Origin of the sequence: Isoptericola luteus, assembly GCF_020297055.1 — a bacterium.
In the GTDB taxonomy this organism is placed as follows: Bacteria; Actinomycetota; Actinomycetes; order Actinomycetales; family Cellulomonadaceae; genus Isoptericola; species Isoptericola luteus.
Map to the genome: position 1 here is coordinate 1 of NZ_JAIXCQ010000004.1, position 56,630 is coordinate 56,630.

Sequence of the window (56,630 nt, forward strand, 5' to 3'; positions counted from 1 at the left end):
GAACCAACAAAGGTTCCAACAAACTATTGGCATTGACTATCTATCAAGCACACTGTTGAGTTCTCAAACAACCGACGCACACCATCCAACACCGAAGCAACCGCTCCGATCCCGTCCGGGGCAACTCTCCAACCTTACCGGTTCTGCGCTTCTTGTCAATTCCTGGTTCGTGACCTGGTTGACATGAGCCGAAGCCGGTCCCCGATCCGTGGACGCACACGTCGACCTCGGTGAGAGAATTCGGGGGTTTCGCCCTCCGGGACCGACCACCTCGCGCTGGCCTCGCGGCCTGCGTGCTCGGTGTCCGTTCCTCCCTGTCGGGCTGACGTCGAGAACATTACACACACCTGGCGCCGGTGGCCAAATCGGCTGGACGTCGCGGCGCGAGGCGCGGATCCAGCCCCGCCGAGGCCGCCCGGGACGTGCCCCTGGGGCGGCAGAGCCGCAGCTCCGCCGCCCCGGGGCGCGTCGCGAGGTACCGAGCCCGCCGGCTCAGTCCGCGACGACGACAGCGAGCGTCCGCTTGCCCCGCCGCAGGACGGCGTGCCGGCCGTGCAACAGGTCGGTCGGCTCGAAGACGGCCTCCTCCGACGTCACCTTCACGTTGTTGACGTACGCGCCGCCCTCCGCGATCGCCCGGCGGGCAGCCGCCTTGGACGCCACCAGCCCGGACCCGACGAACGCGTCGACCACCAGGTCGCCCGCCCGAGCGCTCGTGCTGGGCAGCTCCGCGACCGCCGACCCGAGGGTCCCGGCGTCCAGCGCGCCGAGCTCGCCCTTCCCGAACAGCGCCTGGCTCGCGGCCACGACCGCGTCCGTCGCACCCTGCCCGTGCACCAGGGTGGTGAGGTCGCCGGCCAGCGCCCGCTGCGCCTCCCGGGCGAACGGGCGCTCGGCCACGGCCAGCTCGAGCGCCTCGATCTCCTCGCGCGTGCGGAACGTGAACACCTTGAGGTACTTCACGACGTCCGCGTCGGCCGTGTTCACCCAGTACTGGTAGAAGGCGTACGGGCTCGTCAGCTCCGGGTCGAGCCACAGGGCGCCGCCCTCGGACTTGCCCATCTTGGAGCCGTCGGCCTTGGTGATGAGCGGCGTCGTCATCGCGTGCACGGCGGTGCCGTCCGTCTTGCGGATCAGCTCCACGCCTGACAGCAGGTTGCCCCACTGGTCGTTGCCTCCGAGCTGCAGCGTGCAGCCGTGCCGCTCGTACAGCTCGCGGAAGTCCATCCCCTGCAGCACCTGGTAGCTGAACTCCGTGTAGCTGATGCCCTCGTCCGACCTCAGGCGGCGGGCCACGATGTCCTTGCTCAGCATCGTGCCCACGCGGAAGTGCTTGCCCACGTCGCGCAGGAAGTCGACCGCGGACATGGCCCCGGTCCAGTCGAGGTTGTTCACCATGCGCGCGGCCACCGGCCCCTCGAACTCGAGGAACGGCTGGATCTGCGCGCGGATCCGCTCGACCCACCCCGCCACGACGTCACGGGACTGCATCGAGCGTTCCGTCGTCGGGCGCGGGTCACCGATGAGGCCCGTCGCTCCCCCGACCAGCGCCAGCGGGCGGTGCCCGGCGAGCTGGAGACGGCGCATGGTCAGCAGCTGCACCATGTGCCCGACGTGCAGGCTCTGCGCGGTCGGGTCGAAACCCACGTAATACGTCACGGGTCCCTCGGCCAGCGCAGAACGCAGCGCGGCCTCGTCGGTGGTCTGCGCCACCAGGCCACGCCAGTGCAGCTCGTCGAGGATGTCGGTCACCGTGTCATCTCCTTGCCGTCGGAACGCGGCCCGCAGCGGGCCGCAGGCCTAGTCTGCCCGACGTGGTGGCCTCACCCCGCCTGCTTTCTCACCCCTCGGCGCCGGGGTGCCGCCGCGCGGTACTCGGAGACCGTGGGGTCGTCACGCAACCAGAGCCGCCACGGATAGAGGTCTCCGCGGCCCCCCTCACCGCTCACCCCCACGCGCGGCCCGGCCTCGACGTCGGACGGCGCGACCCCAGGTCCGGCCGCCAGCTCGACCGGGCCGCCAGGCACGGTGACGTCGGCGCCGTCGTCGGCCAGGTCCAGCGCGAGGGCCACCGTGAGGCGGGCCGGCCCGCGCGCCAGGTCACGCTCGGAGCGGACCACCCCTCGTTCGAGCCGCCGCCGGCGCGCCAGCGCGGCGCCGCCCGGACCGACGACCTCGCCCGCACGCAGGAGGACGGCGGACGCGGTGCCGGCCGGCCCGCACACGACGTTCACGCAGTGGTGCAGCCCCATGTGCCGGTAGACGTACAGGTGCCCGGGCTCGCCGTACATGGTCGCGTTGCGCGCCGTCGGGCCGCGGAACGCGTGCGAGCCGGGGTCACGCTCGCCGTCGTACGCCTCGACCTCCGTGAGACGCAGGGCGACCGTGCCCTGAGAGGTCCGCCGTGTGAGGACGGCCCCGAGCAGATCGTGCGCGACCTCGAGGGAGGGTCTGTCGTACCAGGCGCGCTCGGGGACGGGCATGCCCCGATCATGCCCCGACCGCGGCGTGCGCGGGTCGCCTCCTCCGGCAGCGGTGTCACACGAACCGGAAGACGAGCGGGAACGCCACCACGACGACGGCGGCCCACAGCCCGTAGGCCGGCAGGTACCCCGTCTGCCAGCGCTCGACGGCGCCGAACGGGACCCGGCGGCGGACGAAACCGAGACCGAGCCATGCCGCCCGGAGCAGGTGGGCGAAGAGCACGAGGTTGAGGCCCAGCGCGGCGACCTTGTTGGGGCTGACGCCGAACTCGGCGATCCGCGTCAGCATGGCCGCGAGCATGACGCCGTCGACGACGATCGCCGCCACCACCAGCACGACCTGGAGCACGTCGAAGAGCCCCGGCGGCGCGAGCGGATCCCGCGCCGAGATCGAGTAGAGCAGCAGGCACAGGACCAGCACGAGGATCGCGTCCATGAGGATGAGGAGCTCGCGGTCGACGTCGGTCAGGCCGCCCGCACCCGCCAGCAGCGGCAGGACGCTCACCAGCAGCAGGATCGTCAACGGCGTGAACACGCGGGTCAGCACCGGCGCGATGTTCTCCACCACGTCCTTCTTGGCCTCCACGAGCCACGCGGCGACGATGAGCGCGCCCGGCACGCACAGCGGGAAGATCCATGCCTCGAGGACCGGCTCCAGGTCGGTACCCACCAGGGCGAACAGCGCTCCCGCGAGGACCGTGAGCACCCCGCCGCCCAGGGCCAGGAGCGCGTAGTAGACGACCAGCTCCCCGGTGAACCGGACGAAGTCCATGCGTCCGTCGTGCGACCGCCAGCGCCCACCCACGTACGCCACCCCGACGAGGACCCAGAGCACGACGGGGGCGTGCAGGGCGGCGAGCACCTCCGTGGAGCCACCGGGCACGAACGGGAAGCCGTTGAGCACGACGGCCAACAGCGCGAAGACCGCCACGAGGACCACGACGCCCCGGACCGGCAGCCGCCGCTTCCAGGCGAAGTAGGCGCCCAGGAACGGCAGGACGAGCAGCGAGGAGTTGCGCAGCAGGGCCATCGAGTCCGGGCCGAGGACCGCGATCCCGCCCTTGACGGTCAGCCCCGCGCCGAGGGCCAGCGCCAGGACCACGCCGAGCTCGCGCCACCGGGGCCCGGTGCGCTCGGTGCCCAGGTCGCCCTCGGGCACCAGCACGAGCTGCTTCCACAGGCGCTCGGAGTGCTCCCGTGCGAACTCGCGAGACACCTCGTCGAGCCGCCCCATCCGCTTGACGGCGACCAGGAACGCCTCGTCGTCGTCGAGGCCGGTCTCCCGCAGGTCGTCCACCTGCGCGCGCAGGTGGTCCTCCATCTCGTCGACGTCCGACGGCGCGATCGCGCGACGCCGCGCGACGTACCGCCGCCACTGGTCGACCTGCGCCTCGATCGGCGCGCCGTGGGCCTGCGCGTCCATCACGCCCACCCCTCGACGGCCGGCGACGGGACCTCGACGGTCCGCAGGTCTCGCCAGACCTCCTGCAGGGCGTCGGCCACGACGTCCCACTGGCGCCGGCGCTCGACGAGCGCGGCCCGGCCCGCGGCGGTGATCGCGTAGTGCTTGCGCCGGCGTCCCGTCGACGAGGATCCCCACGAGGCCTCGACGAGCCCGTTCCGCTCGAGCCGGTGCAGCAGCGGGTAGAGCATGCCGTCCGTCCACTGCAGGCGACCGCCCGAGAGGTCGGACACCCGCTTGGCGATCGCGTACCCGTACGACTCGCCGTCGGCCAGGATGCCGAGCACGAGCGGGGTGGCCGACGCCGCCACCAGGTCCTTGTCGACGTGCACATGTACTCCCATACATAGATCCGCTAGGGGTGTTGACCCTAGCGGATCTAGGCATGCTGCACTAGTCCGCCCGCCGCAGCCGCCCGAACCCGTCGAGGTGGACGTCGGCGCGCTCGGCGGTCCGCTCGCGCGCGTAGTGCACGGCCTCGTCGTCCATCCAGCGCAACCAGTGCTCGCGCGCCTGCGCACCGTCGCGCTCGAGCCCGCGGCGCAGGCGCTCGTCGTCGTGGGCCTCGACCCAGATCGTCAGTGCGGCGTACGGGTCCACCTGACGGGCCGCCGCACCACAGCCCTCGACGACGAGGAACGGCTCCCGGTCGACGACGTGCGGCTCGGCGTAGGCGTCGGCCACCCAGTCGAAGCGCCGGTACCTGCCCGGGCGGCCGTGCGCGAGCGGCTCGAGCACCCACTCAGCCAGGCGCCGCGCACCGCCGTCGGGTCCGGCCGCCCAGCCCTCGTAGAGGTCGTCCAGGTGCACCACGGCGCAGGCCAGCACCGCCGCGAGCTGGGCGGCCAGGGTCGACTTGCCGGACCCCGCCGGCCCGTCCACGCACACCAGCCGGGTGGCCCGCCACGGCTCGTCACCGCCGGGACCGGGCAGCCGGGCGGGCGCGTCGTGCACCCGCTGCACGAGCTGTGCCAGCACCGCGTCGGACACCGTCATCGACCATGCTCCTTCGTGTCGCCGACCACGTGGGTGCGGGGTGGGGCGCCGTCAGGCCTCGGCCCAGAACCGGAACTCCGCCGACTTCTCCCTGGCCTCCTCGAGCTGCTCCGCCACCCGGGCGGGCGCCGTGCCCCCGACCGCGTCGCGGGAGGCCACCGAGCCCTCGACGGTGAGCACGGTGCGCACCTGAGGCGTCAGGTGCTCCGAGATCGCGGCCAGGTCGGCGTCGGACAGGTCCCACAGCTCGATGCCGCGCTGCTCGCACACCCGCACGCACGCCCCCGAGACCTCGTGCGCCACCCGGAACGGCACGCCCGAGCGCACGAGCCACTCGGCGACGTCCGTCGCCAGGGAGAAGCCCTGCGGGGCGAGCTCGGCCATCCGGTCGGTGTCGAACGTCAGGGTCCGCACCATGCCGGCGAACGCCGGGAGCAGCACCGTCAGGGTCGACACCTGGTCGAAGACCGGCTCCTTGTCCTCCTGCAGGTCACGGTTGTAGGCGAGCGGCAGGCCCTTGAGGGTGGTGAGCAGCCCGGTGAGATCGCCCACGAGCCGGCCGGACTTGCCGCGCGCGAGCTCGGCGATGTCCGGGTTCTTCTTCTGCGGCATGATGCTCGACCCGGTCGACCAGGAGTCGTCGAGACGGACGAAGCCGAACTCCTTGGTGTTCCACAGGATGATCTCCTCGCTCAGGCGCGAGAGGTCGATGCCGATCATCGCCGCGACGAACGCGAACTCCGCGACCACGTCGCGGGCCGCGGTGCCGTCGATCGAGTTCTCCACCGGGCCGTCGAAGCCCAGGTCGGCGGCGACGGCGGCCGGGTCCAGGCCGAGGGACGAGCCCGCGAGCGCCCCCGAGCCGTACGGGGAGCGCGCCGCCCGCACGTCCCAGTCGACGAGCCGGTCGACGTCGCGCAGCAACGGCCACGCGTGCGCCAGCAGGTGGTGCGCGAGGAGCACGGGCTGCGCGTGCTGCAGGTGCGTGCGGCCCGGCATGACGGCGTTGCCCGCCGCCTGCGCCTGCACGACGAGCGCGTCCACGACGTCCAGCACGTGCCGCGCGACCGTGCGCGCGTTGTCGCGCAGGTACATCCGCACCAGGGTGGCGATCTGGTCGTTGCGCGACCGGCCCGCCCGCAGCTTGCCGCCGAGCTCGGCGCCCGCACGCTCGATGAGGCCCCGCTCCAGCGCGGTGTGCACGTCCTCGTCGCCGATCACGGGCAGGAAGTCGCCCGACTCGACGTCGGCGCGCAGCCGCTCCAGGGCGTCGAGCATGCCCTCGAGCCCGGCGTCGTCGAGCAGGCCCGCGCGGTGCAGCACGCGGGCGTGCGCCCGTGAGCCGGTGATGTCGTAGCCCGCGAGCGCCCAGTCGAAGTGCGTCGACTGGGACAGCGCCTGGAGCTCCGGCGAGGGGCCGCCGGCGAACCGGCCTCCCCACAGCGAGACGTTGTCGCCCGGCGCGCTCACGGTGCCGTCGCCGGACGATCCGGTAATGATGTCGTTGCCCATCAGAAGTTCCCCTTGCCGAAGTCGACGCCGTGGCCGAACCGCTCGTCGCGGGCGGCGGCCTGCTTGGCCGCCAGGCCGTAGATCTCGATGAACCCCCTGGCGTGCGACTGGTCGAACGCGTCGCCCTCGTCGTACGTCGCCAGGTTGAAGTCGTACAGGCTGGACTCCGACCGGCGCCCGGTCACCGTCGCCCGGCCACCGTGCAGCACCATGCGGATGTCGCCCGAGACGTACCTCTGGGTCTCGTCGACGAACGTGTCGAGGTTCTTCTTCAGCGGGGAGAACCACATGCCGTCGTAGACCAGCTCCGCCCAGCGCTGCTCGACGGTCCGCTTGAAGCGGGCCTGCTCGCGCTCCAGGGTGACGTTCTCCAGCTCCTGGTGCGCCGTGATGAGCGCCATGGCACCCGGTGCCTCGTAGATCTCCCGGGACTTGATGCCCACGAGCCGGTCCTCGACGATGTCGATGCGGCCCACGCCCTGGGCGCCCGCGCGGCGGTTCATCTCCTGGATGGCCTGCAGCGGGGTCACGGCCACGCCGTCGAGCGCGACCGGGACGCCGCCCTCGAAGGTGACGACCACCTCGTCGGCGACCGGCGGGAACGTCGGGTCGTCCGTGTAGGAGTACACGTCCTTGGTGGGCTCGTTCCAGATGTCCTCGAGGAAGCCCGTCTCCACGGCGCGGCCCCACACGTTCTGGTCGATCGAGAACGGGTTCTTCTTCGTCGTCGCGATCGGCAGGTCGTGGCGCTCCGCGTACTCGATCGCCTTCTCGCGCGTCAGGGCGAGGTCGCGCACGGGGGCGACGGTCCTGAGGTCCGGGGCCAGCGACGTCGTGGCGACCTCGAAGCGGACCTGGTCGTTGCCCTTGCCGGTGCAGCCGTGCGCCACGGTCGTGGCGCCGAACTGGCGTGCCGCCCGCACCAGGTGCTTGACGATGACGGGCCTCGAGATCGCGGACACCAGCGGGTAGCGGTCGAGGTAGAGGCCGTTGGCCCGCAGCGCGGGCATGCAGTACTCGGCGGCGAACTCGTCGCGCGCGTCGGCGACGTACGCCTCGACGGCGCCGCACTCCAGCGCGCGCCGGCGGACGACCTCCATGTCCTCGCCGCCCTGTCCGACGTCGACGGCGACGGCGACGACCTCCGCGCCCGTGGCCTCGGCGATCCAGCCGATGGCAACGGACGTGTCCAGGCCGCCCGAGTAGGCGAGCACGACACGATCAGTCATGGGGTTCTCTTTCTGGCGTGGGTGCGGTCAAGTGTGGCAGCCCGGCGCGTGGCGGCACCCGGCGGGCGCCGGTCAGGGCGTGGTGAGCTCGAGGAACCGCCGGGCGAGGTCCTCGCCGCCGAGCGGGTCGCGCGCGACCACCAGGATCGTGTCGTCGCCCGCGATGGAGCCGAGGACGCCGGGGAACACGGAGTGGTCGATGGCGGAGGCCAGGTAGTTCGCCGCGCCCGGCGGGGTCCGCAGGACGACGAGGTTGCCCGACGCCTCCGCGGAGACGAGCAGGTCGTTGCACAGCCGCGCGAGCCGGGCGGCCACGTACTCGACCTCGCCCTCCCCCACGCCGGCGGCCTGGACGCTGCGGTCGCCGCCCTCGCCCGGTACGGCGTACACGAGCGCGCCCGACGCGCTGCGCACCTTCTCGGCGCGCAGCTCGATGAGGTCACGCGAGAGCGTGCCCTGGGTGACGGAGACGCCGGCGTCGGCGAGCTCGCGCGCGAGCTCCGCCTGCGAGTGGATCGCCGTGCGGCGCACGATGTCGACGATCCGGGCCTGCCGGGCCGCCTTGGTCGTGGGCGCCGTGGCGCCGGGCGTCTCGCTCATCGGCTCTCCTCCAGCAGCCAGGTCAGCAGCGCCTTCTGCGCGTGCAGCCGGTTCTCCGCCTCGTCCCACACCGCCGAGGCGTCGCCGTCGATGACGGAGGCGGTGACCTCCTTGCCACGGTAGGCGGGCAGGCAGTGCAGGAAGATCGCGTGGTCGGCCGCCGCGGACATCAGGGCGTCGTCCACGCGGTAGGCGTCCAGCGCGGCCAGCCGCTCGGCGGCCTCCGCCTCGTCCCCCATGGACACCCAGGTGTCCGCGGCGACGACGTCCGCCCCTGCGACGGCGGACCGGGCGTCGGTCGACACGGTGACGGAGCCCCCGGTGGCCGCCGCGATCTCCCGTGCCCGTGCCACGACGTCGGCCGGCGGCAGGTAGCCCTCCGGGCCGGCGACGGCGACGTGCAGACCCGCCGTCGCCCCACCGAGCAGGTAGGAGGCCGCCATGTTGTTCCCGGCGTCGCCCACGTAGGCGAGCCGCTGCCCCGCGAGGTTCTCGACGCCGCCGCGGTGCTGGGCGACCGTGAGCAGGTCCGCGAGGATCTGGCAGGGGTGGAACCCGTCGGTGAGGGCGTTGATCACCGGCACGCGCGAGACCGCGGCCATCTCCTCGAGGCGGTCCTGACCGAACGTGCGCCACGCGATCGCCGACACCTGCCGGTCGAGCACCCGGGTGACGTCGGCGACGGACTCGCGCACGCCCACCTGGGCGAGCCGGCCGTCGACCACCACGGGGAACCCGCCGAGCTCGGCCACGCCCGTCGAGAACGACACCTGCGTGCGCAGCGTCGGCTTGTCGAAGAGGATCGCGACCCCCTGCGGGCCCGCGAGCGGCGTGCGGGCGAAGCGGTCCGCGCGGAACGCCATGGCGAGGTCCAGGACGTCCCGCTGCTCCGCGGGGGTCAGGTCGTCGTCGCGCAGGAAGTGGCGGGGCATCAGTGCTCCCTCTCGTCGGGCAGGTCGGCGGGCAGGTCGGCGGGGACGGTGACGTCGGCGAAGAATCGGGCGACGTCCCCCGCCTGGTCGGCGGTGAGGATCAGAGGTGGCGCGAGCCGGATCGCGTCGGGGGCGACGGCGTTGACGATGAGCCCGGCGTCGAGCGCGGCCGCCGCGACCTGCGCCGCCACCGGCCGCGTGAGCCGGACGGCGAACAGCAGGCCGTGCCCGCGCACGCCGTCGACCAGCGGGTTGCCGCTCCCCTCGATCCCGGAGCGCAGCGCCTCGCCCACCCGGCGGACGTTCGCCAGCAGGCCGTCGCGCTCGATGACGCCGAGCGTGGCGAGCCCCGCGGCCGCGGCCACCGGGTTGCCGCCGAAGGTGGTGCCGTGCTGGCCACGGCCGAGCAGGGTCGCGGCGTGCTCACCGAGGGCGATCGCGGCGCCGACGGGGAAGCCGCCGCCCAGCCCCTTGGCGACGGTCACCACGTCGGGCACGACACCGCCGCCGATCTCCGGCTGCTGGAACGCGAACCACGCCCCGGTGCGGCCCACGCCCGTCTGGACCTCGTCCAGGACGAGCAGCGCGCCCGACGCGGCGGTCAGCCGGCGCGCGTGCGCGAGGTAGCCGGTGGGCAGGGTGCGCACGCCCGCCTCGCCCTGCACGGGCTCGACGACGAGCGCCGCGACTCCCCCGCGCTCCGCGACGGCAGCCGGCGAGAAGGCCTCCTCCAGCGCCGCGGCGTCCCCGAACGGCAGGTGCTCGACCCCGCCGGGCAGCGGCTCGAACGGCTCGCGGTAGGCGGCCTTCGACGTGAGCGCGAGCGCCCCCATCGACCGGCCGTGGAAGCCGCCGTCGAGCGCCAGGACACGCGTGCGCGTCCCGTCGTGGCCGCGGTTGCGCCGCGCCATCTTGAACGCCGCCTCGACCGCCTCGGTGCCCGAGTTCGTGAAGAACACCCGCGACCCGTCGGGCGCGCCCGCGAGGTGCAGCAGCCGCTCGGCCAGGGCGATCTGCGTCGGGGTCGCGAAGAAGTTCGACACGTGGCCGAGCGTGCCGAGCTGGGCGCTGATCGCGGCCGTCAGCGTGGGGTGGGCGTGGCCCAGGGCGTTGACGGCGATCCCGGCGAGCAGGTCCAGGTAGCGCCGCCCGTCGGCGTCCCAGACGTAGGCGCCCTCGCCGCGGACCAGCACCCGCTGCGGGGGCCCGAAAGTGTCCATGACCGCTCCGGTGTAACGCCGGGTCCACGCGGCACCGGAGTCGCCGGCCAGCACGCCGCCGGTCGCCTGCTCCAGGTCGTCGCTCATGCGTGCTCCTTCGTGGCGGGTGCGGTCGTCGGGGTGATGGCGGCGTCCGGGACGACCATGGTCCCGTTGCCCCGCGCGGTGAAGACCTCGAGCAGCACGGAGTGCGGCAGGCGCCCGTCGATGACGGTGGCGCGCGGCACCCCGCCCTGGACGGCGCGCATGCACGCCTCCATCTTCGGCACCATCCCGGCCGAGAGGCTCGGCAGCAGGGCGGCGAGGTCGGTCGCCGAGATCTGCTCGACGAGCGAGTCCGTGTCCGGCCACGACGTGTACAGGCCCTCGACGTCCGTGAGCACGATGAGCTTGGTGGCGCCGAGCGCGACCGCGAGCGCCGCGGCCGCCGTGTCGGCGTTGACGTTGAGCACCTGCGTCGGGTCGTCGACGTCGGGTGCCACGGTGGACACGACCGGGATACGGCCGGCGTCGAGCAGGTCCTGCACCGCCGAGGGGTGCACCTCGACCACGTCGCCCACCAGGCCCACGTCGACCGGCTCGCCGTCGACGACGGCGTGGCGCCGGACGGCGCCGAACAGACCGCCGTCCTCCCCCGACAGGCCGACGGCGCGCGGGCCGTGCGCGTTGATGAGCCCGACGAGCTCCCGCGAGACCTGACCGGTGAGCACCATGCGGACCACGTCCATGGCCTCGGGCGTCGTGACGCGCAGCCCGCCGCGGAACTCGCTGTGGATGTCGAGGCGCTCCAGCATGGCGTTGATCTGAGGGCCGCCGCCGTGCACGACGACGGGCCGCAGGCCCACCTGGCGCAGGAATACCATGTCCTGCGCGAACGCGGCCTTGAGCTCGTCGTCGACCATGGCGTTGCCGCCGTACTTGACCACGACGAGCGCGCCCGCGAGCTCCTGCAGCCACGGCAGCGCCTCGAGGAGCACCTCCGCCTTCTGCCCGGGCTCCAGCCCGTTCACGACGTCGCTGCTCATGAGCTGTACGCGCTGTTCTCGTGGACGTAGTCGTGCGTGAGGTCGTTGGTCCACACGGTGGCCGACGCGTCGCCGGCGTGCAGGTCGATCTCGACGGCGACCTCACGGGCCGCGGCCAGGTCGACGAGATCGCGCGAGGAGCCCACGCCCTGCGCCCGGCAGACCTGCACGCCGTTGACCGTCACGTCGAGCGCGAGCGGGTCGTACGGCGCGACGTCCTCGGGGACGGTGCCGACGGCGGCCACGACGCGCCCCCAGTTGGGGTCGTTGCCGAAGACGGCGGCCTTGAACAGGTTCGAGCGGGTCACCGCGCGGGCGACCGCGACGGCCGCCTCCTCGCTGCTGGCGCCGGTCACCGTGACCGCGATGTCGTGGGAGGCGCCCTCCGCGTCGGCCACGAGCTGCCGCGCGAGCGACGCGCACACCTCGGTGACGGCGGACGTGAGCTCCGCGAGCCCGACCTCGACGCCAGACGCCCCGCTCGCGAGCAGGATCACCGTGTCGTTGGTCGACATGCAGCCGTCGGAGTCGACCCGGTCGAACGTCGTGCCGGTGGCGGCCCGCAGGGCGGCGTCGGCCGTGGCGGCGTCGACGACGGCGTCGGTGGTGACCACCGAGAGCATCGTCGCCAGGCCGGGCGCGAGCATGCCCGCGCCCTTCGCCATCCCGCCCACGCTCCAGCCGTCGCGCCGGGCGACGGCCTGCTTGGACACCGTGTCGGTGGTGCGGATCGCGTCGGCGGCGTCCGCGCCGCCGTCGGGCGAGAGCGAGGCGATCGCGTCGTGCACGCCGTCGAGCAGGTGGTCCATCGGCAGCCGGACACCGATGAGCCCGGTGGAGCACACGAGGACGTCGCCGGCCCCGACCTCCCGCTCGAGGTCGCCCATCCACTCCGCGGTCAGCTCGGCCGTGCGGTGGGTGTCCGCGAAACCCTCGGGACCGGTGCACGCGTTGGCGCCGCCGGAGTTGAGGACGACGACGCGGGCGGCGCCGTCCGAGACCGCCTGACGCGTCCAGAGCACCGGCGCGGCCTGCACGCGGTTCGTGGTCAGCACGGCCGCGGCGGTGGCGAGCGGTCCGTCGTTGACGACGACGGCCACGTCGCGCGCCCCCGTCGACTTCAGGCCGGCGACGACGCCGGCGGCGCGGAACCCGGCGGGTGCGGTGACGGTCACGGGGCGACTCCTTCGGTGACGAGACCGGCCGTCTCCGGCAGGCCGAGGGCAAGGTTCATGGCCTGGACCGCCTGGCCGGCGGTCCCCTTGACCAGGTTGTCGATGGCGGTGACCGCGACGACGCGTCCGGCGGCCGCGTCGAGCGTCACCTGCACGAGCGCCGTGTTGGCGCCCAGCGTCGCGGCCGTCGCCGGCCACTGGCCCTCGGGCAGCAGGTCGACGAACGGCTCGTCGGCGTAGGCCTCGGCCCAGGCGGCGCGGACGTCGGCGGCCGTGGCGTCCTCGCGGCCGGGGGCGAGCCGGGCGGTCACGGTGGCGAGGATGCCGCGCGCCATCGGCACCAGGGTGGGCGTGAAGCTGATCGACACCTCGGGTGCGCCGGCGACGCGCAGGTTCTGGATGATCTCCGGGACGTGCCGGTGCGTGCCGCCGACGGCGTACGGCGCGGCGGAGCCGAGCCCCTCCGCGGCCAACAGGTGCGGCTTGAGCGACTTCCCCGCCCCCGAGTAGCCGTTGGCGAGGACGGCGACGACGTCGACCGGGCTCACCAGGCCGGCGGCGATGCCGGGCTGCAGCCCGAGCGTGACCGCGGTGACGTTGCATCCGGGCACGGCGATGCGTCGCGTGCCGGCCAGGTGGTCACGCTGCCGGGTGCCGTCGGCGTGCACGAGCTCCGGCATCCCGTACGGCCACGTGCCCGCGTGCGGGGACCCGTAGAAGGTCTCCCAGTCGGCGGCGGAGGCGAGCCGGTGGTCGGCGCCGAGGTCCAGGACCAGGACGTCGTCGGGCAGCTGCGCGGCGATCTCGCCGGAGGCGCCGTGGGGCAGCCCCAGGACGACCACGTCGTGGCCCGCGAGCGCCTCCGGCGTCGTCGGCGCGAGCACCCTGTCGGCCAGCGAGCGCAGGTGCGGCTGGACGTCGCCGAGCCGTGTGCCGGCGTTCGAGTGCGCGGTGAGGGTGCCGATCTCGAGGTGCGGGTGCCGCGCCGCGAGGCGGAGGAGCTCGCCGCCGGCGTAGCCTGAGGCGCCCGCGACCGCGACGCAGAGCCGCTGCGGCTGGATGCTGACCATATGCAGCACTATACATACCTATGCAGCGAGGTGCCGCGCGCGCCACCAGCGGCGACGACTCATTCTTCGAGCGGCAGGTACATCACGTGCAGACCCACGCGCCCGTGGGCGGGGCTGCGGAACGCGCCCGGCACCGTCCCGACGATCTCGAAGCCGAGCGAACGCCACAACCGCACCGCCGCCACGTTCGACTCGACGACGGCGTTGAACTGGATCCCGGCGAAGCCGTGCCGGCGGTGCCAGCCGACGACGTGCTCCCCCAGCGCACGCCCGACCCCCAGCCCGCGCGCGGCGGGCGCCACCATGAAGGACGCCGTGCCCACGTGGTCGCCGTGCCCGGGCCTGTTCGGCCCCATCTTCGCCGTGCCCAGCACGGTGCCGTCCGCCGCCTCGGCGACCACCGTCGCGCCCGGCGGGCGCTCCACCCACACCTCGCGGGCCTGGTCGCTCGTGAGGTCGAGCGGGTACACGTACGTCTCGCCCTCGCGGACGACGGGCTCGACGATCGCCCACAGGGCCGGCCAGTCGGCGGCGATCGCGGGGCGGACGGCGAAGGTGCGGGCGTCTGCGGTCACCCGGGCAGCATAGGGTCGGCGACGTGACGAGCACCCGACCGCCCCGCCCGGCGCGGCCCACCCCGTCCACCCCGTCCGCACGGTCGGAGCGAGCCGCACGGGCCGACGTCGCCACGGCCGTGAGCGCGGCGTACGACGCGCGGGCCGCGACCTACGACGAGAGCCGCATGCACCGCGACCTGGCGCGCGAGGTCGCGGCGTTCTGCGCGCTCGACGGTGAGCTCGGCCGTGTGCGCGACGTGCTCGACGTCGCGACGGGGACCGGGCTGGTCCTGCGCGCGCTGCGGACGATCGCTCCGGCACCCCTGCGCCAGACCGGCGTCGACCTCTCGCCCGACATGCTCGCGGTCGCGCACCGCGAGCTGCCCGGCGCCACCCTGGTCCGCGCGGACGCCGCAGCGCTGCCCCTCGCGGACGCGTCGGTCGACCTCGTCACCTGCGTGACCGCGCTGCATCTCATGCCCGCGCCGGACGCGGTGCTCTCCGAGTGGGCGCGCGTCCTGCGACCCGGTGGCCGCGCCGTCACCGCCACGTTCACCGGGTTCGCCCGGCCCGCCCGGCCCGCCCGGACGCAGCACGCCTTCGACGTCCACCACGACCGCTTCGCGACCTCCGAGCTCCTGGCCGCGAGGGCGGCGCGGGCAGGCCTGCGGCTGCGCCGGCACGCGGCCTGGCAGCACGTCGGCGGCGACGCCTTCCTGCTGGGCGAGCTCGCGCCGGACGGTCCTGGCCTGCCCGCGCGCACGCCCGGCCCGTAGTCTCGGGGGCATGCGCGCAGTCGTGGCCCGCAGCGCGGGCGGCCCCGAGGTCCTGACGTCCACCGAGCTCCCCGACCCTGAGCCCGGGCCCGGCGAGCTGCTCGTGCTGGTCGCCGCCGCCGGGGTCAACTTCATCGACACGTACCGGCGCTCGGGCGTGTACCCGATGAACTACCCGCACGTGGTGGGCGTCGAGGGGGCGGGCACGGTCGAGGCGCTCGGCGCGGACGTCTCCGGGTTCGCCGTCGGCGACGAGGTGGCCTGGAACGAGGCTCCCGGCTCGTACGCCGAGCTCGCCGTGGTGCCGGCGTCGAACGCCGTCCGCGTCCCCGCCGGCCTCGACCTGGCCACGGCGGCCGCGCTGCCGCTGCAGGGCATGACCGCCCACTACCTCGTCGCGTCGGCGTTCGAGGTGGGCCCGGGGCACGACGTCCTGCTCACGGCCGGCGCGGGGGGCGTGGGCCTGCTCGCCACGCAGCTCGCGGTCGCCCGCGGGGGGCGGGTGCTCACCACGGTCTCCACGCCCGAGAAGGCCGCGCTGTCGTCGGCGGCCGGCGCCGCGCACACCATCGGCTACGCCGCCATGGACGACGTCGCGACCGAGCTGCCCGCCGTCGTGCGCGACCTCACCGACGGGCGGGGCGTCCACGTGGTGTACGACGGCGTGGGGCAGGCGACGTTCGACGCGTCGCTCGCGTCCCTGCGGCCTCGGGGCACGCTCGTGCTGTTCGGCGGGGCGTCCGGGCAGGTACCGCCGTTCGACCCGCAGCGGCTCAACTCCGGCGGGTCGTTGTTCCTCACCCGCCCGACCTTGGCCCACTACACGCTCACGCGCGCCGAGCTCGAGTGGCGCGCGTCCGAGGTGCTGGGCGCGGCCGCGGACGGCGACCTGGACGTGCGCATCGGCGCGCGGTACCCGCTGGCCGAGGCCGCGGCCGCGCACGCGGCGCTCGAGGGGCGCGCGACGACGGGCAAGGTCGTGCTGCTTCCCTGACCGGTCCGCACAGGCTATCTTGACGTCAAGATACTTGACGTCGAGGGAGTCTCATGAGCGACTGGTCCCCCACCGCCTACCTGCGCTACACCGACGAGCGCTCACGACCGTTCGCCGAGCTCCTCGCCCGCGTGACGGGCGCCGGCACCGCGGCGCCCGCCACGGTGCTCGACCTCGGCTGCGGGCCCGGCCACCTCACGGCCCTGGTCCGCGACCGCTGGCCCGGCGCCGTCGTCGTCGGACTCGACGCCTCGCCCGCCATGATCGAGCAGGCGCGTGCCGGCGACCCCGACGGCTCCTACGTGCTCGGTGACGTGCGGGACGTCGCCGCCGGGGCGCTCGTGGCCGGCCTGCCGGAACGGCCCGACCTGGTCATCAGCAACGCGACCCTCCAGTGGGTGCCCGGGCACCGCGACCTGCTCGCTAGGCTCGCGGCGCGGGCCGCTCAGACGTTCGCGTTCTCCGTGCCCGGCAACCACGACGCACCGAGCCACCGGACCCTGCGCGAGGTCGCCGGTCGCGCGCCGTACGCGGACGCCGTAGGCCCGGTGGAGCGCCGCGCCGTCGGTGACCCCGCCGAGTACCTCGAGCTGCTCGCCGGCCCCGGCTGGTCGGTCGACGCCTGGGAGACCACGTACACGCACGTCCTGGACGGCGAGGACCCGGTGCTGCGCTGGATCTCCGCCACGGGCGCCCAGCCGGTGCTGCACGCCCTCGACGCCCACGACGCCACCCACGGCACCGGCCTGCGGAGGCGGTTCGACGCCGACCTGGGCGCCGCCCTGCGCGAGGCGTACCCTCGCCGGCCGTTCGGAACCCCGCTGGAGTTCCGGCGGGTCTTCGCCGTCGCCACGCGGTCCGGCACCGGCGCGGACGACGGCCCAGCGGGTCCAGGCCGGGACGGGCGGACGGTGGTGGCCTGAACGGACCGCCACCGGGCGCCGGCGCGACGGCCCTGGCGCTCAGCGTCCGACGAGGTCCGGCCCCAGCGGGTCCCCGGGCCCGGCGGGCTGGGCGCGCAACCGCCGCGCTGCGGGGGCGGACGCCTCGGCGGCGAGCGCCCGCAACGAGTCGGGCGTGTCGTGCGTGACGCGCAGGTACCAGCCGGAGCAGGCGTCGAGCTCGCCCCGGGCGATGGCCGTCACCATGTCGACGGTCGCCTCCACCGGCGTCCAGTCGGCGCGCCCCGCGTGCATGGGCATCGAGGCCGTCATGTCGGTGGCCACGGTGCCGGGCGCGACCTCGAAGACCCGCAGCCCTCGGGCGTGCCCGGCCTGGTGCAGCCCCGCTCCGAGCCGCAGCAGCGCGGTCTTGCTCACGTTGTAGGCGGTGGACGCCGAAATCTCGTGCGTGCTCGCCCCGGAGGCGAGCTCGACGACACGCCCGCCCCCGCGCGCAAGCATCCGCGGCACGACGGCTCGCGACAGCAGGAACGGCCCGCGCACGTTGGTCTCGACGACGGCCCACCACTCGTCCGGGTCCGCCTCCCACAGCGGCACCTCGGCATCGATCCGCCCGGCGTTGTTCACCAGGAGGTCGACGCCGCCCAGGCCACCGGTGGCGACGGGCGCCTCCGCACGCCGGACGGCGTCGGCCACGGCGTGCGCGTCGGTCACGTCGGCGGGAAGCACCAGCGCCGTCCGGCCGAGCCCGCGGACCTCGTCGGCGACGTCGTCGAGCCGGCCCGCGTCCCGGGCGAGCAGGGCGACGTCGAGGCCGGCGCGCGCCAGGCCGAGCGCCACCGCGCGGCCGATGCCGCGCGTCGCCCCGGTCACGAGGGCGGTCGACGCCGGCGCCACCGTGGTGACGCCGACGCTCGCGGCCCCGCGCGCGTCGTCAGCCACGCAGCACGGCCCCCACGCGGTCGGCCGCGGCCGTCACGACGCCGTCGCGCACCGCGCGCACGTCGTCGGCGCTCAGCGTGCGGTCGGCGGCACGCAGCCGGACCGAGTAGGCGAGCGACTTCTTCCCCTCGCCCACCTGCTCGCCCGTGAAGACGTCGAACAGGCGCGCCTCCTCCAGCAGCGGTCCCGCGCCCGCCACCACGGCGGCGTGCACGTCGGCCGCGGGCACGCCCGCGTCCACGACGAAGGCGAAGTCCTCCTTCGCCGCCGGGAACGCCGAGACGGGCGCCGCCGTCACAGGCTCGCCCGTCGTCGCGGCGACCAGGGCAGACAGGTCCAGCTCGAACGCCGCGCTGCGCGCGGGCAGGCTCAGGCGCTCCACCACCTTCGGGTGCAGCTCGCCCGCGTGCCCCACGACCGTGCCGTCCGGGAGCGCCAGGGCCGCGCACCGGCCAGGGTGCCACGGCATCGTCGTGGTGTCCGGCCCCACGGTCACCTCGACGCCGACGCGCTCGGCGACGAGGCGGGCGGCGTCGAGCGCGTCGGCCCAGTCCGCCGCGCGGCCCCGGCCCCACCAGCCCGCCGGCTCCGCCGCGCCCGCGAGCACGCCCGCGACGTGACGCGGCTGCGCCGGCACCGCGGCCGCGAGCGCGTCGAGCTCCGCGTCCGACGGGCGCTCGCCCACCGGCAGGCTCGGCGCCGCCGGCGCCCCTGCCACGGGGCGCGTCACCTGGCCGATCTCGAAGACCGCGACGTCGGTGAGCCCGCGCGAGACGTTGCGGCGGGCCGTGTCGAGCAGGGCGACCAGCAGGTCGGCGCGCAGCAGCGGCTTGTCGTCCGCGAGCGGGTTCGCCAGCCGCAGCGTGGCCCGGCGCACGTCGTCGGCGGGCAACCCCAGCGCGTCGAGGTCCGCGGTGGACACGAACGGGTACGAGAGCACCTCGACGAGCCCCGCCTCCGCGAGCGAGCGCGCGACCGAGCGGCGGATCCGCTGCTCGGGCGTGAGGCCCCGCCCACCGCGCGCGGCGGGCAGCGTCGAGGGGATCTGGTCGTACCCCTGGATGCGCACGACCTCCTCGACCAGCGTCGCGGGCTCCGTGAGGTCGGGGCGCCACGACGGCGGCGTGACGACGAGGGTCTCGTCCGCGCCGTCGACCGTGCAGCCGATCTGCTCGAGCGTGCCCACCACCTGCTCGCGCGAGTAGTCCACGCCCACCAGCCGCGTGGGCAGGGACGCGTCCAGACGGATCGGGGCGGCCGGGCTCGTCGAGTCCAGGTCGCCGACGGCCGGGTCCGCCGTGCCGCCGCCGAGCTCGACGAGCAGGTCGACGACGCGCTGCGCTGCGACGGCGGCCAGGCGCGGGTCCACGCCCCGCTCGAACCGCTTGGCGGCCTCCGACGGCAGCCGGTGCCGGCGCGCCGTGCGCGCCACGGTGATCGGGTCGAAGTGCGCCGCCTCCACGAGGACGTCGGTGGTCGTGGCGCTCACCTCGGAGGACGCGCCGCCCATGACCCCGGCCAGGCCCAGGACGCGCGACCCGGCGCCCGCCGGCGAGTCGGTGATGAGCAGGTCCTGCGGGTCCAGCGCGCGGTCGGCGTCGTCCAGGGTCGTCAGGCGCTCGCCGGCCGTGGCCCGGCGCACGACGATCGGCGCGGCGACACGAGCCAGGTCGTAGGCGTGCAGCGGCTGGCCCAGGTCGAGCATCACGTAGTTGGTGACGTCCACGGCGAGGGAGATCGCGCGCATGCCGGAGCCCTCGAGACGGCGCTTCATCCAGTCCGGTGTCGGCGCGGCCGGGTCGATGCCCCGCACGATCCGCGTGACGAACCGGTCGCAGCCCGCGACGCCGTGGATCGGCGCCGCGTCGTCGACCTGGACGGCGAACCCGTCGGCCGTGGCCGCGGGCGGAGGCGTCGTGAGGTTCTCCGCGAGCCCCCGGTCGGTGAACCGCGCCCCGGTGGAGTGCGCGTACTCGCGCGCCACGCCGCGGTAGCTGAACGCGTAGCCGCGGTCCGGGGTCACGTTGATCTCGAGCACCTCGTCGCCCAGGCCGAGCAGCGCGATCGCGTCCTGCCCCGGCGTGAGGTCCGCGGCGTCGAACCCGGCCCGCGTCAGCACCAGGATGCCGTCGTGGTCCTCGCCGGTGCCGAGCTCACGGACCGAGCAGATCATGCCGTCCGACACGTGCCCGTACGTCTTGCGCGCCGCGATCGCGAACCCGCCCGGCAGGACCGTGCCGGGCAGCGAGACGACGACCAGGTCGCCGACGGCGAAGTTGTGCGCGCCACAGACGATGCCGCGGGCGCCCTCGGCGTCGTTGTGCTCCGGGCCGACGTCGACGCGGCACCAGTTGATGGTCTTGCCGTTCTTCTGCGGCTCCGGGGTCAGCTCCAGCACACGGCCCACGACGAGGGGGCCGGTGACGGCGGCAGGGTGGATCTCCTCCTCCTCCAGGCCGACCTTCACCAGCGCCTCGGCGAGCCGGACCGCCGTGAGGTCCGCCGGCAGCTCGACGTGCTCGCCGAGCCAGTCCTTGACGATGCGGGGCATCAGATCTCCGTCCCGAACTGGGTGGAGAAGCGCACGTCGCCCTCCACGATGTCGTGCATGTCCGAGATCGAGTGCCGCAGCATGAGCGTGCGCTCGATCCCCATCCCGAAGGCGAAGCCCGAGTACTCCTCGGGGTCCACGCCGGCGGCGCGCAGCACGTTGGGGTTGACCATGCCGCAGCCGCCCCACTCGATCCAGCCCGGACCGCCCTTCTTCTGCGGGAACCACAGGTCCATCTCCGCGCTGGGCTCGGTGAAGGGGAAGAAGCTGGGCCGCAGCCGCGTCCTGGCCTCGGGGCCGAACATGGCGCGCGCGAACGCGTCGAGCGTGCCCACGAGGTTCGCCATCGTCAGGCCCTTGTCGACGGCGAGCCCTTCGACCTGGTGGAAGACGGGCGTGTGGGTGGCGTCCAGGGCGTCCGTGCGGAACACCTTGCCGGGGCACGCGATGTACAGCGGCACCCCGCGCTCGATCAGGGAGCGCGCCTGCACCGGCGACGTGTGCGTGCGCAGCACGAGGTTGGAGGGCTCGCCGCCCTGGCCCTCGACGTAGAACGTGTCCTGCATCTGCCGCGCCGGGTGGTCGGGGGCGAAGTTCAGGGCGTCGAAGTTGAACCACTCCGCCTCGACCTCGGGCCCGTCGGCGATCTCCCAGCCGAGCCCCACGAAGAAGTCCGCGATGCGCTCCTGGACCAGCTCGATGGGGTGCCGCGCGCCGACCGGACGCCGGCTCGTGGGCAGCGTGACGTCGACGGCCTCGGTGACGAGCACCCGCTCGTCGCGCTCGGCCTCGAGCTCGGCCGCACGGGCGGCGAGAGCCTTGGCGACCTGCCCGCGCCGGGGCCCGATGTTCTTGCCGGCCGCGGCCTTGTCGGGCCCGGGCAGGGCGCCGATGGCGCGGTTGGCGAGCGCGAGCGGGCTCTTGTCGCCGGTGTGCTGCGTGCGGACGGCCTTGAGCGCGTCGAGGTCGCCGGCGGCGGCGACGTCGGCCAGCGCGGCGGCGACGGCGTCGTCGAGCGCGGCGACGTCGAGCGGGTCAGGACCGTTCTCTGGCGTGGACATGCGTGCCTTCCTGAGGTGGGACGGGGCGGCGGGGGCCAGTTTATGGGTCCGGGAGGCGGGCGGGCTCACCCGTCCAGCCGCAGCACGGCGACGTCCTCGTGCCGCGGCCCGCCGGAACGTCCCGCCCCCAGCTCCGAGGCGACCACGTGGACGGTCTCGACCGGGAACGCCGGCCCGCGGTACACGGCCAGGGCCTGCGCCCAGGTCACCAGGGGCGACGGCTGGTCCTGGTGGCCGCGCGGTCGCCGCGTCCCGCCGCGCGCGCCGTCGACCCGGCGCCGGGGACCTCCGGGACGCCCGGACGGCGCGGCGCGCAGCGTGGCGCGCGCGACCGTCAGGTGCGGTCGCCCCGCCACCCGGTCCGCGGCCGGAAGGCCGGCGTCGACGGCGGCCTCCTCCGCCATGCCGGCGAGGCGGCGCAGGGGGTCGACGTCGCCGGCCACACCGACCCACAGGGTCCGCCCGCCGAACGCCCCGCTGCCGGCCAGCGCGAGCTCGAACGGCGCGACCTCCCGCACGGCGGCACCCAGCGCGTCGACGTACCCGGGCACCGCGCCGTCCGGCACCTCGCCGTGGAAGGCCAGCGTGACGTGCTGCTGCTCCGTGGGCACCCAGCGCAGCCCGATGCCCGGATCGACCACGGCGGGCCCCGCCACGCCGCCGAGCGCGAGCTGCAGATGGGCCGAGGCCGCCGCCGAGGGGTACACCGCCGTGAAGAGCCGCACCAGGCGATCCTGCCACGCGGCACCGTCCCGACCACGAGCTCTTGCCCAGTTCCCGAGTTGTCAGGACCAGGTGCACGGATACCGGCACGGGAGCCTGACAGCTCCGAGTGCTCCCGAGCTGGTCGGGGCCACGTGCACGACGACGCGCACGGTGGCCCTGACAACTCGCGGCACGGCGGGTTCGAGGGGTCAGCGCTGGGCGCGGCTGCTGGCGTACAGGCAGACGGTGGCCGCCGTCGCGAGGTTGAGCGACTCGGCACGGCCCCGGATCGGGACCCGCACGACGGCGTCGGCCAGCGCCCGGTCGGGCGCGGGCAGACCCCAGGCCTCATTGCCGAAGATCCACGCCGTGGAGGCGGCCAGGTCGGGGGTTCCCGCCCCCCGTGCCGCGGCAGGCCCGGCGACGTCGAGCAGGTCGTCGAGGTCGTCCTCGCCCGCGCCGTCGGCCGCGAGGACGGTGCAGCCCGCGGCACGGAGCGCCCGGACGGCGTCCGGCAGCGGGACGCCGGTGACCACGGGCAGGTGGAACAGCGAGCCTGCGGTCGAGCGCACCACCTTGGGGTTGTGCACGTCCACGCTCTCGCCCGCGAGGACGACCAGGTCGGCCCCGGCGGCGTCCGACGCGCGGACCACCGTGCCGGCGTTCCCCGGGTCGCGGACGTTCGAGAGCACCGCCACGAGCAGCGGAGAGGCCGGAGACGCGGCCCGCACCCGGTCGAGCGCGTCGCCGAGCGCCGTCTCGCGCGTGCGCGCGACGGCGAGCACGCCCTGGGCGTCCGGACTCATCGCCGCGAGCACCTCGGGCGTGGCGACGTGCACGAACAGCCCCGCCTCCCGGGCGGCGGCGAGGATCTCGCCGTACCGCTCGGCGGCCTGCGGGGTGAGGTAGACGTCGCGGACGTCGCCCGCGGCGTGCCGCACCGCCTCGCGCACACCCTGGGGGCCCTCGACGAGGAACTGCCCGTGCCGGGAACGCGCAGGACGCCCGGACAGCGCCCGGACCTGCTTGACCCGATCGGCTCGCGGGTTGGCGAGCGTCACCTCGGGGATGCGGGGCATCAGCAGGTCAGGGGTGTCCGGGCGTCCGGGAGTTGCTGAGCGGACGCTCAGGCGGCCTTCGGCGCGTTCACGTCGGCCGGGAGCGCGTCCTTGGCGACCTGGACGAGCGCGTTGAACGCCGCCACGTCGTTGACCGCGAGCTCGGCGAGCATGCGGCGGTCGACCTCCACGCCCGCGGCCTTGAGGCCCTGGACGAGACGGTTGTAGGTGAGGCCCTGGGCGCGGGACGCAGCGTTGATGCGCTGGATCCACAGCTTGCGGAAGTCGCCCTTCTTGGCCTTGCGGTCGCGGTACGAGTAGACGAGGGAGTGGGTGACCTGCTCCTTCGCCTTCCGGTACAGGCGCGAACGCTGGCCGCGGTAGCCGCTGGCGCGCTCGAGAGTCGTACGGCGCTTCTTGTGGGCGTTGACCGCCCGCTTCACGCGTGCCACGTGATGCTCCTTGCAGTATCGGGTCGGGAAGTGACGCCGGCAGCCACGGACGACGAGCAGCAGCTCGTCAGGGTCGCGGCCCGCCGAGGCGGATCACTTACCGAGCATCTTCTTGATGGTCTTGGTGTCGGCGGCCGAGACCACCTGGTCCTGGGCCAGACGGCGCGTGCGGCGGCTGGACTTGTGCTCGAGCAGGTGACGAGCGTTGGCCTGCTCACGCATGAGCTTGCCGCTGCCGGTGACCCGGAAGCGCTTCTTGGCGCCGGAGTGCGTCTTGTTCTTCGGCATGACTGCCGTCTCTCCTCATGTCGGTCGCCTGCCCGGGAGGGCGGGCGACGTGTGCGGACCATGGCCGGCGGGCCGGCCCGGTGCGGGTGGGTCGATGTGCCGTCGGCCTCAGCGTCCCGTGCGCGGAGTGGGCTTGGGCCGGGGCGCCGGCGGCTTCGGGACCGCCGGGCGGGGCGTGCTGGACGGCGTCGGCTTGGCGTCCGACGTCGCCGGCTTCGCGGCGGCGGGCTTGGCGGCAGGCTTGGACGCGGCCGGACGGGACGCGGCCGGACGGGACGCGGGCGCCTTGGGCGCGGCCTGGGGGGCCGAAGCCTCCTTGGCCGGAGCCTGGGGGGCCGAAGCCTTCGGGGCCGGAGCCTTCTCCACCGCAGCCTTCTCGACGACCGGCTCGGCGGGCGCCGGGGCCTGCTCGACCGGTGCCTCGACGGGCGTTGTCGCCTCCTCGACGACCTCGGCCGGTGCCTCGTCGGCCGCGGGCGCGGACTGCGCACGGGCCTCGGCCTTGACCTCGGACTTGGTCTTGCGCTGGGCGTCGATCTCGGAGGAGCGCTTGCGCTGCTCGACCTTGGCGTCCGCCTTCTTCTTGACCGGCCCGAGGACCATGGTCATGTTGCGGCCGTCCTGCTTGGGCATGGACTCGACGAAACCGAGGTCGGCCACGTCCTCCGCGAGCCGCTGGAGCAGGCGCACGCCCATCTCGGGGCGGGACTGCTCGCGTCCGCGGAACATGATCATGACCTTGACCTTGTCGCCGGCCTCGAGGAAGCGGACGACGTGGCCCTTCTTGGTGCCGTAGTCGTGCGGGTCGATCTTGAGGCGGAACCGGATCTCCTTGAGAACCGTGTTCGCCTGGTTGCGCCGCGCCTCACGCGCCTTCATGTCGGACTCGTACTTGAACTTGCCGAAGTCCATGAGCTTGGCGACGGGCGGGCGGGCGTCCGGTGCGACCTCGACGAGGTCGAGGTCGGCGTCCTGGGCAAGCTTCAGGGCGACCGCCGTGGCAACCACGCCGACCTGCTCCCCGCCCGGGCCGATGAGCCGGACCTCAGGGACGCGGATCCGGTCGTTGATGCGAGGCTCGCTGATGGTGATGCTCCTAGGAACTCGTCGGTAGACCGTCAGGGACGGGAAAGGCCCCCGACCTGAGCACAGGTGGAGGCCACGAACCGACGACGACGCGCGAGCGTCGACGACCGGGGGCGAACGGCACGGGGCCGTCCGACCGGACCCGGCCCCTGTCGGCGCCGGGGCGCTCGGTCGGTGCTCGGGTGGGATGTGATCCACTTGATGCACCTGGGATCGACGGACGCTTCTCGATGAAACCCATCGTGAACCGCCGACGCCGGACCCAGGTCGGTCAGCCATCGACATTAGCACGCCCGAGGCCGTCCCGAGACCGGACCGCCCTCGCCGGACGGTGCACCTCGGCGTCGCGTGCGTCACACCGACGACCCGCCGCCCCATACTGGAATCATTCCAGAAAACGCGGGTAGGGTGGCTCCATGACCTCGACGAGCACGGACGAGACGCTGCTGCGCGAACGTGGCCTCCGGGTCACCGGCGTGCGCCTCGCCGTCCTGCGTGCGCTCGACGGGCACGAGCACTCGACCGCCGACGACGTGGTGCGGAGCCTGCGCGCCGACCTCGGCTCGGTCTCCGTCCAGGCGGTCTACGACTCGCTGCACTCGCTGACCGCCGTCGGGCTGCTGCGCCGGCTGGAACCGGCAGGGCACCCGGCACGATACGAGCGCAGGGTCGGCGACAACCACCACCACATGGTGTGCCGCGGCTGCGGCGCGGTCGCGGACGTCGACTGCACGGTGGGCGAGGCGCCCTGTCTCCATCCCGTGACCACGCACGGCTTCGCCGTCGAGCTCGCCGAGGTCACCTTCTGGGGCCTGTGCCCCCGCTGTACCGCCGGCTCCGTCCCGGCCGGCACGCACTCCTGAGAAACCCCCTGAGAGAGGACGTCATCCCCATGACGACGCCGTTCACCACGACACAGACCGGCACCCCGGTCGCGAGCGACGCGCACTCGCTGACCATCGGCGCGGACGGCCCCACCGTCCTGCACGACCGCTACCTGGTCGAGAAGCTCGCGTCCTTCAACCGCGAGCGCGTGCCGGAGCGCAACCCCCACGCCAAGGGCGGCGGCGCCTTCGGCGAGCTCGTGGTCACCGAGGACGTCTCGCAGTACACCCGCGCGGCGGTCTTCCAGCCGGGCGCCCGGAGCGAGACGCTGCTCCGCTTCTCCTCCGTCGCGGGCGAGCAGGGCTCCCCCGACACCTGGCGTGACGTGCGCGGCTTCTCCCTGCGTTTCTACACGACCGAGGGCAACCTCGACATCGTCGGCAACAACACGCCCACCTTCTTCCTGCGCGACGCGATGAAGTTCCCGGACTTCATCCACTCGCAGAAGCGCCTCGGCGCCTCCGGCCTGCGCGACGCCGACATGCAGTGGGACTTCTGGACCCTGTCCCCCGAGTCGGCCCACCAGGTCACCTACGTCATGGGCGACCGCGGCCTGTCGAGGTCGTGGCGTCATCTCAACGGCTACGGTTCGCACACGTACCAGTGGGTCAACGCCGCCGGCGAGCGCTTCTGGGTGCAGTACCACTTCCTGTCCCAGCAGGGCGTGGAGAACATGTCGCCCGAGGACGCCGAGCGCATCGCCGGCGAGGACGCCGACTACTACCGTCGCGACCTGTACGAGGCCATCGACCGCGGCGAGTTCCCCTCGTGGGACGTCTACGTGCAGGTCATGCCGTACGAGGAGGCGAAGACGTACCGCTTCAACCCGTTCGACATGACGAAGACCTGGTCGAAGAAGGACTACCCGCGCATCAAGGTCGGCACGTTCACGCTGAACCGCAACCCGCGCAACTTCTTCGCCGAGATCGAGCAGGCGGCGTTCTCTCCGGGCAACCAGGTGCCCGGCACCGGCATCTCGCCCGACAAGATGCTCATGGCCCGCGTGTTCTCCTACCCGGACGCGCAGCGTCACCGCATCGGCACCAACTACAACCAGCTGCCGGTGAACCAGCCGCACGCCGCCCCCGTCGCGAACTACATGCACGAGGGCGCCATGCAGTACCAGTTCAACGGGCCCGAGCACCGCGTGTACACGCCGAACTCGTTCGGCGCCCAGGGTGGCCCCGTGGCCGACCCGGTACGCGGCGTCGAGGCGGCCTGGGAGACGGACGGCGAGCTGATGCGCGCCGCCCAGACCCTGCACGCCGAGGACGACGACTTCGGCCAGGCCGGGACGCTCTACCGCGAGGTCTTCGACGACGCCGCCAAGGCGCGCTTCCTGGAGACCCTCACGGGTCAGGGCAGGTCCATCACGATCCCCGAGATCCGCGAGCGGTTCTTCTGGTACTGGACGAACGTCGACGCCGAGCTGGGCGCCAAGCTCCGCTCCGAGGTCGCTGCCTGACGCACGTCACGACACGCTGCACGCCGAGGCCGGGTCCCTGCGAGGGGCCCGGCCTCGTCGCATGTCACGCCTGCCCGCCGGAGCAGGGGCGCGGGCAGTGCCCGCCGCGGTGCGAAGATGGACCCCATGAGCAGCAGCACCCCCTCCACGACCCCCCACACCGGCCACGACGCAAGCCACGACGCGGCGTCGGCCGACGCCGCGACCCGCGACATCGCCGAGGTCGCCGCCGTCGAGGTCATCACGACCGCGGCCGTCCACCTCATGAGCGCGGCCGCCGTCAAGTGCGGTCTGGCCGACGACGCCGCGGCGTCGGACCACCTCGACCTCGACGAGGCGCGCAAGCTCATCACCGCTCTCGCGGCCCTGGTCACGGCGAGCGCCCCCGACATCGGCAACCAGCACGCGCGCTCCCTGCGGGACGGCCTGAAGTCCCTCCAGCTCGCGTTCCGCGAGGCCTCGGTGATCCCCGACGCCCCCGGCGAGGGCCCGGGCGAGAAGTACACGGGATCCGTCGTCTGACATGACCCAGCCGGAGCACCCGCCCGTCTGGCCGCCGCCGAGCCCGGGCGCCCCCGTGGCCGACGGCGCGGTCGCAGGCCCGCCGCCGCGGCGGCGCGCGCTGCCGCTGGTGCTGGCGCTGCTCCTCGTGGCGTCCCTCGCCCTCGGCGGCTACCTGTGGCTGACCACGGTGCGCTGGCAGGGGGACAGCGCCGCCTGGGAGTCCGAGGCCCGGGGCTATGCCGACCAGGTCGCCTCGCTGCAGGCCGAGCTCGATGCCACGGGCGCCGAGCTCGTCGCCGCGCGGGAACAGCTCGCGACGGCCACCGAGCGCATCCGCGGCCTGGCCAACGAGAAGGCCCAGCTCGGCGACGAGAACGTCGCGTCCCAGCAGTACCTGGACTACCAGACCCGGGTGAGCGAGGCCGCGGCCGCCGTCGCGACGGCGCTCAACCAGTGCATCGACGCCCAGTCTCAGCTCATCGGCTACCTGGAGGACCGGGACGCCTACGACGCCGACGACCTCGAGCGGTTCGCCGGCGACGTCGAAGGACTGTGCCAGCAGGCGGACGACGCCCACAGCGAGCTCCAGAAGGAGCTGGCGCAGGAGGAGGCACCATGAGGTCCTCCGTGCGCCGCGGTGCGATCGCGGCGCCGGTCGCGCTGGTGCTTGGCCTCGGCGTAGGCGCGTGCGGCGTGCTGCCCGAGCTGCCGGACCCGGTGCCGAGCGACATCGTCCCGAGCCGGGCCGTGACCTTCGCGCCGCAGGGCGGCGAGCAGCTCTCGCCGGACGGGTTCGACGCCGTCCAGCGCATGGCCGTGCGCATCCGCAACGTCGGCTGCGCCGGCCTGTCGACGGGCTCGGGTTTCGCCATCGACGAGCACACCCTCATCACCAACCGGCACGTGGTCGCGGACTCCGAGACGCTCGAGGTCAGCACCTACGACGGGCAGGACCTCGAGGTCTCGGCCGCGAGCTCGGCCCGTCTCGCGGACCTCGCCGTGGTCCGGACCCTGGACGCCCTGCCGAGCTACCCGGAGCTCGCCGTCGGCGACCCCCGCACCGGCGACGCGGTGAGCGTCGTCGGGTACCCCGAGGGGGGCGAGCTCACCGTGACCGCCGGCGAGATCGTCGGCACGACCACCGACCCGCTGCACGAGAACCTCGGCGAGGTGCTCATCACCGACGCGGCCGTGGAGCCGGGCTCCTCGGGCTCGGCGGCGCTGGACGCCGACGGGCGCGTCATCGGCGTCGTCTACGCGAAGACCTCCGACGGACGCTCCCTGCTCGTCCCGCTGTCCACGTTGCAGGACGTGCTCGCCGACGCGGACGCGTTCACCGCGCTGCCGCCCTGCTCGTCCTGACCACGGACGGCCTCCCCGAGTGTTGGGGGGGGGGGGGGGGGGGGGGGGGGGGGGGGGGGGGGGGGGGGGGGGGCGGGGCGGGGGGGGGGCCCCCCGCGGGGGGGGGGCGGGGCGGGCCCCCCCCCCCCCCCCCGCGCCCCCCCCCCCCCCCCCCCCCGCACACAACACACCAGGTGGTGCGGCAGACCCTCAGCGGGCGGCGCCGACCCGCAGCTCGAGGGAGTCGACCCGCTCGGACACCACGCCCGACGCGGCGAGCCGGGCGTTGACCTGGCCGAGCACACGCTCCAGCCCGGCACGGTCCAGGCCCGGGTCCAGCGCCAGCACGACCGCCACCTCGGCGCGACGGCCGGGCTCGGCGTGCGCGCGCACCACGTGCTGCACCGGTGCGGCGGCGTCCGCCACCGCGGCAGCGACCTCCGGGTCCACGCCCGGGGCCCCACCCTCGGCGGAGGGCACGAGCGCGGGACGCCACTCCTTGCCCTGGGCGAGCGCCCACACGGCGGGGCGCGGCACGTTCACCGTCACGGGGCCCGCCGGGTCGACGACGATGAGCGACCAGTCCTCGCTCACGGCGGACAGCGCCGCGCGGGGCACCTCGACGGGGACCGGCCGGGCGCTCTCGCGCCAGGCCCGCATCGCGTCGACCGACGTGAAGACGGGCAGCGCGCGCCGCCCGTCCGGCGCCTCGACGGCGACCACCCCGGCGGAGGCCTCCTTGTCCACGTGGAGCTCGCTCGGCCCGTCCGGGCCATCGACCGTCACCGTGTCGGCGACGTCCAGCTCCGCGAGGACAGGCACCAGCACGCGCGTCTGCGCGAGCCGGTGCACGACCGCTCCCAGCGGCGCGCGGCCGGCCGCGTACGCCTCGAGGAGCGCGGCCAGCTCGGCGTCGACGGAACCGTCGTCGCCCGCGAACTGCGACGTCGGCTGGATCGAGCGCAGGTGACCGGGCAGGGCGCGGGGCTCGGCACCATCCGTCACCGCACCATCCGTCACCGCACCATCCGTGACCGCACCGTCTGTCACGGCACCGTCTGTCACGGAGCCGTCCGGGTCACCCACGCCGTCCGCGCTCACGGACGCCCCGCCACGTCGAGGGCCTCGGGCAGCGTGAACGCCCCGGCGTACAGCGCCTTGCCCACGACGGCGCCCTCGACTCCTGCGGGCACCAGCGCGCGCAGGGCCTCCAGGTCCGCCAGCGACGAGATCCCGCCGGACGCCACGACCTTGGCCGGCGTCCGGGAGGCCACGTCGCGCAGCAGGTCGACGTTCGGTCCGCGCAGGGTGCCGTCCTTGGTCACGTCGGTGACGACGTACCGCGAGCACCCCGCCTCGTCGAGCCGGGCGAGCACCTCCCACAGGTCGCCGCCCTCCTTGGTCCAGCCGCGGGCGGCGAGCGTGGTGCCGCGCACGTCCAGCCCGACGGCGACGGCGTCCCCGTGCTCCGCGATGATGCGCGCGGTCCACTCCGGATCCTCGAGCGCGGCGGTACCGATGTTGACGCGCCGGGCCCCGGTGGCGAGCGCCCGCTCCAGGGACGCGTCGTCGCGGATCCCGCCGGACAGCTCGACCTGCACGTCGAGGTCGGCGACGACCCGGGCCAGCAGGTCCGCGTTGGACCCGCGGCCGAACGCGGCGTCGAGGTCCACCAGGTGGATCCACTCGGCGCCGCCGGACTGCCAGTCGAGCGCCGCCGTCAGGGGGTCGCCGTACGAGGTCTCGGAGCCGGCCTCCCCCTGGACGAGGCGGACGGCCTGGCCGTCGGCGACGTCGACGGCGGGCAGCAGCACGAGACGATCGGTCATGAGGTTCTCCAGCGTCGGTGGGGCGGGTGCGTCGGACGCGCCCGGGGCGGCGGTCACAGCGAGCGGACCCAGTTCTCGAGCAGGGTCGCGCCGGCGTCGCCGGACTTCTCGGGGTGGAACTGCGTGGCGGCGAGCGGACCGTCCTCGACGGCCGCGACGAACCGCGCGTCGCGGCCCGGCGCGCCGTGCCGGGCCCAGGTGACCAAGGGAGGGGTGTAGCGCGGGTCGGCGGTCTCGTCGTGCCCCTGGGTGAACTCCTGGGCGGCGTACGAGTGCACGAAGTAGAAGCGCTCGTGCTCCACGCCCGCGAACAGGCGCGACCCGGCCGGCACCTCGACGGTGGACCAGCCCATGTGCGGGACGACCGGCGCGTCCAGGCGCTCGACGACGCCGGACCACTCCCCGAGGCCTTCGGCCCGCTCGCCGTGCTCCACCCCCGCGTCGAACATCACCTGCATGCCGACGCAGATGCCGAGCACGGGCCGGTTCCCGGCCAGGCGCCGGTCGACGACCTGGTCGCCCCGCACGGCACGCAACCCGGCCATGCACGCGGCGAACGCGCCCACTCCCGGCACGACGAGCCCGGTCGCCTCGCCGGCGCGGCGCAGGTCCGCGGTCAGTTCGACGTCCGCGCCCACGCGCTCCAGCGCCCGGACCGCGGAACGGACGTTGCCGAACCCGTAGTCGAGCACGACGACCTGCGGTCGGGCCGAGGACGGCGCGGCCGGGCGCGGGTTGAGGGCGGCCGCGGCACCGTCGTGCGGCAGCAGCTCGGCGCGCCCCGCCTCGGCGGGAGCCGGCGTCTCGCCGCTCATGACTTCTTGCGCGTCTTGCGCGCCGCGCCGCCGAGCATGCGCATCGCCTTGAACCGGCCGATGCCGGACGACGGCACGACGTCGGGCAGGTCGGCGACGTGGAGCTGGCCGGTCAGCAGGTCCTCCAGCGCCTCCGGGGCGCCGCCGAGCACCAGCCCCGGCGGCAGCTCGCCGTCGGCGGCGCCGTCCGCGTAGCGCACGCAGGTGAGCTGCTCGCCCCAGCGGGTGACCAGCACGAGCGGCACACCGGCGACGAGCTTCGAGACGGCGACCGCTGCGTGGTCCGGCGCGTCGTTGCTGGTGTCCCGCAGGACGGCGAGCGCCCCGACCGGGGTCGCGACCGCGTCGACGTCGAGGTCGGCGAGCGCGCAGGCCGCCGCGAGCGGCTCGGCCCCCGCGATCTGCGTGATGAGGACGGCGAGCTCGGGGTCCTTGCGGGCGCCGGTGAGCTCGGACAGGTCGTCCGGGATCTCGAGTCCGTCCGGCAGGCCGGCGTCGTCCGGGCCCGCGGGCAGGTCAGGATCGGTGGTCATGCGTTACAGCGCACCCTTCGTGGACGGGACGCCCTCGACGCGCGGGTCGCGGGCGACGGCGGCGCGCAGCGCACGCGCGAGCGCCTTGAACTGGGCTTCGACGATGTGGTGCGGGTCGCGGCCCGCGAGCACGCGCACGTGCACGCAGATGCCCGCGTGGTGCGCGATCGACTCGAGCACGTGGCGGGTGAGCGACCCGGTGAAGTGCCCGCCGATGAGGTGGTACTCCTGGCCCTCCGGCTCCCCGGAGTGCACGAGGTAGGGGCGCCCGGACACGTCGACGACGGCCAGCGCGAGCGCCTCGTCGAGCGGGACGGTCGCGTCCCCGAAGCGGGAGATCCCCTGCTTGTCGCCGAGGGCGACCCGCAGCGCCTCCCCGATGACGATGGCGACGTCCTCGACGGTGTGGTGAGCGTCGATGTGCGTGTCGCCCGTGGCCTTGACCGTCAGGTCGATCAGCGAGTGCTTGCCGAGCGCCGTGAGCATGTGGTCGTAGAACGGCACGGTCGTCGAGACGTCCGTGCGGCCCGTGCCGTCGAGGTCCAGCTCGACGACGACGCTCGACTCGCTCGTCGCGCGCTCGAGGCGCGCGGTGCGGTGCGTGGTGTTCTCCATCAGTCCTCCAGCTCGGCGAGCACGTCGGTCAGGGCGTCGCGGAACGCCGCGGTCTCGGATGGCGTGCCGACCGACACCCGCAGCCATCCGTCGGGCCCGGTCTCACGGATCAGCACGCCGCGGTCGAGCAGGCCACGCCACACGGCATGACGGTCGGCAAACGTGCCGAACAGCACGAAGTTGGCGTCGGACTCGGCCACCTGCAGCGCCTCGCCGCGGTGCCGGACGGCCCGCAGCCACGCGACGAGGTCGTCACGTTCGGCGCGCAGGGTCTGCACCTGGCCGAGGAGCTCGTCACGATGGGCGAGCGCCCCGCGGGCCGCCGCCTGGGTCACCGCGGACAGGTGGTAGGGCAGGCGCACGACGCGCAGCGCGTCGACCAGCGCCCGCGACGCCGCGAGGTAGCCGAGCCGCAGCCCGGCCGCGGCGAACGCCTTCGACATCGTGCGCGAGACCGCGAGGTGGGGGTGGCCCGCCAGGAGCTCCAGCGCCGACGGGGTGCCAGGGCGGCGGAACTCGGCGTACGCCTCGTCCACCACGACCACGGCGCCGGCCCGTCGGCCGTCGGCCTCGGGCGCGTCCGCCACCTCGACCCGGGCCGCGGCGTCCAGCACCGCCTCGACGGTCTCGAGGGGCAGCGCGGTGCCGGTGGGGTTGTTCGGGCTGGCGAGCAGGACGACGGACGGGCGCTCGCGCTCGATGGTCTCGACGGCGTGCTCCACGTCGAGCGTGAAGTCGGACTGCCGCCGTCCGGTGACCCAGCGCGTGTGGGAGTCGCGCGCGTACTCCGGGTACATCGAGTACGTCGGCGCGAACGAGACCGCGGTACGGCCGGGACCGCCGAAGGCCTGGAGCAGGTGGAGCATGACCTCGTTGGAGCCGTTCGCGGCCCAGATCTGCTCCGGGGCGAGACCGACGCCGGACTCGCGGGCCAGGTAGCCCGCGAGGTCGGCGCGCAGGGCGTCGAAGTCACGGTCCGGGTAGCGGTTGAGGCCGCGGGCGGCGGCGGCGACGTGCTCGGCGATCGTCGCGACGACGGCCTCGGACGGCGGGTACGGGTTCTCGTTGACGTTGAGCAGCACCGGCACGTCCAGCTGCGGGGCGCCGTACGGCGCCTCGTCGGCGAGCTCGGGTCGCAGCGGCAGCCGGGCGTCGCCGACGTCCCGCGCGGGCGCGGATGCGGAGGGCGGGATGGTCACGTCCCCAGTCTACGGAACCCGCTGAGCGCCCGGCCGCGGCGTCCACGGCACCGCACGGCGATCGCTTGTGAAAGTCATCACAAGGTGCCGTTTCTGGCCCCTGTCGCGCGTCGTGACGCATATCGTTGACGTGTCAGAACAAGCCCAGGGGTCGGCGACACCCGGCCCGACGAAGGAGCCCGGGATGACCATCACCGCGCCGGCCACCAGCACACCCACCGCAACGCCGACCACCACCCCGACCACCATGCAGGCCGCCGTCGTGACCTCGTTCGCCCGGCCCCTCTCGGTCGAGGAGCTGCCCGTCCCCTCCCCCGGCCCGCACGAGGCTCTGGTCGAGGTGGACTACACGGGCGTGTGCCACACCGACCTGCACGCGGCGCACGGCGACTGGCCCGTCAAGCCCGTCCCGCCGTTCGTGCCGGGGCACGAGGGCGTCGGGCACGTCGTCGCCGTCGGCGACCAGGTCACGCGCGTCAAGGTCGGCGACACGGTCGGCAACGCCTGGCTGTGGAGCGCCTGCGGCGAGTGCGAGTACTGCGAGACCGGCTGGGAGACCCTCTGCCCGAACCAGAAGAACGGCGGCTACTCGGTGGACGGGTCGTTCGGGCAGTACATGCTCGTGGACGCCCGCTACGCGCCGATCGTGCCCGACGGCGTCGACCTGGCCGCCGTCGGACCGATCCTGTGCGCCGGGGTCACCGTCTACAAGGGACTCAAGGTCACGGACACGAAGCCCGGCGACTGGGTGCTGATCTCCGGCATCGGCGGGCTCGGCCACATCGCCGTCCAGTACGCGGTGGCGATGGGCCGGCGGGTGGCCGCGGTCGACGTCGACGACGCGAAGCTGGAGCTCGCACGCCGGCACGGAGCCGAGGTCACCGTCAACGCGGCGACGTCGGCCGACCCTGCCGCCGAGATCCAGGAGCTGACCGGTGGCGGCGTGCACGGCGCGCTGGTGACGGCGGTCAACGCGCACGCCTTCCCGCAGGCCGTCGGAGCGCTGCGCCGCGGCGGCACCGTCTCCCTCGTCGGCCTGCCCCCGGAGCAGTTCGGCCTGGACATCTTCACGACGGTGCTCTTCGGCCTGACCGTGCGCGGCTCGATCGTCGGGACGCGCAAGGACATGGCCGAGGCGCTCGACTTCTTCGCCCGGGGCAAGATCGACCCCACCTTCACGGTCCGTCCGCTGGCCGACATCAACGACATCTTCGCCGAGATGGAGCGCGGTGCCGTCGACGGTCGCGTGGTGATGGACATGCGGCACTGAGCCACGGCGCCCGCCTCCCCGGGACGAGGGCCCGCCGGCACGGCGGGTCAGGCGAGGACGACGTCCTCCCCCGAGACGACCACCTCGATCGCCGGGAGCGGCTCGGGGGCGGGCCCGCCGAGCACCGCGGCGTCGGCGAGCGCGTAGCGCGACTGGTGGCACGGGCACACGAGCTCGCCGCCGTCGGGCGCCACCGTGCACCCCGCGTGGGTGCAGACCGCGGTGAACGCGTGCACCTCACCCGCCGCGGGCTGGGTCACCAGCACGTCGTGCCCGCCGACGGTCGCGGCGACCGCGCCGCCCACCGGCACGTCGGCCAGCGCGACGACCACCGTCCCCGGCCCCACGGCGCTCGCGGACGCGGCCGCCTCCTGCGGCGTCAGCCTCCGCTCGGCGCACGCCGCGAGCACGCCCGCACCGGCGAGCGCGCCCGCCACCGCGCCGGTGCCGCGCAGCACCTGGCGGCGGGTCGGACCGCACGCGCAGGCGGCGCCGTGCCTTGCGACGGCGGGGTCGGGGCCGGCCACGGCGGGAGCGGGGCTGGCGGGAGCGGTCGGGACGGTCATGCGGCCTCCGGGCAGGTCGATCCTCGAGCGCCCGGACGACGGGCGCCGCCCTGACGGAGCGGGCGAGGGTGGGAGCATCATCATCATGGACTCGCCGCCGGGCGTCGTGCCACCTCGCCACCCTGAGCGGTGGCCCCGGTGGCACGCCGCCGTCACCGCCGCCGTTCGCGCGCGGCTGGCGGCTGGCCGCCGCAACCGCGGCGCTCGTCTCCGCGGTGGTCCACCCTGGCCGCCGTGACCGAGGTGGTCGTCGTGGTCGCGTCGACCGCGGCGCTCCTGCGCGAGCACGTGAGCTGACGCCCCGGACGGCTCCTCGCCCGCACGGCCGTCATGGCTGTGGAGGGACACCGGTGCCCGTCAGAGGCGCGGCCTACGATCGAGGGCGTGAGCCACGCCGACGACCCGTACGCCGACCTCGTGTTCGACCCGACGGACGACGAGGCCCCGCCTCCCGACGATCTTGCGCCCGAGCACCGGGCTCCCGACCACGGTGCTCCCGACCAGGGGGCGCCCCACCACCGGGCTCCCGACCACCAGGCTGCCGAGCCGGCGTCTCCGGTCGCCGTGACGTCGCCCGCGACCACGGCGACGACCACGACCGACGGCACCGCCGACGCGGCCAGGCGCGCCAAGCTCGCGATGCTGCGCGGGCTGCTCGACAGCGCGGGCGACGGCGGCGGCACGCTGCGCGAGCAGGCGGAGGAGGCGCTGCGGGCGCTCGTCGGTCGCGACGACGCCGCCCTGCGCGACGACCAGTGGCGGGCGATCGAGGCGCTCGTCGCGTTCCGCCGCCGGGCCCTGGTCGTCCAGCGCACCGGCTGGGGCAAGTCCGCCGTGTACTTCGTGGCCACGTCGCTGCTGCGTGCCCGCGGGGCCGGCCCCACCGTCATCGTCTCGCCCCTGCTGGCGCTCATGCGCGACCAGATCTCCGCCGCGGCACGCGCCGGCATCCGGGCGGTGACCATCAACTCGTCCAACGTCACCGAGTGGGAGGGCGTGCACGCGTCGATCGCCGCCGGCGAGGTCGACGTGCTGCTCTGCTCGCCCGAACGGCTCAACAACCCGGCGTTCCGCGACGAGGTGCTCCCGCGCCTCGCCGCCGACGCCGGCCTCGTCGTGATCGACGAGGCGCACTGCATCTCCGACTGGGGGCACGACTTCCGGCCCGACTACCGGCGGATCCGCACCCTGCTGGCCGACCTGCCGGCCGGCATCCCCGTGCTCGCGACGACCGCGACCGCCAACGCCCGCGTCACGGCCGACGTCGCCGAGCAGATGGCCACGCGCGGCGCCGCCACGGGAGCAGACGGCCTGTCGGAGGACGTGCTCGTGCTGCGCGGCGGCCTCGACCGCGAGTCGCTGCACCTGGCGGTCCTCGAGCTCGGCGACCAGCCCACCCGCGTGGCCTGGCTCCTCGAGACGCTGCAGGACGTCGACGGCTCCGGCATCGTCTACTGCCTGACGGTCTCCGCGGCGGAGCAGGTCGCCGAACAGCTGCGCGGCGCCGGCCTCGCCGTCGCGGCGTACACGGGCCGCACCGACCCGACGGAGCGCGCCCAGCTCGAGGAGGACCTCAAGGAGAACCGCGTCAAGGCGCTCGTCGCGACCTCCGCGCTCGGCATGGGCTTCGACAAGCCGGACCTGGCCTTCGTCGTGCACATGGGCGCACCGTCGTCGCCCATCGCGTACTACCAGCAGGTCGGTCGCGCGGGTCGTGGGGTCGACGACGCGGTCGTCGCCCTGCTGCCAGGGCCGGAGGACCGTGCGGTGTGGGACTGGTTCGGCTCCCAGGCGTTCCCCGACGAGCCCCAGGTGCGCACGACGCTCGGCGCGCTCGCCGACGCGGGCGGATCGATGTCGACCGCGGCGCTGGAGACCGTCGTCGACCTCAAGCGCTCGCGCCTCGAGACCATGCTCAAGGTGCTCGACGTCGACGGCGCCGTCCGGAGGGTGCAGGGCGGCTGGGTGGCCACCGGTCAGGAGTGGGTCTACGACGCCGAGCGGTACGCCCGGGTGGCGGCCACCCGCGAGGCGGAGCAGCAGGCCATGCTCGACTACGTCGCCACGACGGGGTGCCGCATGGCCTACCTGCGCGCGCAGCTCGACGACCCGGAGCTGGCCGCCGGCTGGACCTGCGGCCGTTGCGACCGGTGCGGCGGGGTCGCGCTTCCCGCCGCGCCCGACCAGGAGGCCGTCGCGGCGGCCCGGGCGGACATGGACCGTCCCGGCCTGGAGGTCGAGCCCCGCAAGATGTGGCCGACCGGGCTCGCGACGCTCGGGCTGGACCTGCGCGGCAAGATCCCCGACGGCGAGCGGGCCGCCGCCGGCCGGGCGGTGGCCCGCTTCGACGGGCTCGGCTGGTCCGGGCCCGTCCGCGACCTCTTCGACCCCAGGACGCCGGACGGCGAGACGCCGGCCCCGCTGCGCAGTGCCGCCGCGCGCGTGCTGGACGACTGGGACGCCCTGCGGGCCGCGCCCACCGGGGACGACGGCGCGGACGACGGCGCGGGCGAGCGACGGCTCGTCGTCGAGGGCGTGGTCGCCGTGCGGTCGGTGACGCGGCCGCAGCTGACGTACCACCTGGCGCACGGGCTCGCCGGCTACCTCGGCGTCCCCCTGATCGGCGCGGTGGGGCCGGCCCCGGAGGCGTCGGAGCCCGGCCGGCACGACGTGAACTCCGCGATGCGGCTCGCGGGAGTGGCCCGGCGGCTGCGCCTCGAGCTACCTGACGCCGCGCTCGCGGGCCTGCCGGGACGCACGGTGCTGCTCGTCGACGACTGGACCGAGTCGGGCTGGACCCTGACGGTGGCAGCCCGCCTGCTGCGCCAGGCGGGCGCCGCCACCGTGCTCCCGTTCGTGCTCGGGGTGCGCTGACCTGCACGTCGTCGAGTCGAGATGACGCCGCCGAGACCGGAGTGTTACAGCGACGTTCGCCTCGAGCACGAATGAGTAACGATCCGTGGTCCGGGCAGCGGTGTGGCATGGGACACGGTAGGACCGTGTGTAATCTCACCGCACCGCTACCGTCCATGAGAGAGCCCACCTGACCTTGTCCCGATATCTCCTACGCCGCAGCGCCGGCTGGTTGCTCATGGTCGTGGCCGTCACGAACCTGACCTACCTCCTCGCCTGGGCCTACCTCGATCCCCGCAGCAACTACGTCGGGCGTCGGCCCCCGTTGAGCGAGCAGCAGATCGTCAACCTGCTCGAGCCGCGCAACCTCGACGACGGGACCCCGCTCCTCGAGAGGTGGTGGAACTGGTTCAGCTCGATCCTGTTCCGCTGGGACTGGGGGGTCAGCCCCACCGGGCAGTCGGTCAACGACCAGGTCGCCTACCGCATGTGGATCTCCGGTGAGCTCATGCTGGGCGCCACGATCCTGCTGACCGTGCTCGGCATCGCGCTGGGCGTGTACAGCGCGTCGCGCCAGTACCGGCTCGGCGACCGGGTCGCCCAGGGCACGTCGATCATCACGATGAACATCCCCATCGTGGTCGCGGCCCTGGGGATCGTGCTGCTGGCCATCGCGTTCAACAACGCGGTCGGCTCCACGGTCTTCTACGTCACGGGGTCGTCGAGCCCGGGCGTGAGCGGGTTCCTGCCGACGCTGCTCGACTCCGTCCAGCACATCGCGCTGCCGACGGCCGCGCTCGTCCTGGTCGGCTACGCGCAGTACCACTTCCTGCAGCGTTCCCTGCTCCTGGACAACATCAAGTCGGACTACGTGCGCATGGCGCGGGCCAAGGGCCTGACCAAGGCGCAGGCCGTCCGCAAGCACGCGCTGCGCACGTCGCTGATCCCGGTGACGACGCAGGTCGCCTTCTCGATCCCCGCGATCTTCACCGGTGCGGTGCTGACCGAGTCGATCTTCGCCTGGAAGGGCATGGGGCAGTACTTCATCGAGACGATCTCGAAGAACGACGTCAACGGCGTGGTCGCGGTCGCCGCGTTCGGCGCGGTGATGACCGCCGTCGGCGCCATCCTCGCCGACATCGCCGTCGTCGTCCTCGATCCCCGAGTGCGGGTGAGCTGACATGGCAACCGAGTCCTTCCCCCTGGCCGACGCGACGTCCGACCCGCTCGTCGGCGGCGGCGACACGCCCCCCGTCGAGCCCGGGCCCGGCGAGCGCAAGCGGCTCACGAAGTGGCAGCTGTACAGCCGCCGGTTCGTCCGCAACCGGCCCGCAGTCGCCGGCATCGTCATCTTCGTGCTGCTCGTCGCCTTCGCGCTGGTCGGCCCCCTGTTCGCCAAGTACGACCACGTCGAGCTCGACTTCCTCGCGCTGTCGGACCCGCCGAACCCCGACCACTGGTTCGGCACCAACAACGCGGGCAACGACCTGTACGCGATGGTCGTCGTCGGCCTGCAGCGGTCGCTGCTCATCGCCGTGGTGGTGGCCACCGGCACGACCATCCTGTCCGCCGTCATCGGCACCGCCGCCGCCTACTTCGGCGGACGCATCGAGCGGTTCGCGCTGTTCGTCATCCACTTCCTCATGGTGGCGCCGACGTTCCTGCTGCTGGCGATGATGTCGAACGACTCCGGCGGCGACTGGAAGGTCATCGCCCTCGTCCTGATCCTCGTGAGCTGGTTCTTCCAGGCGCGCACCATCTGGACCCTGTCCCTGTCGCTGCGCGAGCGGGAGTACGTCCACGCCGCGCGGTACATGGGCGTGCCGGGCATGCGCATCGTGCTGCGCCACCTGATCCCGAACATCGGGTCGCTGCTCGTCATCAACTTCACGCTCGGCGTCGTGGGCGCCGTCATGGCCGAGACCGGCCTGTCGTTCCTCGGCTTCGGCGTCAAGCTGCCCGACGTCTCGCTCGGCTCGCTCATCGGCATCGGCGCCTCGAGCATGTCGAGCGCACCGTGGATGTTCTACTTCCCCGCCGCGGCGCTCACGCTGCTGACCGTCTCCATGGCGCTCGTCGCCGACGGCCTGCGTGACGCCCTCGATCCCACCTCTGCAGCGGGAGGCCGCGCGTGACCACCCCTGTACTCTCCGTCCGCGACCTCACCGTCAGCTTCCCGTCCGAGGCCGGCCGGGTCGACGCCGTGCGCGGCGTCTCGTTCGACGTCGCCCCCGGGCGGACCCTCGGCATCGTCGGCGAGTCCGGCTCCGGCAAGTCCGTCACCTCGCTCGCCGTCATGGGCCTGCTCGACGAGAACGCCCGCATCGGCGGCTCGGTCACGTTCGACGGCGAGGAGCTGCTCGGCAAGTCGGACACCCAGATGTCCAAGATCCGCGGCAACGGCCTCGCGATGATCTTCCAGGACCCGCTGACGTCCCTCACGCCGGTGTTCACCGTGGGCGACCAGATCGTCGAGGCCCTCACGATCCACAACTCGCGCATGTCGCGGCGTGCCGCGTGGGACCGCGCAGTGGAGCTGCTCAAGCTCGTCGGGATCCCGCGTCCGCAGGAGCGGGTGCGTTCGTTCCCGCACGAGTTCTCGGGCGGCATGCGCCAGCGCGTGGTCATCGCGATCGCGATGGCGAACAACCCGAAGCTCATCATCGCCGACGAGCCGACGACCGCACTGGACGTCACCATCCAGGCGCAGATCCTCGACCTCATCGGCACCGCCCAGCGCGAGACCGGCGCCGCCGTCATGATGATCACCCACGACATGGGCGTCGTCGCGAACATCGCCGACGACGTGATCGTGATGTACGCCGGCCGGGCGATCGAGCAGGCCGGCGTCGACACCCTGTTCGCCGACACCCGCATGCCCTACTCGATCGGCCTGCTGGGTGCCATCCCGCGCGTCGACAAGGCCGAGAAGCAGCCGCTGGTGCCCATCAAGGGCAGCCCGCCCCTGCTCGTGGACCTGCCGGACGCCTGCCCGTTCGCCGCCCGCTGCCCGATCGCGGTGGACGCGTGCCTGGCGGCGGAGCCGCAGCTCCTCGCGGTCGAGGGTGCCGTCGACCACCGGGCGGCGTGCATCCGCGCCGAGGAGATCAGGGCGGGCCTCATCGACGGCGAGCCGGTCTACCCGATCCCGGAGATCCCGACGTCATCGCTCGAGCAGCTCCCGCGCGAGGACCGCAAGCCCACCCTCGAGGTGGAGAACCTCACGAAGACCTTCCCCCTGACCAAGGGGGCGTTCCGCAAGCGCAAGATCGGCGAGGTGCGTGCCGTCAAGGGTGTCAGCTTCGACATCCGCGAGGGCGAGACGATGGCCATCGTCGGCGAGTCCGGTTCGGGCAAGACGACCACGCTGCTGCAGATCATGGACTTCGCGCCGCAGGCCGACGGCGACATCAGGATCGTCGGCACGAGCGTCACGGACATCAAGGGCGGTCGTGCCGAGCGACAGCTGCGCCGGGACGTCCAGATCGTGTTCCAGGACCCGGTCGGCTCGCTCGATCCCCGCATGACGGTCTTCGACGTGATCGCCGAGCCCCTGCGCACCGTGGCGACGCCGACCGCCGAGATCGGCCCGCGGGTCGACGAGCTCATGGACCTCGTCGGCCTCGACCCGGCGCACAGCGACCGCTTCCCTGCCGCGTTCTCCGGCGGCCAGCGCCAGCGCATCGGCATCGCCCGGGCGCTCGCGACGAACCCGAGGCTCGTGGTGCTCGACGAGCCGGTCTCCGCGCTCGACGTGTCGGTCCAGGCCGGCGTCATCAACCTGCTGGACGAGCTCAAGGTGCGCCTGGGCCTGTCGTACCTGTTCGTGGCCCACGACCTGTCGGTCGTGCGGCACATCGCCGACCGTGTCGCGGTCATGTACCTCGGCGGGTTCGTCGAGCACGGGGACGTCGACGCGGTGTTCGACGACCCGCAGCACCCGTACACCCGCGCTCTGCTGTCCGCGATCCCCATCCCCGACCCCGTCAAGGAACGCACCCGCGAGCACATCGTGCTCACCGGCGACCTGCCGAGCCCGACGGACGAGATCAGCGGCTGCCCCTTCGTCACGAGGTGCCCGCTCTACCAGACCCTCGACCCGGAGCAGCAGATCCGCTGCGAGTCCGAGGTGCCCCTCCTCACCGGTCGACCGGGCGTCCACGTGAACGCCTGTCACTACCGCTGACGAACCACGACCATCACCTTCTCCAACCCACAAGAAAGCGCCCACGAGGCGCGAAAGGAGCAACCATGAGGCTGCACAACCGACTGGCAGGCAGCGTCGCCGTGGCCGGCGCGCTCGCCCTGGCCCTGACCGCCTGTGGCGGTGGGGGTACCGAGGGCGGCACAGAGGAGACTCCCGCCGAGGCCCAGACCATCGAGGGCGCGGACTACAACCCGCAGCCCCGCGAGAACCTCAAGCAGGGCGGCGAGGTGACCCTCCCCATCACGGAGATCACCCCGCAGATGAACGTCAACCACTCCGACGGGTCGGTGGACACCGCCACCATCTGGGAGTGGTACAACCCGCAGACGATCCTCATGTCCCCGGAGGGCGAGGCCTCGGCCAACCCCAACTACCTCACGGACTGGACCACCGAGGTCGTGGACGGCAAGACCGTCGTCACCTACACGATCAACCCGAAGGCGGTCTGGAACGACGGCACCCCCATCACGTGGGAGTCGTACGAGCAGACCTGGATCGCGAACCGGTCGGTCGAGGAGGAGTACGTCCCGAACTCGACGGACGGCTACTCGCAGATCGAGTCGGTCGAGCAGGGCACCGACGAGCGCCAGGCCGTGGTCACGTTCAAGACCGAGTTCCCCTGGACCGAGGGTCTGTTCTGGCACATCCTGAACCCGAACGTCGACTCCCCGGAGGTCTTCAACGAGGGCTACATCGAGGAGGCGCACCCGGAGTGGGGCGCCGGCCCGTACAAGATCGAGGACTTCGACGTCAACGGCGGCGTCATCTCGTTCGTGCCGAACGACAACTGGTGGGGCGACAAGCCGCTGCTCGACAAGGTCACCTTCCGGGTCCTCGAGCCGACCGCCGCGGTGAACGCGTTCCAGAACGGCGAGACCAACTACGTCGACAACCTGACCGCGGACAACCTCGAGCAGCTCGCTGACGTCGACGGTGCCGTGACCTACCGCGCGCAGCGCACGTCGACCAACCTCCTCGAGCTCAACGGGGAGTACCCGCAGTTCGAGGACCTCAAGGTCCGCGAGGCGATGTTCAAGGCGATCAACCGCGACCAGATCAAGGAGGTCGTCTGGAACGGCCTCAACTACACCGAGCCCGACGCCGGCTCGCTGAACCTGTTCCCGTTCCAGGAGGGCTACGTCGATGCGCTGGCCGAGGCCGGCTACTCGTTCGACGTCGCGGCTGCCAACGCCCTGCTCGACGAGGCCGGCTGGACCCTCAACGGTGACGTCCGCGAGAAGGACGGCATGAAGTTCGAGGGCCGCATGCCCATCTTCGGCGACGAGCCGATCACCGAGGCGCGTGCCAAGGTCGTCCAGGCGCAGCTCGCCGAGATCGGCTTCGCGCTGGAGATCGACAAGCGCCCGGCGAGCGACTTCTCGACCGTGCTCACCACGAAGGACTGGGACCTGGTCATCCTCGGCTTCTCGTCGAGCGACCCCTACGGCGTGGCCTACATGTGCCAGCTGTACTGCTCGGACAGCGGCCTGAACCTGTCCGCGACCGGCACCGAGGAGATCGACCAGAAGATCGCCGACCAGGTGTCCTCGCTGCCCACCGCCGAGGAGCAGACCGCTGCCGGCCTGAAGCTCGAGTCGGAGATCATCGCCGAGACCTGGGGCATCCTGCCCCTGTACAACGGCCCGTGGATCTCGATGGCGTCCGAGGGTCTCGCGAACCTCACGCCCGAGACCTACACCGGTCTCGACCTCTTCGGCCTGCAGCCGGTGGAGAACGTGGGCTGGGAGAAGTGAGCCCCGTGACCCAGTGATCCGTCACGGGTGAGACCCCGGCTCGAACGAGCCTCGACGGTCTCGACCAGCAACGGCGTCGGGGTCGGTGGCACTGCCACCGGCCCCGGCGCCGTTCGTGCGTCCTCCCCGGCCCCGGACGCGGACCACCCGGACCACCCGGACGGTCCGCACCAGAACGGCCGAACGGGGTCCTACGGGTCGAGCAGCCCCCGGACGTCCTCGGCGGCGAGCGTCCGCGCGAAGGTGCCGCCGGCGTCGTCCAGCACCGCGTCGAAGAGCCGGGCCTTGCGGCGCGCGAGAGCCATCACCTTCTCCTCGATCGTGTCGGCCGCGACGAGGCGGGTGACCACGACGTTGCGCGTCTGCCCGATGCGGTGGGTGCGGTCGACCGCCTGCGCCTCCGTCGCCGGGTTCCACCAGGGGTCGAGCAGGTAGACGTAGTCCGCCTCGGTGAGGTTGAGCCCTACCCCGCCGGCCTTGAGGCTGACGAGGAACACGGGCGCCGCGCCCTCCTTCCAGCCCCGGATGACCTCGGCGCGGCGGCGGGTGGCGCCGTCGAGGTACGCCGCCGCCAGCCCGACCTCGGCACAGCGTTCCTCGACCCGGCGCAGGAACGAGGTGAACTGGGAGAAGACGAGCACCCGGTGCCCCTCCGCGGCGATCTCCACGAGCTCGTCCATGAGCACGTCGAGCTTGGCCGAGGGCACGCGGGCGTACTCGTCGTCGACCAGGGAGGCGTCGAGCGCGAGCCGGCGCAGCGTCGTCAGCGACCGGAAGATCGCCACCCGGTTCGCCTCGAAGTCGGCGAGCAGCCCCAGCAGCCGCTGCCGCTCCCGCTGCAGGTGCGTGTCATACACGCGGCGGTGGTCGGGGGTGAGCGGGACCTTGAGCACCCGCTCCTGACGCTCCGGCAGCTCGGGCGCGACCTGCTCCTTGGTGCGGCGCAGCACCACGGTGCGGATCCGCCGCGTCAGCCGGGCCAGCGCGCGGTTGCCGGCCGCTACCACCTGCGGGTCGTCGTCAGCGCCCGCCGCGTCCACGGGCCGGGCCGTCTCCGCCCGGAACCGGTGCATCGACGGGTAGAGCCCCGGGGCGACGATCGCGAGGATCGCCCAGAGCTCCAGGAGGTTGTTCTCCAGGGGCGTCCCCGTGATCGCCAGCTTGAACGGGACGTCCAGCGCCCGCGCCGTCTCGTTCGCGCGGGAGCGCGGGTTCTTCGCGAACTGCGCCTCGTCGAGCACCAGGCCACCCCACTCCACCGCGTCGAACGCGTCGAACTCGAGACGGAAGACGGCGTAGGACGTCACGACCACGTCGGCGCCCGCGGCCAGCTCCGCGACCGGCGTGCCGGACCGCTTCGCCGTCGCCGCCAGCACGGCGACGCGCAGCCCGGGGGTGAACCGGGCGGCCTCGTCCGCCCAGTTGCCGACCACGGACGCCGGGGCCACGACGACGAACGGCGGCGCCTTCGGCTCCTGCGCCCTGGCGTGCGCGAGGAACGCGAGGGTCTCGACCGTCTTGCCGAGACCCATGTCGTCCGCGAGGATCCCGCCGAGCCGGTGGCGCCACAGGAACGACAACCACTCGAACGCCTGGTGCTGGTAGCCGCGCAGCTCGGCGCGCAGCCCGTCGGGGGCCGCAAGGGGCGTCGGCGCGGTCTCCCCCGCCGCCAGGGCGCGCAGCTCGGCGACCGAGCGGCGCCACTGCGCCGACGCCTCGACCACGTCCGCGGTCTCCTCGAGCGCGGCCCACAGCTCGCCGTCGTATCGACTCACGCGCGGCCTGCCGGGCCGGTCGCTCAGCGCGGTCGCCTCGCCGATGAGGTCGCGCAGGCGCGCCAGCACCGGCTGGTCGAGACGCAGCCACGAGCCGTCGACGAGCATGAGGCGGTCCTTGCCGCGCGCGAGCGCGGTGAACAGGCGCGTGAAGGGCAGGTCCTTGCCCGCGACGGTCACCGTGACGCCCAGGTCGAGCCAGTCCGAGTCCCCGGACGGGGCACCCGAGACGACCACGCGGGGCGCGGCGTCGAGGTGCAGGTAGTCCGGGACGTCGTGCGCATGGACGCGCACGTCGCTCAACGCGGCCAGAGCCGGCAGGACCCGGTGCGCGAGATCGAGCGCATCCAGACCCGAGAACGTCTGCGGCTCGCCCACGGCGGCGCCCTCGAACCCTGGCACCGCCCGCAGGGCCGACACCGCCTTGGCCCGGATCTCGCCCTCGGCGTCGGCGTCCCGGCCGGGGTCCACGGCCGATCCCTCGACCGGCACGACGCGCGCCGCTGCCCGCCCGGCACCGGCACCCGCGAGGTCCGGCACGTCGTACGGCGGGTACTCGAACGCCCACCCCAGCTCCGCCCGCTCCGGGGTCGCGAACGTCGCCGTCGCCACCAGCACCGGCCGGGGCACGCCGGGCAGCTCCACGGTGCCGTCCGACGTCACCTGGACGGTGCGGCGCAGTCCCGGCAGGTGCTCGGTGAAGAGCTCGGCGACGTCGGCGGACGGCACCTCGAGGCGCCCCAGCTCGATCAGCTCGCGCACGCCGTCGCCGAGCCGCCCCGGGGTGGGGCCGAGCCGCAGCACCGTGCGTCCGTCGTGCGCCCCTGCCGCGTACAGGCCCGTGTCGCCGACGGTGCCCCACCGCTCTGCCGGTCCGGCGTCCGCGCCGTCGAACGCCGCGAGCGGGCTCAGCCGCACGCCGTCGCCCGCGGTGCCGACCTCCAGGCGCAGCGTCGCGACGCGGGCGAGGTGCACCTCGTCGCGCGCGGAGTGACCGACGAACGGGATGCGGAGGTCCTCCGCCTCCGCCAGCAGCGACCACAGGCCCCGCCCGCCCACGGAGAGCGGGCGCCACACCCTGGCCCCGCGGCCGAACCCGCCCCGTTCGGTCAGCGCCGCGCCGAGGTCCGCGAACCAGCGGCGTACCGCCGGCGCGGGCGTCGCGCGGACGTCCGCGAACGCATACATGCCCGTGGCGAGCGCCTCCCAGCTCGCCTCCGGGGCGACCTTCCAGCCGCCGGCGCGCGCCGGGACCACCGGGCGCACCGACAGCTCGGGCGGCAGCCCGCCCAGCGCCTCCTCGAGACGGAAGCGCAGCGCCACCACGAGCTCGCCGCCGCCGCGCGTCGCCGGGCCGGCTCCGCCGGAGGTGACGGCCAGGACCCTGTCGCGCCAGCCCTCGCCGGCGGGGCCGGTGTCGGCGCCGCGCGAACGGGCAGGGCCTGCGGCGCCCTGCAGGCCGACGTGCAGCAGCACCGCCGCGACGTGCTTGCAGTCCAGCGCGACCGGGCAGGAGCAGGAGGACGAGTGCACCGTGTAGCGCCCGGCCGGGTCGACCGCGTGGTCGACCGTGAACCAGATGCGGCACGTGTACGGCCGCGGCCCGCTCCCGGCCACCCCGGCCGTGAGCACCAGGTCGTCGGCGTCCCACGACCAGTACCCCACCATGCCCGCGCGCTGGTACCCCTGGGCGCGGCGAAAGGCCGCGCTCCCGACCAGACCACCGACGGCGACCGGGTCGATGCGGGGCGGCGGGGCGGTCATGGCGTCCATGCTCGCACGGGCGACCCACACGACCGGTGTGGTGCGTCGCGAACGCTTGGCACACTATTCTTCGCCGGGCGCCGAGCACCGCGCCGACGCACCCCGCCGATCGGCACGACGGCCGAGGGCGACCACCGACGTGACCGTCGAGACGACCATCGACGTGGCTGGCGACGCGGCGGCGACCCAGCCGTCGCCGGAACGGTCAGAAGCGCCCGCGGACAGCCTCGCCGTGCGCCGGCAGGTCCTCGTCGTTCGCGACCGCGACGATCCGGTCGGTGAGCTCGGCGAGCGCCTCTCGCGTGTACTCGATCACCTGCACGGACTTCAGGTACGCGTGGACGCCGAGCCCGCTCGAGAAGTGCGCCGAACCGCCGGTCGGGAGCACGTGGTTGCTGCCTGCCATGTAGTCCCCCAGCGAGACCGGCGACCACGGGCCCACGAAGATCGCCCCCGCCGAGCGCACCCGCTCGGCGAGCGCCGCGGCGTCCGCCGTCTGGATCTCCAGGTGCTCGGCGCCGTACGCGTCGACGACGGTGAGGCCCTGCTCCAGGTCGTCGACGAGCACGACGGCCGACTGCGCTCCGCCGAGGGCCTGCACCACGCGCTCCACGTGCTTGGTGGCGCCGACGAAGTCGCTCAGCCGCGCCTCCACGGCGCCCGCCAGCTCGACCGACGGCGTCACCAGCACGGACGCCGCCAGCGGGTCGTGCTCCGCCTGGCTGATGAGGTCGAGGGCCACGTGGCCCGGGTCCGCCGTGTCGTCGGCCAGCACGGCGATCTCCGTCGGCCCGGCCTCCGCGTCGATGCCGACGACGCCGCGCACGAGCCGCTTCGCCGCCGTGACGTAGACGTTGCCCGGCCCGGTGACCACGTCCACCGGCTCGCAGAGCATCGGGCCGTCCTGCGGCTCGGTACCCACGGCGCCGTAGGCGAACATCCCGACCGCCTGCGCCCCGCCGACCGCGTACACCTCGTCCACCCCGAGCAGCGCGCACGCGGCGAGGATCGTCGGGTGCGGCAGGCCGCCGAAGTCCTTCTGGGGCGGCGACGCGACGGCCAGGCTCTCGACGCCGGCCTCCTGCGCGGCGACCACGTTCATGATCACCGACGACGGGTAGACGGCGCGGCCGCCGGGCACGTAGAGACCCACCCGCTGGACCGGGATCCAGCGCTGCCGCACCACGGCTCCCTCGGCGAGCTCGGTCGAGTGCTCGGCGGGCACCTGAGCGGCGTGGACCGCCCGGACCCGGCGGATCGCCTCGACGAGGCCGGCGCGGACGTCGGGGTCGAGCGTCTCGAGGGCCTCGGCGATCGTCGTCGCGGGGACGCGCAGATGCTCGGGTCGCACGCCGTCGAGCTTCTCGGCCAGGTCGCGCAGGGCGGTCGCGCCCCGGGCCCGGACGGCGGACAGGATCGAGGTGACGGCCTCCACGGCCTCGTCCACCCCGAGCTCGGGGCGCGGCAGCACCCCGAGCAGCTCCGTGCGGGACAGCTCGCGCCCGCGAAGATCGATGCGCTGGATCACCGGGCCAGTCTAGGCAGCGCGGAGGGACCCGTGCGTCGTCGTCCGGCCGCCGGGCGGGGACAATGAGCCCATGAGCACCGCGAACGAGGTCCCCATCAGCGACGACATGATCCGGCTGGGTCAGTTCCTCAAGCTCGCCGGCCTCGCCGAGTCCGGCACGCACGCCCGCGACCTGGTCGCCGACGGCGAGGTCCGCGTCAACGACGAGCCCGAGACCCGCCGCGGGCGCCAGCTGGTGCGCGGCGACCGCGTGACGGTGGCGCTGCCCGAGGGCGACGAGTCCGTCACCGTCGCCTGAGTGCTGTGAGCGGAGTATTGGCCCGGTCACACCGGTGTGACCGGGCCAAAACAACCCACACACCACGGCCGCCGGCCAGGGTGGTGGGGGCCATCGCGCCGGCGCTGGTGGGGTGTGCGCGGTTTTGGGCCCGTCCCCCACGGGTGCCCCGGGCCCAATACTCCGCTCACAGCACGGCGTCAGGCCATGTAGGTGGAGGCCATCGCGCGATCGGGCGTGAGTCGCAGCACCACGCGCTCGGGGTCGTGCGCCAGCTGCCGGTAGCGCTTGGCGTAGCGCGCGACGGCGTCGGCCACCTCCGTCGCGTCGGTGACCACCTCGATGGTGCCCTCGAGCGTGAGCCAGCGGCCGCCGTCCACCTGGCACAGGGCCGCGCGCGGACGCCCCCCGTCGTCGGCGGTCCGACGGGCGTTGGCCGCCTTCACCGACGTCTTCCGCGACGTGATCCGTACCACGCCGGCGTCCGCGTCCCAGGTGAACGCCACCGGGACGACGTGCGGCGTCCCGTCGGCGCGCAGCGTGGTCAGGGTGGCCAGGTGGCGCTCGGTGACGAACACGAGCTGCTCGGGGTTGAGTCGGAACACGGCCCGAGCCTACGTGCCGCCGCACGGCTTGCGACCAGACGGACCCTGTCGTAGCACGGAGCCATGTTCGGAGTCATGCTCGGAGCCATGCCCACGATGACCACCTGCTCGCGCCTCGGCCCCCACGGGACCGAGGCGGAGGCCGTGTCGTGACTGCGCCGAAGCGCTCCTCCGCGGCGCGGGACGGCGACCGACCGCGGTTGCTCTCGGGCGGCAACCCGCAGATCGCGGCCGCCGAGGGTGACGGACCCGTGCAGGACTACGTCGCGGCGCTGCCCGGGTGGAAGCGTGAGGTCGGGCGACAGCTCGACGCCCTCGTCGAACGCGCCGTGCCCGGGGTGCACAAGGCCGTGAAGTGGAACCAGCCCTTCTACGGCCACGAGGGCGACGGCTGGTTCCTCTCCTTCCGGTGCTACACGAGCTACGTGCAGGTCCAGTTCCTGCGCGGGACGTCGCTCGACCCGATGCCGCCCAAACCCTCCAAGCACGAGGAGGTCCGCTACCTCGACATCCACGAGGACGAGGACCTGCAGGTGGGGCAGCTGACGTCCTGGGTGAAGCAGGCGGCCAGGCTTCCGGGCGAACGGATGTGAGCGGCGGAGCCGGACCGGTCAGAAGCCGAACGTCATGATGGGCGGGACGACTGTCCCGTGCCGGCCCGCATCGTGCAGCGCGCGCAGCACGGCGAGCTCGTGCGGCACGACCGGGTCCGGCAGGGCGACGAGCCCGAACCAGCCCAGGTCGGAGGCCTTGTCCGGCTCCTGCAGCGACGGGGTCCCGTCCCAGCGCGTGACCTCGAACATGAGGTCGACGCGCTGCTCGAGCGCAGGCCCGCCCGGCTCGCCCCGGTGCAGCGTCGTCAGGGGCCGCAGGTCGCGAGGGTCGACCTCGATGCCGAGCTCCTCGCGCGCCTCGCGCACCGCGGCGTCCAGCACGGACTCCCCCGGTTCGACGTGCCCCGCCGCGGCGGCGGCCCAGTACCCGTCCCGGTAGCCCGTCCCCGCGCGCCGGCTCAGGAGCACCTTGCCCTCACGGCGCAGGTACACGTAGGCCGCGGGCACCACGCGGAAGCGGTGGTCGGCCGAGCCGTCGTCCCAGCCCGCGCCCGGTGCGGCGGTCATGTCCGGAGGCAGGCTCATGAGAGGCAGCTCGGGCCGAGCAGGGCCTTCAGGTCGCCGAACAGCGCGGGCGACTTCTCCACGCGCAGCGTGTCGGCCGCGCGCACGACGGTGCGCTTGCCCGGCTCGGCCACGTTGACGTGCACCTCCGCCGAGCCGGGGTGGCTCACCAGCACCTCGCGCAGGCGGACCATCACCGGCTCGACGCACCGGGTGTGCGGCACGGTCACCTGGACCGGGGCGTCCGCCACGGCGGACGTGTCGGGCAGTGAGACCTCCATCGCCTGCAGCTGCATCGTCTCGTCCCTCCGGCGCACGCGGCCACGCAGGGTGACCACCTGGTCCTCGGCGAGGATCGTGGAATAGGCCAGGTAGGTCTCGCCGAAGAACATCACCTCGACGGCGCCCTCGAGGTCCTCGATCGTCACCGCCGCCCAGGGGTTGCCGTTCTTGCTCATCTTGCGCTGCACGCTGGTGAGCAGCCCGGCGACGGTCACCTGCGAGCCGTCGGGGCGCCCCTCGTCGGCCATGAGCGACGCGATGGACGTGTCCGCGGCACGGGCCAGGACGTGCTCGAGCCCGGACAGGGGGTGGTCCGAGACGTAGAGACCGAGCATCTCGCGCTCGAAGGCGAGGCGCTGCTTCTTGTCCCAGTCCGGCAGGTCGGGCACGTCGACGCTGAAGTTCATCTTCTCGTCGGTCGCACCCAGGTCGGCGAAGAGGTCGAACTGCCCCTTGGCCTCCTCGCGCTTGACGGAGATCACGGAGTCCACCGCCTGCTCGTGCACCACGAGCAGCGCCCGGCGCGGGTGCCCGAGGGAGTCGAAGGCCCCGGCCTTGATGAGGGACTCGATGGTGCGCTTGTTGCACACCACGGCGGGCACCTTGTCGAGGAAGTCGGTGAACGAGGTGAACGCCCCCTTCTCCTCGCGGGTGGCGATGATCGCGTCGACGACGTTGGCGCCGACGTTGCGGATCGCGGTCAGCCCGAAGCGGATGTCGGCGCCCACTGCGGTGAACTTCGCGGCCGAGTCGTTGACGTCGGGCGGCAGCACGGTGATGTGCATGCGACGGCACTCGCCCAGGTAGAGCGCCATCTTGTCCTTGTCGTCCCGCACGCTCTGGAGCAGGCCGGCCATGTACTCGGTCGGGTAGTTGGCCTTGAGGTAGGCGGTCCAGTACGAGACGACGCCGTACCCGGCGGAGTGCGCCTTGTTGAACGCGTACCCGGCGAACGGCACCAGCGTGTCCCAGACCGCCTGGATCGCGGGCTTGGAGTAGCCGCGCTCCTTCATGCCCGCCTCGAACGGCACGAACTCCTTGTCGAGGATCTCCTTCTTCTTCTTGCCCATCGCGCGGCGCAGCAGGTCGGCCTGGCCCAGCGAGTACCCGGCCAGGATCTGGGCGGCACGCTGCACCTGCTCCTGGTAGACGATGAGGCCGTACGTCTCGCCCAGGACCTCCTTGAGCGGCTCCTCCAGCTCGGGGTGGATCGGCTCGATCTTCTGCAGGCCGTTCTTGCGCAGGGCGTAGTTGATGTGCGAGTTCATGCCCATCGGGCCCGGCCGGTACAGCGCGATGACGGCGGAGACGTCCTCGAAGTTGTCGGGCCGCATCTGGCGCAGCAGCGAGCGCATCGCACCGCCGTCGAGCTGGAACACCCCCAGGGTGTCGCCGCGTGCCAGGAGGTCGTAGGTGGCCTGGTCGTCGAGCGCCACCGTCTCGATCGCGACCGGGTCCTTGCCGTTCATCACGATGTTCTCGAGCGCGTCGTCGAGGATCGTGAGGTTGCGCAGCCCGAGGAAGTCCATCTTGATCAGGCCGAGGCCCTCGGACGTCGGGTAGTCGAACTGCGTGATGACCGCGCCGTCCTGCGGGCGCCGCATGATCGGGATGATGTCGATCAGCGGGTCGCTGGACATGATGACCCCGGCCGCGTGCACGCCCCACTGCCGCTTGAGGCCCTCGATGCCGCGCGCCGTCTCGACCACGCGCTGGGCCTCGGGGTCGGCGTCGTGCACGGCGCGGAACTCGGCGGCCTCGGCGTACCGCTCGTGCTTCGGGTCGAAGATCCCGGACAGCGGGATGTCCTTGCCCATGACGGCGGGCGGCATGGCCTTGGTGAGCTTCTCCCCCATGGCGAAGGGCAGGCCGAGCACACGCGACCCGTCCTTGAGGGCCTGCTTGGCCTTGATCGAGCCGTAGGTCACGATCATCGCGACCCGGTCGTCGCCGTACTTCTCGGTGACGTACCGGATCACCTCGGAGCGCCGGCGCTCGTCGAAGTCCACGTCGACGTCGGGCATGGAGACGCGCTCAGGGTTGAGGAAGCGCTCGAAGATCAGGCCGTGCTGGAGCGGGTCGAGCTCCGTGATGCCCATGACGTAGGACACCATCGAGCCCGCCGCGGAGCCACGGCCCGGCCCCACGCGGATGCCCTGCTCCTTCGCCCAGTTGATGAAGTCGGCCACCACGAGGAAGTACCCCGGGAAGCCCATCTGGATGATGACCTCCACCTCGTAGTCGGCCTGCTTGCGCACGTCGTCGGGGATGCCCGCGGGATAGCGACGACGCAGCCCGCTCTCGACCTCCTTGACGAACCAGCTGATCTCGTCCTCCCCGGCGGGGACCGGGAACCGCGGCATGTAGTTCGCGCTGGTGTCGAAGGAGACGTCGCAGCGTTCCGCGATGAGCAGCGTGTTGTCGCAGGCCTCCGGCATCTCGGCGAAGATGCGCCGCATCTCGGCACCCGAGCGCACGTAGAAGGTGTCCCCCGAGAAGGCGAACCGGCTGCCGCCCTGGTCGTAGGTGGGCTCGTCGAGGGTGGACCCCGAGTTCACCGCGAGCAGCACCTCGTGGGAGTGGGAGTCCTCCTGCTTGGTGTAGTGCAGGTCGTTCGTGGCGACCAGCGGGGCGCCGATGTGCTCGGCCAGGCGCAGCAGGTCCTTGGACGTGCGGGACTCGATCTCGATCCCGTGGTCCATCAGCTCGACGAAGTAGTTCTCCTTGCCGAAGACGTCCTGCAGCTCGCCGGCGGCGCGCACCGCCTCGTCCCACTGCCCGAGGCGCAGGCGCGTCTGCACCTCGCCCGAGGGGCAGCCGGTGGTGGCCATGAGGCCCTTGCCGTACGTCTGCAGCAGCTCGCGGTCCATGCGCGGCCACTTGCCCATCTGGCCGTCCAGCGAGGCCAGCGACGACGCCCGGAACAGGTTGTGCATGCCCTCGTTGTCCCGGGCCCACAGCGTCATGTGGGTGTAGGCGCCGCCCGCGGAGACGTCGTCGCGGCGCTGGTGCTTCTCCCCCCAGAGCACCTTGGTGCGGTCGTGCCGGCTGGTGCCCGGGGTGACGTACGCCTCGACGCCGATGATCGGCTTGATCCCGGCCTTGCGGGCCTGGTTCCAGAACTCGAACGCGCCGAAGAGGTAGCCGTGGTCCGTGATGGCGATGGACTTCTGCCCCTGCCGCCCCACCTCGGCGAACAGCTCGGGGAGCCGCGCCGCGCCGTCGAGCATCGAGTACTCGGTGTGCACGTGCAGGTGGACGAAGTCGTCCTTCTTCGAGGCGCCCGCCGAGGTCGAGCTGGCCGAGGTCGTGGGGGCGCTGGCATCCGGCATGCCGACGAGTCTAGGAGCCGCCACCGACGGGTGCGGCACGCACGCGCCGAGCGCCATCTCACAGACCGCGCCCGCGCGGCGCGTACAGTGCTGCCGAGCCGTTCACGTGCCGATCGAGCACGTCGGACGGCGTCAGTTGCCGTCAGGTGCCGCCGATCGCCCATGGAGGTCCCGTGGCCCGAGTGACCAGCGCCGACGTCGCGCGCGAGGCAGGCGTGTCGCGGACCACCGTCAGCTACGTCCTCAACGACACCCCGGGTGCGTCGGTGTCGAGGGTGACCCGCGAGCGCATCCGCGAGACCGCCACCCGGCTCGGGTACGCGCCGTCGGCCGCCGCCCGGACGCTGCGCCGCGGGCGCAGCGACCTGGTCGTGGCCGTGCTGCCGGACTGGCCGACGGGCTCCGTCGTCGACACCCTGCTCGACCACCTCACGGACGTGCTCGCGACGCGCGGCCTGTTCGTGCTCGTGCACCATCACCGCGACTCCCGCTCCTTGGCCGACCTGTGGCGCGCCGTCACCCCGCACACCGTCGTCGGGCTCGCACCGTTCGCCCCCGACGACCTGCGGACCATGCAGCGTGCCGGGATCCGGGTCGTGGGGACGGCGCAGAACGCCGACGAGACGTCGTTCGACGTCGCCCAGCGCGGCATCGGCGCCCTCCAGGCGGAGCACCTCGTCGCCGCGGGGCACACCCGGATCGCGTACGCGAGACCGGACGACCCGCGCCTGGGGCGTTTCGCCGACGGCCGGCTGGCCGGGGTCCGCGCGGCCTGCGCCGCGGCCGCGCTGGAGGTGCCGGCCGCCGTGCCGGTCCCGGCCGGCGAGCCGGCGGCCGCGGCCGTGGCCGCCTGGCGCGACGCGGGGGTCACGGCCGTGGCCGCCTACAACGACGACGTCGCCCTGGCGGTCCTCGCCGGCGCCGCCGCGCACGGCCTGCGCGTGCCGGACGAGCTGGCCGTGATCGGGGTCGACGACGCGCCCGCGGGCCGCGTCGCCGCTCCCCCGCTGACCACGGTCGCCCAGCCCGTCGCCCAG

At 73.5% G+C, this 56,630-nt stretch carries 51 protein-coding genes (1 of these 51 running past the window's edge); 17 read left to right on the plus strand and 34 right to left on the minus strand.

Annotated features, from left to right (window positions below; genetic code table 11):
• Window positions 1-492: 492 nt before the first annotated feature.
• The 14 genes from tyrS to LEP48_RS06975 form a co-directional block, all read right to left on the minus strand.
• A complete protein-coding gene (gene tyrS / locus LEP48_RS06910) occupies window positions 493-1,752 on the minus strand; it encodes a tyrosine--tRNA ligase (protein WP_225564860.1) in 1,260 nt (419 codons plus the stop codon).
• Between the two features lie 71 nt (window positions 1,753-1,823).
• The gene (locus tag LEP48_RS06915) at window positions 1,824-2,483 is read right to left on the minus strand and encodes a DNA-3-methyladenine glycosylase (protein WP_225564861.1); all 660 of its coding nucleotides are present in this window, start codon (window positions 2,481-2,483) and stop codon (window positions 1,824-1,826) included.
• Window positions 2,484-2,538: 55 nt separating this feature from the next.
• Window positions 2,539-3,906 carry a permease prefix domain 1-containing protein gene (locus LEP48_RS06920; RefSeq protein WP_225564862.1) on the minus strand — a complete coding sequence of 456 codons (1,368 nt, stop codon included), beginning with the start codon at window positions 3,904-3,906 and terminating at the stop codon, window positions 2,539-2,541.
• Window positions 3,906-4,277, minus strand: a complete 372-nt coding sequence (locus LEP48_RS06925; RefSeq protein ID WP_225565174.1) for a PadR family transcriptional regulator — start codon at window positions 4,275-4,277, stop codon at window positions 3,906-3,908. Before LEP48_RS06925 ends, LEP48_RS06920 begins: the two co-directional genes overlap by 1 nt.
• 61 nt (window positions 4,278-4,338) lie before the next feature.
• Window positions 4,339-4,941: a uridine kinase family protein gene (locus LEP48_RS06930; protein ID WP_225564863.1), complete on the minus strand. Its 603-nt coding sequence runs from the start codon at window positions 4,939-4,941 to the stop codon at window positions 4,339-4,341.
• 51 nt (window positions 4,942-4,992) lie between these two features.
• Complete coding sequence (gene argH, locus LEP48_RS06935) at window positions 4,993-6,453, minus strand: argininosuccinate lyase (protein WP_225564864.1); 1,461 nt, start codon at window positions 6,451-6,453, stop codon at window positions 4,993-4,995.
• Window positions 6,453-7,682, minus strand: a complete 1,230-nt coding sequence (locus tag LEP48_RS06940; RefSeq protein WP_225564865.1) for an argininosuccinate synthase — start codon at window positions 7,680-7,682, stop codon at window positions 6,453-6,455. Before LEP48_RS06940 ends, argH begins: the two co-directional genes overlap by 1 nt.
• Window positions 7,683-7,754: 72 nt before the next feature.
• Window positions 7,755-8,282 (minus strand): arginine repressor, encoded by a 528-nt coding sequence (locus LEP48_RS06945; protein WP_225564866.1) that lies wholly within the window; start codon window positions 8,280-8,282, stop codon window positions 7,755-7,757.
• The gene (gene argF, locus LEP48_RS06950) at window positions 8,279-9,214 is read right to left on the minus strand and encodes an ornithine carbamoyltransferase (protein WP_225564867.1); all 936 of its coding nucleotides are present in this window, start codon (window positions 9,212-9,214) and stop codon (window positions 8,279-8,281) included. Before argF ends, LEP48_RS06945 begins: the two co-directional genes overlap by 4 nt.
• Window positions 9,214-10,521: an acetylornithine transaminase gene (locus tag LEP48_RS06955; RefSeq protein ID WP_225564868.1), complete on the minus strand. Its 1,308-nt coding sequence runs from the start codon at window positions 10,519-10,521 to the stop codon at window positions 9,214-9,216. The genes argF and LEP48_RS06955 overlap by 1 nt, the downstream gene beginning before the upstream one ends.
• Window positions 10,518-11,459, minus strand: a complete 942-nt coding sequence (argB, locus tag LEP48_RS06960; protein ID WP_225564869.1) for an acetylglutamate kinase — start codon at window positions 11,457-11,459, stop codon at window positions 10,518-10,520. The genes LEP48_RS06955 and argB overlap by 4 nt, the downstream gene beginning before the upstream one ends.
• A complete protein-coding gene (gene argJ, locus LEP48_RS06965) occupies window positions 11,456-12,634 on the minus strand; it encodes a bifunctional glutamate N-acetyltransferase/amino-acid acetyltransferase ArgJ (RefSeq protein WP_225564870.1) in 1,179 nt (392 codons plus the stop codon). Before argJ ends, argB begins: the two co-directional genes overlap by 4 nt.
• Window positions 12,631-13,704, minus strand: coding sequence for an N-acetyl-gamma-glutamyl-phosphate reductase (gene argC / locus LEP48_RS06970; protein WP_225564871.1), 1,074 nt, complete (start codon window positions 13,702-13,704; stop codon window positions 12,631-12,633). Before argC ends, argJ begins: the two co-directional genes overlap by 4 nt.
• 59 nt (window positions 13,705-13,763) lie before the next feature.
• Entirely contained in the window at window positions 13,764-14,279 is a 516-nt protein-coding gene (locus LEP48_RS06975) for a GNAT family N-acetyltransferase (RefSeq protein WP_225564872.1), read from the minus strand.
• A 23-nt stretch (window positions 14,280-14,302) separates the two neighbouring features.
• Between LEP48_RS06975 and LEP48_RS06980 the strand changes: the two genes are divergently transcribed.
• From LEP48_RS06980 to LEP48_RS06990, 3 genes are read left to right on the plus strand one after another with little or no spacing between them, the layout of a single operon-like run.
• Window positions 14,303-15,037: a class I SAM-dependent methyltransferase gene (locus LEP48_RS06980; protein ID WP_225564873.1), complete on the plus strand. Its 735-nt coding sequence runs from the start codon at window positions 14,303-14,305 to the stop codon at window positions 15,035-15,037.
• Between the two features lie 10 nt (window positions 15,038-15,047).
• A complete protein-coding gene (locus LEP48_RS06985) occupies window positions 15,048-16,031 on the plus strand; it encodes a quinone oxidoreductase family protein (RefSeq protein WP_225564874.1) in 984 nt (327 codons plus the stop codon).
• Window positions 16,032-16,084: 53 nt separating this feature from the next.
• Window positions 16,085-16,954, plus strand: coding sequence for a methyltransferase domain-containing protein (locus LEP48_RS06990; protein WP_225564875.1), 870 nt, complete (start codon window positions 16,085-16,087; stop codon window positions 16,952-16,954).
• Between the two features lie 39 nt (window positions 16,955-16,993).
• Here LEP48_RS06990 and LEP48_RS06995 read toward each other — a convergent pair whose 3' ends face one another.
• From LEP48_RS06995 to infC, 8 genes are all read right to left on the minus strand, one after another.
• On the minus strand, window positions 16,994-17,875 hold the full coding sequence (locus LEP48_RS06995) for an SDR family NAD(P)-dependent oxidoreductase (RefSeq protein WP_225564876.1): 882 nt from the start codon (window positions 17,873-17,875) through the stop codon (window positions 16,994-16,996).
• Window positions 17,868-20,426 (minus strand): phenylalanine--tRNA ligase subunit beta, encoded by a 2,559-nt coding sequence (gene pheT / locus LEP48_RS07000; RefSeq protein WP_225564877.1) that lies wholly within the window; start codon window positions 20,424-20,426, stop codon window positions 17,868-17,870. Before pheT ends, LEP48_RS06995 begins: the two co-directional genes overlap by 8 nt.
• Entirely contained in the window at window positions 20,426-21,487 is a 1,062-nt protein-coding gene (gene pheS, locus LEP48_RS07005) for a phenylalanine--tRNA ligase subunit alpha (protein WP_225564878.1), read from the minus strand. Before pheS ends, pheT begins: the two co-directional genes overlap by 1 nt.
• A gap of 65 nt (window positions 21,488-21,552) precedes the next feature.
• Entirely contained in the window at window positions 21,553-22,212 is a 660-nt protein-coding gene (thpR, locus tag LEP48_RS07010; RefSeq protein WP_225564879.1) for an RNA 2',3'-cyclic phosphodiesterase, read from the minus strand.
• 189 nt (window positions 22,213-22,401) lie between these two features.
• Complete coding sequence (locus LEP48_RS07015) at window positions 22,402-23,271, minus strand: TrmH family RNA methyltransferase (protein ID WP_225564880.1); 870 nt, start codon at window positions 23,269-23,271, stop codon at window positions 22,402-22,404.
• Between the two features lie 47 nt (window positions 23,272-23,318).
• Window positions 23,319-23,702: a 50S ribosomal protein L20 gene (gene rplT / locus LEP48_RS07020; RefSeq protein ID WP_225564881.1), complete on the minus strand. Its 384-nt coding sequence runs from the start codon at window positions 23,700-23,702 to the stop codon at window positions 23,319-23,321.
• Between the two features lie 93 nt (window positions 23,703-23,795).
• On the minus strand, window positions 23,796-23,990 hold the full coding sequence (gene rpmI, locus LEP48_RS07025) for a 50S ribosomal protein L35 (protein ID WP_225564882.1): 195 nt from the start codon (window positions 23,988-23,990) through the stop codon (window positions 23,796-23,798).
• A gap of 108 nt (window positions 23,991-24,098) precedes the next feature.
• Window positions 24,099-25,142, minus strand: a complete 1,044-nt coding sequence (gene infC, locus LEP48_RS07030; RefSeq protein ID WP_308009997.1) for a translation initiation factor IF-3 — start codon at window positions 25,140-25,142, stop codon at window positions 24,099-24,101.
• 350 nt (window positions 25,143-25,492) lie between these two features.
• Between infC and LEP48_RS07035 the strand changes: the two genes are divergently transcribed.
• From LEP48_RS07035 to LEP48_RS07055, 5 genes are all read left to right on the plus strand, one after another.
• The gene (locus LEP48_RS07035) at window positions 25,493-25,939 is read left to right on the plus strand and encodes a Fur family transcriptional regulator (protein ID WP_225564883.1); all 447 of its coding nucleotides are present in this window, start codon (window positions 25,493-25,495) and stop codon (window positions 25,937-25,939) included.
• 29 nt (window positions 25,940-25,968) lie between these two features.
• Window positions 25,969-27,426 (plus strand): catalase, encoded by a 1,458-nt coding sequence (locus LEP48_RS07040; RefSeq protein WP_225564884.1) that lies wholly within the window; start codon window positions 25,969-25,971, stop codon window positions 27,424-27,426.
• Between the two features lie 126 nt (window positions 27,427-27,552).
• Entirely contained in the window at window positions 27,553-27,948 is a 396-nt protein-coding gene (locus LEP48_RS07045) for a DUF1844 domain-containing protein (protein WP_225564885.1), read from the plus strand.
• 1 nt (window position 27,949) lies between these two features.
• Window positions 27,950-28,549: a hypothetical protein gene (locus LEP48_RS07050; protein ID WP_225564886.1), complete on the plus strand. Its 600-nt coding sequence runs from the start codon at window positions 27,950-27,952 to the stop codon at window positions 28,547-28,549.
• Entirely contained in the window at window positions 28,546-29,292 is a 747-nt protein-coding gene (locus tag LEP48_RS07055) for a S1C family serine protease (protein WP_225564887.1), read from the plus strand. Before LEP48_RS07050 ends, LEP48_RS07055 begins: the two co-directional genes overlap by 4 nt.
• A 189-nt stretch (window positions 29,293-29,481) precedes the next feature.
• On the opposite strand, the gene LEP48_RS07060 is transcribed toward LEP48_RS07055, so the two are convergent.
• From LEP48_RS07060 to LEP48_RS07085, 6 genes are all read right to left on the minus strand, one after another.
• Window positions 29,482-30,276: an SseB family protein gene (locus LEP48_RS07060; protein ID WP_225564888.1), complete on the minus strand. Its 795-nt coding sequence runs from the start codon at window positions 30,274-30,276 to the stop codon at window positions 29,482-29,484.
• 92 nt (window positions 30,277-30,368) lie between these two features.
• The gene (gene priA / locus LEP48_RS07065; RefSeq protein WP_225564889.1) at window positions 30,369-31,100 is read right to left on the minus strand and encodes a bifunctional 1-(5-phosphoribosyl)-5-((5-phosphoribosylamino)methylideneamino)imidazole-4-carboxamide isomerase/phosphoribosylanthranilate isomerase PriA; all 732 of its coding nucleotides are present in this window, start codon (window positions 31,098-31,100) and stop codon (window positions 30,369-30,371) included.
• 53 nt (window positions 31,101-31,153) lie between these two features.
• A complete protein-coding gene (hisH, locus tag LEP48_RS07070; protein WP_225564890.1) occupies window positions 31,154-31,915 on the minus strand; it encodes an imidazole glycerol phosphate synthase subunit HisH in 762 nt (253 codons plus the stop codon).
• A complete protein-coding gene (locus LEP48_RS07075; protein ID WP_225564891.1) occupies window positions 31,912-32,448 on the minus strand; it encodes a hypothetical protein in 537 nt (178 codons plus the stop codon). The genes hisH and LEP48_RS07075 overlap by 4 nt, the downstream gene beginning before the upstream one ends.
• Before the next feature lie 3 nt (window positions 32,449-32,451).
• A complete protein-coding gene (gene hisB / locus LEP48_RS07080) occupies window positions 32,452-33,063 on the minus strand; it encodes an imidazoleglycerol-phosphate dehydratase HisB (RefSeq protein ID WP_225564892.1) in 612 nt (203 codons plus the stop codon).
• Window positions 33,063-34,262 carry a histidinol-phosphate transaminase gene (locus LEP48_RS07085; protein WP_225564893.1) on the minus strand — a complete coding sequence of 400 codons (1,200 nt, stop codon included), beginning with the start codon at window positions 34,260-34,262 and terminating at the stop codon, window positions 33,063-33,065. Before LEP48_RS07085 ends, hisB begins: the two co-directional genes overlap by 1 nt.
• A gap of 184 nt (window positions 34,263-34,446) precedes the next feature.
• On the opposite strand from LEP48_RS07085, the gene adhP reads away from it, so the two are divergent.
• Window positions 34,447-35,532 carry an alcohol dehydrogenase AdhP gene (gene adhP / locus LEP48_RS07090; protein WP_225564894.1) on the plus strand — a complete coding sequence of 362 codons (1,086 nt, stop codon included), beginning with the start codon at window positions 34,447-34,449 and terminating at the stop codon, window positions 35,530-35,532.
• 47 nt (window positions 35,533-35,579) lie between these two features.
• On the opposite strand, the gene LEP48_RS07095 is transcribed toward adhP, so the two are convergent.
• Window positions 35,580-36,098: a QcrA and Rieske domain-containing protein gene (locus LEP48_RS07095; protein ID WP_225564895.1), complete on the minus strand. Its 519-nt coding sequence runs from the start codon at window positions 36,096-36,098 to the stop codon at window positions 35,580-35,582.
• A gap of 639 nt (window positions 36,099-36,737) precedes the next feature.
• On the opposite strand from LEP48_RS07095, the gene LEP48_RS07100 reads away from it, so the two are divergent.
• From LEP48_RS07100 to LEP48_RS07120, 5 genes are all read left to right on the plus strand, one after another.
• On the plus strand, window positions 36,738-38,972 hold the full coding sequence (locus tag LEP48_RS07100; protein ID WP_225565176.1) for a RecQ family ATP-dependent DNA helicase: 2,235 nt from the start codon (window positions 36,738-36,740) through the stop codon (window positions 38,970-38,972).
• Window positions 38,973-39,147: 175 nt separating this feature from the next.
• Window positions 39,148-40,131: an ABC transporter permease gene (locus LEP48_RS07105; RefSeq protein WP_225564896.1), complete on the plus strand. Its 984-nt coding sequence runs from the start codon at window positions 39,148-39,150 to the stop codon at window positions 40,129-40,131.
• A gap of 1 nt (window position 40,132) precedes the next feature.
• Window positions 40,133-41,086: an ABC transporter permease gene (locus LEP48_RS07110; RefSeq protein WP_225564897.1), complete on the plus strand. Its 954-nt coding sequence runs from the start codon at window positions 40,133-40,135 to the stop codon at window positions 41,084-41,086.
• On the plus strand, window positions 41,083-43,137 hold the full coding sequence (locus LEP48_RS07115; protein WP_225564898.1) for an ABC transporter ATP-binding protein: 2,055 nt from the start codon (window positions 41,083-41,085) through the stop codon (window positions 43,135-43,137). Before LEP48_RS07110 ends, LEP48_RS07115 begins: the two co-directional genes overlap by 4 nt.
• Before the next feature lie 65 nt (window positions 43,138-43,202).
• Window positions 43,203-44,912, plus strand: a complete 1,710-nt coding sequence (locus LEP48_RS07120; protein ID WP_225564899.1) for an ABC transporter family substrate-binding protein — start codon at window positions 43,203-43,205, stop codon at window positions 44,910-44,912.
• A 191-nt stretch (window positions 44,913-45,103) separates the two neighbouring features.
• On the opposite strand, the gene LEP48_RS07125 is transcribed toward LEP48_RS07120, so the two are convergent.
• Together LEP48_RS07125 and hisD are read right to left on the minus strand one after the other, a co-directional pair.
• Entirely contained in the window at window positions 45,104-48,451 is a 3,348-nt protein-coding gene (locus LEP48_RS07125; protein ID WP_225564900.1) for a DEAD/DEAH box helicase, read from the minus strand.
• A gap of 205 nt (window positions 48,452-48,656) precedes the next feature.
• Window positions 48,657-49,979, minus strand: a complete 1,323-nt coding sequence (gene hisD / locus LEP48_RS07130) for a histidinol dehydrogenase (RefSeq protein WP_225564901.1) — start codon at window positions 49,977-49,979, stop codon at window positions 48,657-48,659.
• Window positions 49,980-50,049: 70 nt separating this feature from the next.
• Here hisD and LEP48_RS07135 point away from each other — a divergent pair, with 70 nt between their 5' ends.
• Window positions 50,050-50,277 (plus strand): RNA-binding S4 domain-containing protein, encoded by a 228-nt coding sequence (locus tag LEP48_RS07135; protein ID WP_225564902.1) that lies wholly within the window; start codon window positions 50,050-50,052, stop codon window positions 50,275-50,277.
• Window positions 50,278-50,456: 179 nt separating this feature from the next.
• On the opposite strand, the gene LEP48_RS07140 is transcribed toward LEP48_RS07135, so the two are convergent.
• Complete coding sequence (locus tag LEP48_RS07140) at window positions 50,457-50,861, minus strand: pyridoxamine 5'-phosphate oxidase family protein (RefSeq protein WP_225564903.1); 405 nt, start codon at window positions 50,859-50,861, stop codon at window positions 50,457-50,459.
• A gap of 149 nt (window positions 50,862-51,010) precedes the next feature.
• Here LEP48_RS07140 and LEP48_RS07145 point away from each other — a divergent pair, with 149 nt between their 5' ends.
• The gene (locus tag LEP48_RS07145) at window positions 51,011-51,454 is read left to right on the plus strand and encodes a DUF1801 domain-containing protein (RefSeq protein WP_225564904.1); all 444 of its coding nucleotides are present in this window, start codon (window positions 51,011-51,013) and stop codon (window positions 51,452-51,454) included.
• An 18-nt stretch (window positions 51,455-51,472) separates the two neighbouring features.
• On the opposite strand, the gene LEP48_RS07150 is transcribed toward LEP48_RS07145, so the two are convergent.
• A complete protein-coding gene (locus LEP48_RS07150) occupies window positions 51,473-52,000 on the minus strand; it encodes an NUDIX hydrolase (protein ID WP_225564905.1) in 528 nt (175 codons plus the stop codon).
• The gene (gene dnaE, locus LEP48_RS07155) at window positions 51,997-55,593 is read right to left on the minus strand and encodes a DNA polymerase III subunit alpha (RefSeq protein ID WP_225564906.1); all 3,597 of its coding nucleotides are present in this window, start codon (window positions 55,591-55,593) and stop codon (window positions 51,997-51,999) included. The genes LEP48_RS07150 and dnaE overlap by 4 nt, the downstream gene beginning before the upstream one ends.
• A gap of 173 nt (window positions 55,594-55,766) precedes the next feature.
• Between dnaE and LEP48_RS18450 the strand changes: the two genes are divergently transcribed.
• Window positions 55,767-56,630 carry the 5' portion of a LacI family DNA-binding transcriptional regulator gene (locus LEP48_RS18450; protein ID WP_225564907.1) on the plus strand. The gene runs 105 nt beyond the window's last position, so 864 of the gene's 969 nt are visible here — the first part of the coding sequence; the start codon lies at window positions 55,767-55,769; its stop codon lies beyond the right edge, outside the window.

What these genes read in the sequence shown, in the direction of transcription:
- LEP48_RS06920 (WP_225564862.1), bottom strand. Translation starts at nt 3,906, where the DNA reads ATGGACGCGCAGGCCCACGGCGCGCCGATCGAGGCGCAGGTCGACCAG.
- rpmI (WP_225564882.1), bottom strand. Translation starts at nt 23,990, where the DNA reads ATGCCGAAGAACAAGACGCACTCCGGCGCCAAGAAGCGCTTCCGGGTC.
- hisB (WP_225564892.1), bottom strand. Translation starts at nt 33,063, where the DNA reads ATGGAGAACACCACGCACCGCACCGCGCGCCTCGAGCGCGCGACGAGC.
- LEP48_RS07050 (WP_225564886.1), top strand. Translation starts at nt 27,950, where the DNA reads ATGACCCAGCCGGAGCACCCGCCCGTCTGGCCGCCGCCGAGCCCGGGC.
- LEP48_RS07125 (WP_225564900.1), bottom strand. Translation starts at nt 48,451, where the DNA reads ATGACCGCCCCGCCGCCCCGCATCGACCCGGTCGCCGTCGGTGGTCTG.
- argC (WP_225564871.1), bottom strand. Translation starts at nt 13,704, where the DNA reads ATGGTCAGCATCCAGCCGCAGCGGCTCTGCGTCGCGGTCGCGGGCGCC.
- adhP (WP_225564894.1), top strand. Translation starts at nt 34,447, where the DNA reads ATGACCATCACCGCGCCGGCCACCAGCACACCCACCGCAACGCCGACC.
- argF (WP_225564867.1), bottom strand. Translation starts at nt 9,214, where the DNA reads ATGCCCCGCCACTTCCTGCGCGACGACGACCTGACCCCCGCGGAGCAG.
- dnaE (WP_225564906.1), bottom strand. Translation starts at nt 55,593, where the DNA reads ATGCCGGATGCCAGCGCCCCCACGACCTCGGCCAGCTCGACCTCGGCG.
- LEP48_RS06955 (WP_225564868.1), bottom strand. Translation starts at nt 10,521, where the DNA reads ATGAGCGACGACCTGGAGCAGGCGACCGGCGGCGTGCTGGCCGGCGAC.
- LEP48_RS07150 (WP_225564905.1), bottom strand. Translation starts at nt 52,000, where the DNA reads ATGAGCCTGCCTCCGGACATGACCGCCGCACCGGGCGCGGGCTGGGAC.
- LEP48_RS06915 (WP_225564861.1), bottom strand. Translation starts at nt 2,483, where the DNA reads ATGCCCGTCCCCGAGCGCGCCTGGTACGACAGACCCTCCCTCGAGGTC.
- LEP48_RS07075 (WP_225564891.1), bottom strand. Translation starts at nt 32,448, where the DNA reads ATGACCACCGATCCTGACCTGCCCGCGGGCCCGGACGACGCCGGCCTG.
- LEP48_RS06945 (WP_225564866.1), bottom strand. Translation starts at nt 8,282, where the DNA reads ATGAGCGAGACGCCCGGCGCCACGGCGCCCACGACCAAGGCGGCCCGG.
- hisH (WP_225564890.1), bottom strand. Translation starts at nt 31,915, where the DNA reads ATGAGCGGCGAGACGCCGGCTCCCGCCGAGGCGGGGCGCGCCGAGCTG.
- LEP48_RS07100 (WP_225565176.1), top strand. Translation starts at nt 36,738, where the DNA reads ATGCTGCGCGGGCTGCTCGACAGCGCGGGCGACGGCGGCGGCACGCTG.
- argH (WP_225564864.1), bottom strand. Translation starts at nt 6,453, where the DNA reads ATGGGCAACGACATCATTACCGGATCGTCCGGCGACGGCACCGTGAGC.
- LEP48_RS07040 (WP_225564884.1), top strand. Translation starts at nt 25,969, where the DNA reads ATGACGACGCCGTTCACCACGACACAGACCGGCACCCCGGTCGCGAGC.
- LEP48_RS07120 (WP_225564899.1), top strand. Translation starts at nt 43,203, where the DNA reads ATGAGGCTGCACAACCGACTGGCAGGCAGCGTCGCCGTGGCCGGCGCG.
- argB (WP_225564869.1), bottom strand. Translation starts at nt 11,459, where the DNA reads ATGAGCAGCGACGTCGTGAACGGGCTGGAGCCCGGGCAGAAGGCGGAG.
- LEP48_RS07095 (WP_225564895.1), bottom strand. Translation starts at nt 36,098, where the DNA reads ATGACCGTCCCGACCGCTCCCGCCAGCCCCGCTCCCGCCGTGGCCGGC.
- LEP48_RS06990 (WP_225564875.1), top strand. Translation starts at nt 16,085, where the DNA reads ATGAGCGACTGGTCCCCCACCGCCTACCTGCGCTACACCGACGAGCGC.
- LEP48_RS07135 (WP_225564902.1), top strand. Translation starts at nt 50,050, where the DNA reads ATGAGCACCGCGAACGAGGTCCCCATCAGCGACGACATGATCCGGCTG.
- LEP48_RS07035 (WP_225564883.1), top strand. Translation starts at nt 25,493, where the DNA reads ATGACCTCGACGAGCACGGACGAGACGCTGCTGCGCGAACGTGGCCTC.
- LEP48_RS06930 (WP_225564863.1), bottom strand. Translation starts at nt 4,941, where the DNA reads ATGACGGTGTCCGACGCGGTGCTGGCACAGCTCGTGCAGCGGGTGCAC.
- pheT (WP_225564877.1), bottom strand. Translation starts at nt 20,426, where the DNA reads ATGCCCCGCATCGTCAAGGACTGGCTCGGCGAGCACGTCGAGCTGCCG.
- LEP48_RS07015 (WP_225564880.1), bottom strand. Translation starts at nt 23,271, where the DNA reads ATGCCCCGCATCCCCGAGGTGACGCTCGCCAACCCGCGAGCCGATCGG.
- LEP48_RS07110 (WP_225564897.1), top strand. Translation starts at nt 40,133, where the DNA reads ATGGCAACCGAGTCCTTCCCCCTGGCCGACGCGACGTCCGACCCGCTC.
- priA (WP_225564889.1), bottom strand. Translation starts at nt 31,100, where the DNA reads ATGACCGATCGTCTCGTGCTGCTGCCCGCCGTCGACGTCGCCGACGGC.
- LEP48_RS07055 (WP_225564887.1), top strand. Translation starts at nt 28,546, where the DNA reads ATGAGGTCCTCCGTGCGCCGCGGTGCGATCGCGGCGCCGGTCGCGCTG.
- pheS (WP_225564878.1), bottom strand. Translation starts at nt 21,487, where the DNA reads ATGTCCACGCCAGAGAACGGTCCTGACCCGCTCGACGTCGCCGCGCTC.
- LEP48_RS06985 (WP_225564874.1), top strand. Translation starts at nt 15,048, where the DNA reads ATGCGCGCAGTCGTGGCCCGCAGCGCGGGCGGCCCCGAGGTCCTGACG.
- LEP48_RS06940 (WP_225564865.1), bottom strand. Translation starts at nt 7,682, where the DNA reads ATGACTGATCGTGTCGTGCTCGCCTACTCGGGCGGCCTGGACACGTCC.
- LEP48_RS07045 (WP_225564885.1), top strand. Translation starts at nt 27,553, where the DNA reads ATGAGCAGCAGCACCCCCTCCACGACCCCCCACACCGGCCACGACGCA.